We start from the raw sequence: 54,905 nt of genomic DNA, 5'->3' as shown, positions 1-54,905 counted from the left end.
CCTCCTAATCTGATAGTGATGCGGTCGGTCAACCAGCATTATCTTATCATTTTGGGAGGATTTTTTGATACCACGCTAAAAGCTTTTTGGAACCACCCGCATAGCAGGTGGTTTTCAAATCATACAAAAAATGCCAGTACTTCAACATTGAAGTACTGGCATTGATTTTTTTAGCCAAATGCTTGCTCAGTTCGGCTGATGATCTCATCTTGTAGTGCGCGGTCTAAATTATTGAAGTAATCACTATAACCAGCTACTCGAACGATCAGATCTTCATAGTCTTGCGGATTAGCTTGCGCTTTTAACAACGTTTCCCGCTCCACAACATTAAATTGGATATGGTGACCATCCATTGCAAAGTAGCTGCGAACTAATGCAGCCATATTGAGGATCCCCGCCTCACCTGCAACTACACTTGGCGTGAACTTCTGGTTCAATAAAGCTCCACCCGTTTTTAATTGGTCGATCTTAGAAGCGGATTTGATCACCGCCGTGGGACCATTCCGGTCGGCTCCTTTTTCTGGTGAGATCCCATCTGGTAATGGGATACCCGCGTGACGACCATTGGGTGAAGCTTCCATCACTTGACCGAAGTAGACGTGACAAGTGGTTGGTAAAAATTCTACCACTGTCGTCGCTCCTTTTGGTGTTTTGCGACCTGCGATGACTTTTTGCAACGTATCAACAGCAGCTCGTAATAAGTCATCAGCATAATCATCATCATTGCCGTATTTTGGTGTTTGATCATGAACAAGTTCAAAGATCTCATCATGCCCTGCAAAGTCATCTTTACAAGCTTGTAACAAGGCCTCCATCGTAACGTTACGCTCTTCAAATACATTTTTCTTGATTGCAGCCAACGAATCAGTGATCGTTGCCATTCCCACGCATTGGATGTAGCTCGTATTGTACCGTGCGCCCCCAGCATTGTAATCTTTTCCATCACGCACACAATCATCTGTCATAACTGACAAGAGCGGTACTGGCATAAATTTCATGTACATTCTTTCGATCATATTATTTCCTGCGATCTTAACATTGACGACATATTCCATTTGTTTTTCAAATGCGGCATACACTTCGTCATAAGAAGTCATCTCCCGCAGATCACCTAGATCAAGCCCTACTTGTTTACCCGAGTAAGGATCAAAGCCACGATTCATGACCAACTCAAACACTTTCGGTACATTCAAGTAACCGGTCAGTACATAAGCTTCTTTTCCGGCCGTCCCAACTTCGACACACCCTGAGCAGACCCCACTTTCTCGCGCGTCATCGACTGACTTTCCTAAGTAGCTCAATTCGGCTAAGATGGCTTCAGAGTTATACAAAGCCGGCTGTCCCCAACCTTTACGTGAGATCTTCAACGCTTCTTTCAAGAATTTCTCAGGAGATTTACGCGAAATTTGGACGTTTGAACTAGGTTGCAGCAGTTTCATCTCATCCATAACTTCTAAGATCAAGTAACTAACATCACTGACACCGCTTGTACCGTCTGGACGTAAAGCACCAGTATTGATATTACAAAAATCAGTGTAAGTCGCACTTTCTTTCAGCGTGATCCCAACTTTTGGTGGCGCAGGTTGATTGTTGAACTGAATCCAGAGATTTTCTAATAATTCGCGCGCTTCTTCTCGCGTCAAACGTCCAGCTTCAATGTCTTTTTCATAAAATGGTTCTAAATGTTGATCTAATTTCCCTGGTGAGTACGCATCCCAGTTGTTCATTTCAACGGTCACCCCGATGTGGACAAACCAATACATTTGGATCGCTTGGCGAAATGTTTTTGGCGCATGTTCCGGTATGACATCGCAGACTTCTGCTAAATCTAATAACTCTTGTTTCCACTGAGGATCGGTTTCTTTAGCGGCTAATTCCCGAGCTTCTTGGGCATACCGTTTACCAAAGATGATCATTCCTTCGCAAACTAATTTCATGCCTTCCAATTCTTCGCGCTTGTTTAACGCTTCAGGATCATTAGCATAATCTAAGCTTTCGATCACCGCTTCGATCTCTGCTTTAAAATCAGCAAATCCTTTTTGATACATTTTACCGTCCGCCACCGTATGGCCAGGTCCGCGTTGCATCAAAAATTCAGTATAAAGACCAGCATCAAATAATAAATGCCATTCTTCTGGCAACAACTTATTCATGCGGGTCATCATTGCCCGATCTTTCCAATAAGGGATGATGACTTCTTCTTGGATCTTGCGGTCTGCTGCTGTAACTTTGAAAAAGACTTTTTCTCGCTGATCCATATTATCGAAATCTTCTAATGTATGACAACAAAGTTCAGGAAAAGTTGGAGCAGCCCAAGGTCGATCGCCTTTTTCACCGACGATCAATGCACCTTTTTCAATGTAGTTCGTTCGGTTAGCCATGATGTGCTTAAAAGCTAAACCGCGTAAAACCGGTGCCGAGACTTTACCTTCCCATTTTTTGTAGGCTTCCGTCAATAAGACCGCCCGTTCCATTGAGATACTTGGTTGACATTCTTTGTCGCTGATCTCACGCAAGCGTTTGATCCGCTCAGTACTTCCGCGTCGGGTTGATTCTAGAGTTAACTGTGCCATTTTCTCTCCTCCTAAAATTAGCCGCCGATCTTCACTGAGTAGCCGGCAGTCGTATAGATATTTTTTACTTCGTCGATTTGTTCATCTGTTGGTTTGATAAAATTTTGTGTACAGATTCGCTGAAGTCGTTGGTATTTGTCTCGACCAAACTCATGGTAAGGAAGTAACGAAATTTCATCAACGTGAATATTTTGTTGATTTAACCACTCAATGATTGCCGTTGCAGTCAGCGTATCCTCATTGATTTCACCTAATAAAATCAAACGCAAGTGAATTGTTGCACCATGATCACTTAAATACTGTAAATTTTTTAAGACCAACTCATTGCCGGATCCGGTATATCGTTGATGCAGCTGGCTGTCAATAAACTTCAAATCATATAAAAACAGCTCAGCATACGGCAAGATCCGAGCAAAATTTTCTGTCGGTGCAACCCCACACGTGTCGATCGCAACTGAGATCCCTAAGCGTTGACATTCACAAGCCAGCTCTTCGATGTAATCGAGGTTTTGGGCCATGACTTCACCACCAGAAAAAGTTACGCCACCGCCAGATTGATCATAGAAAATCTGATCGGCCTTGATTTTTTTGACGACTTCTTTGACGGAATACGTTTGACCAATCACTTCTTCTTTTCCATCTTTAGTGATCATGATTTCCGGTCCGAATTTTTGGCTTTCGGGATTATGACACCAGGCACAACGAATCGGGCAGCCTTTGAAAAAAATCGTCGTCCGGATTCCGGGACCATCATGGGTCGAAAATTTTTGGATATTAAAAATCGTCGGCTGTGCTTTCACGGGTACCCCTCCTCTTCATTGTTATTATATTCACAATTAAAAACTTTTGCAAGACCTTTATTCATATTTGTAAAATTTTAAAATTTTTTATTCACATAAATGACCCTGATAGGCATTTCAGCCTTTTTAAGTTATACTAGACAAAACGAATCAAGGGGTAATATTTTATGGAAATTGGTGAAAAAGTCAAACGCCTTCGCAGCGAGCGGGGCCTCACTTTAAAGCAACTCTCAGAAGCCACTGGACTTTCAACTGGCTTTTTATCACAATTTGAACGCGGAATCACAACGATCGCCGTGGAATATTTAGCTAAGATCGCCGCTGTTTTTGAGATCAAGATCAGCTATTTTTTTGAAGAAGAGCCACAAGCTGAACCCGTAATGCGCGGCTATGATCAGCCGGTGATGCGAACGGTAAACCATACGATCTACAAGCAGTTAAGCCGCGCACCACAAGACAAAGCATTAGCACCGAAACTGATTGAGATCATGCCTCACGAAAAACGAGAATGCCCGACGCCTTATACCCATAAAGGGGAAGAGTTCATCTATGTGTTAGAAGGAATCTTGACCTTGTTGTTAAACGAGCAAACGTACACATTATATCCAGGAGACGCCTGTCACTATTTGTCTTCCCAAGAACATAACTGGGACAACCAGACAAATAATATCGTCAAATTTATCGCTGTCCACTATCCAAATGATTATTAAAGAAACTGTAAGATCAAACAACTAGTCGAAAAAATGGAGTGAGACATCAACACGGTCTCACTCCATTTTTTTATTTATGCAATTCTACTTTACTGGGATCAGTAGGTGTCGTAGTGGCGATCAGTTCCCCATTTTCTGTCTGATAGTACATGCGCGGCTGTTTTTCACCGGGATGTTCTGGAACATAAAAACGGGAATAAGCATCCGCGATCCTAACTTGGTAGAGATCACACAAGCGTTGTTGTTCCTCCGGTGGTTTGGCAGCAAAAGCATCTTGTAAACGAATCACGATCTCATCTACACCAGCTTTTGGTTCAACATTGACACCTTGCAACTCACCGTTCGATTCGACGATTAGCTGATTGATCGCTTCAGCAAAGTCAGAACGCGATTCGGAGGTACTGCTTTTTGGTGTACTCGTTTTGTGTATCGTCGTGCTTTGCTTGGCAGAGTCAGTGGTAAAATCAGTTAGCTTACAACCCGTCAACCCTCCAATCAAAAACAGCAACAACACTAGTTGCCATTTACTTTTCATTGGCTTCCCCTCATTTTTTTCTACTATTAAAAGTATAACAACTAAATTTGACAAAAACCAATTTAAACCTTGTGATTTGATCGAAAATAAATGATTCCCTTAAAACAAAGCTGATGCCTTCCGAAAAAATTCGACCTAATTTTATTTCCTATTTCCCATTCAGTGAATAACGATGAACTGTGCTCACTATCAGCTTTTAAAATCGATTAAGGATGATTGCTATTTATTGGAAAAAATATTTGATTCTATAGCCGTGCTATCTTTGAAACAGCCATGCTGATACGATATACAACACTGCGATATGCGCTGGATAAAAGATATAGAAAAAGTATTTCATCCCGTTACCTTTTTGACCGTTATATAACCAGATCGGGATAATCGCAAAAACCATGATCCATTGAGTCGACCCCAAAAAGAAATAGATTGCTGCAGTCACCGCGATCAAAAGACATTGCACTTTCCGATTGCCTTTAAACCAATACAATAGTGGGATCAATAAAACCATGACCGTATTTTCAGCTAGCAATAAAGCAGGTAAAAATGGCAAGACAAATGGAATCGTTTGCGGTGTAGCAAATAATAGTGGAATCAATAAAGAAAACAACAATGGCAGGCTGAAGACGCTGATGCCCGCTAACAAGCGACTGATCTTTTTCGGTTTGATGCCGCTTTTGATCAGATCGATTCCCGCCATCATCATGGTTCCGACAAAAAGATCACGAAAAATATTGTTCATTAAGATGACTTGCTCGTAAGAAACGATTTTTTCTAACGCAAAAGTAAACAGCGACATAAGGACCATCGCACAATAAAGTCGGAGCATATACTGTTTTTTACTATGGGTGTGGGTAAAGCCAATCACACTAACAAAAAAGAAAATCGTCGCAACAGGACGCCCAAACCAATCGACCCAATCAGGTACTCCAAATGGGACAAACATTTGGTGGATGTGATCGATGACCATTAAAGTGATTCCTAAAATTTTTAAATCAAAAGTCGTCAATCCTCGTTTTATTAAATGATTCAACTAAATTCCTCCTCTTTGTTCAAAGTATACAAAACTGATGCTAAAAATCACCATGGAATGAGCTGATAATTTTGTAAGCAAAAAAATAGAGGGGAAACATCTTCATGTTCCCTCCCTATTTTGTACAGCTAACTTTGATGATTATTTTGCCGCAAGTGTTTTGATCGCAAATCCCAGTAAGATCGTTCCACAAACCATGATCGTCGTCTTTCGGATCTGATTGCCTGAGACTTCTAAGTCGTAATTGAATTTAGGTGCCTGCACACTAAGTTTCATCGTAGTTCCCCCTTAATCATTTGACATTATTTTCAGCATAATGATTCGCAAACTAGTTTGCAACTCTTAGCGTCGCGGAATCTCTTCATTATAACTGTAAAACTGTGATTTATCGGAAAAATTAGCGCGATACTTACTGTTGAACCCTGCTTTTTTCGCCGGTACTTCGAGTGCTTGTAATAACTTTTCATCACGACCTAAAAAATGAAGCTTGGCGTCAAACCCGACTACATAAATATAATTGACTAGTTTGTTCATCAAGACTTCTGGATTTTTGACCTGGTCGAGTTTTTGATAGACTTGCAACAGTACATCGGTAATGTTCAACACCGCCGGAGACTGCTCAGGTTGTTGCAATAAACTATTGTACAATTCGTGGATAGCGGCTTTCGTTTGTTCGATCTCCGTTGGATTCATAAAAAGACCTTCTTTATCTAATTCGTTATGTTCATCATAACATAAAGCTCAATTTAAAAAAAAAGAATGGACCTTTACCTATTATCCGCCACTCAAATATACTTTTTAAAATCGACTTTAAAAAAATCGGCCAACAAGTGACCGATTTCTAATCTAATTCAATTAGTTTAAACTTACTATTCACGCCAGTTAAATAAACGGACCAAACTACTGATCCTAACGCTTATTTTTCTGGTGTCCCGTACATTTTTGGCGTCACTGGAGCAAGTTTTGGCGCTTGTCCTTCAACTTTAGGCTCGCTGTGATATTGGTAAGTTCCTTCACCATCCAAGGCTTCACCTTTTGCCCAGCTACCAGCTTTACTTGCTTCACCTGCTGAAAAATTATAGAAATCATATGCGATATCTAACCGTTCTTCTTGACGCGGAAATGTACTTGGCACCAAGATTGAGTTCTCTTGTTCTTCCAATTCTTTGACTGCGGTTGCCCATAGGTTTTGATGATAACTGTCGCGTGCCAATAAAACGGAGAGCAAGTCTTTCACACCTTTATCGTCGATCATTTCGTAAATGCGAGCCACTTGTAATCTGCCTTGTGATTCCGCGTTTAAATTCGCGCGAAAATCAGCTAGCAAGTTCCCGCTTGCAATAATATAAGCTCCACTCCAAGGATTGCCGACACTATCAGCTGGTCTAGGTCCTAATCCAGCAACGATCGCTTGTTGCGGGTTCATGCCCGCAATCACCGCACCAATCGTCGGATCTTTTTTCATTGCTGCTTCTTGATCTTCCACTGGTGCACCTTCTAATAAACGTGCCACCATCGTCGCTAGCATCTCCACATGGCCGATTTCTTCTGTCGCGATATCCATCAACATATCTTTATACTTCTCTTCGCCTCGACAACTCCAGCCTTGGAACAAATATTGCATCGCAACACTCATTTCGCCATATTGTCCGCCGATGAGTTCCTGTAAGTATTTTGCGATCAATGGATTCGGCTGATCCGGTTTTGCTTCGAACTGCAATTCCTTTTTGTGTAAAAACATTTACGCATTCCTCGCTTTCTATTTGACCCTCGTTCAAATAAAATCGACTGCGGTCTTCATTAAGAAGCAGCTTGTTTATTTCTGCCTACAAAAAATGAAACGACTAAGACTAAGATGATTGCACCAATGATGGAAGGAACAATCGCCATACCGGCAAGTGAAGGTCCCCATGATCCAAAGATTGCTTGACCTAACCATGAACCGACTAAACCAGCTACAATGTTCGCGATCCAGCCCATACTACTTCCTCTTCCTGTGATAGCTCCAGCGATAACTCCGATAATCGCCCCGACGATCAATGACCAAATTAAACCCATGATAAATTCCTCCTTCTTTTATTTTCTTTTCTTTTGTGCTGCAGTTGGGTTTGGTACTTTGCTGCTAGCACTTACTACCGAACTTAATCAGAACATTTCTGATCAATTTACCGTGAGCAAATCACTCAACTGCTCACAAATCTTGAACTTAGCATAGTCACTTCTTCCTGTTAAAAAAGCACGCGCTAAAATAACAATCCAAGATTTAACAAAATAAGAGAAAATTGTTTTTTCGTTCTCTTACCTTATGACCACATGATAATATAGCTACCGCTATTTTTAAAGAAATATGCCTCAAAGAATAAAAAAAATCATAAATTATGAAATAAATTCTGCCTTTTATTTTGTTTAACGCTTTTTATTTCTAGTTAAATAATCGTTTCAATCTAACTTGATTCTTGCTAAAAGCTTAGGTTTCCAAAGAAATCATTTTTCTTTAGCTCGTCTTAATGAAATTATTTTTCACTTTTTCCCAATGAAATGGCAGTTACCCACCAGATGACTTTCAGCACCTGGTGGCGTTAAAATTAGTTGTATCTATTACTTAGCTAAAAAACATTTCCGAAAATAATTACAACTAAAAAATAACGATCACTAGGAAGCGTTCAGCATTTTTCAACTATCTCATGCTTGATTTTAATGTTTTTTACTCTAAAAATGAGAAAGCAGCAGCTGGCCTCGTGCGGTCTCGCTGATGCTTTGCTGGCAAAAGATTTGTCAATGCCGACCAAAAATAGTATTAAAAATTAAAACAACACGAATTTCAACTACAACTTCTTGATTACTCTTCCAAAGCAAAAACATTAAGGGGCGATCTGAACCCGATCTTCCCTTAATGTTTTGGAATTCATTTCCAGCAATTGCTGACAAAGTTTTTTTAGAGGTTGTACCAAGCAATTCCTTCATCGCGCCAGCCGAGTTTGATCAAATGATTGCGCTCTGCTAAGTTCACCGTATAATGATGGGTACCTGTTTTCGCATTAGGATTATATAAACGATAGGTCGCCGTACCATTTGCGGGACTGGCTTCCCAAGAAACGCCTTCTGCCCGCCAGCCCGCTTGAACTAAAGCAGCTCGTTCTCCACTACTGGTCGTATAGTGATGATCTCCACTATTTGGATTATACAAACGGTAAACAGCTTGACCTTGGGCAGGTGCAAACCAAGCTAACCCTTCATAACTCCAGCCAAGTCTTTGTAAAGTGTTCACTTCATTAGAGTCTTTTGTATAAAAATGCTCACCGTTGTTTGGATCATACAGACGATAAATAGAATTGACATTAGCTAAATCAGTTTGAATCCAATTCAAAACAGAAGGAGCTAATCGTGTCCCAAAATTTTGTTTGTCTTGACTGTAAGCATGGACAACCATGATTTGATCGTTCACATTATATACACCACTGCCGCTTTGACCAGGATATGTATCGAGATCATAATAAACATTTGTCTCTGTCATTGATTTAATCGTTCCCGTCGTTTGCCACATCGTTTGTCGCGGCTTATCAGTTGGATAGCCGGCCGTATATAATTTTTGAGTGGGATCGATCTCGCTGGTCAAGCCAAACCAACCTGTTTTCACCCCTAATGGTTCAGTCAGACGGATGATCCCTAGATCGTGCTTCGAGCTGAGATCTTCCGTCCAACCAGCTAACGCAAGCAATTTTGAGGCCGTCGTATGACCAAAAGGCGCGACCGTTCCATTAATCGCCGGGTACACGCTAACTGTTTGCGGCCATTGTTTAAGATTTGGATCAAAAATCATATGTCCGGCGGTCAACACAGCATCTGGTGAAATCATCGTCCCCGTCCCAACATAAGAACTCCCATTAGCGTATGTCGCTACAATAAAAACTACCGCTGAATAAGGAAAGACTGTCGTATTCATCACAGGTTGACGATCATCAGTCCCTAAGATCGTCCTAGCTTGAATCGCGAGCCCATCAGCTGGAGTAACATTTTCAAAAAGCGGTACACGTTCCTGACTGCCAGTATTTTGGTACCCGATTTGGCTGGGGGACGAAAACGCTGTATCGTAGCCATCATAAGGAATCACCTCCCCTTCACTTGTTACTAGATCTAACGGGGAAGCCGCGTTCCCCACTTGCGGCAATAAGAATAGCAACAACAGAACGAGACTACTAGTCAAAATTTTTTCCCAACACTTAATCATTCTCCTCAACCCCTTTAAAAAGAAAACGCTTACTTTTGTTGGCAAATCAATTAACCTGTCAATCAGGTAGCGAACTGATCGACAGATAAAAAACAAGTACACTCAAAATGAATAAACAGCAAACATTTTAGATAACTAATGTATTTTTATTCTAGCCACACTTGAGCTGATAGTAAAGTTTTTCGTCTCCCAGCTCATAAGCTAGTAAAATTGTGAAGCAAAAGAAAAAAACTCAAGCTTTCACTTGAGTCAATCTGATTAGCCTTCCCAGTCCACGTTAGTTTTTATGAATTATCATTGATTTTAAAAATCCGCCCAGTCTTCATCATCTGCTGGCGATTTTTCTAGCTCCGTTTGTTCTTCTGGATGTAGTTGTTCCCGCTGTTTTTTTAATTCGCGTTCTTGTTGTTCTAATTCTAAGCGTCGCTGTTCTAACTCTAAAGCGCGTCTTCTTTTTGCCAATTCCGCTTCTTCAGCTGCTTGCTGTTTTTTCGCTTGGTATTTAGGCCAGTAGATAATGCCTACAATTAGAGCTACTATTCCTGTGATCGTAAGCAAGATCTGCCAATGTCCAATAATAAAACCCAATACTACGAGCCCGATAAATAAACTACCGCAACCGCAGCCAGTTTCTTCCTTTTTCGCCATGAAATCCTCCTTCAGTTGATCCGCACCACGTGTTACTAAATCATCGTTCCTATTATAATTTATTTTTTGAACAAAAAGAAGTTAGTCTGAATTGAAATTTTCCCCAGACTTAAGTGCTACCTAGCTAAACTCAAAAAAACTGTCTCCTGCCAATGACAGAAAACAGCTTTTCGTTAAACTTTTCATGAATGGTTACTTTAAATTTGCGATCCGCATCACATCACGCGCAATCACGACTTCTTCATCTGTCGGAATGACAAAGACATTGACTTTGCTCGTTGCGTCTTGGATCTGTAAAGCATTTTTTTCATTTTTAGCTGGATCTAATTGCACACCTAAGTAGGTCAGAGAATCACAAACTGCTTGCCGGATCGTTGCTGAATGTTCCCCGACTCCAGCAGTAAAGACAAGTGTGTCTAAGCCATTCAAATCAGCTGCATACGCTCCAATATAGTGCACGATTTGATGCACAAAGACCTCGAGTGCCAGCCGTGCTCGTTGGTTTCCATCATTTGCCGCTAGTTCAATGTCACGGCAATCACTCGAGACTCCGGACAAGCCTAATAGACCTGATTTTTTATTCAACAAGGTTTGAATTTCTTTTGGCGTTAAACCTTCTTGTTCTTGGATGAAGGGTAAGATCTGGGGATCAATATCACCGGTTCGCGTTCCCATGACAAGGCCGGCCAGTGGCGTGAAGCCCATCGACGTATTGATGGATTTCCCATTTAAAATCGCCGCGATACTCGCACCACTTCCGATGTGACACGTGATCATCTTTTGACTATTCGGTGCTAAGTCCAGCGCTTTTTCACTGACATATTGATGACTAGGTCCATGAAAACCATAGCGGCGAATCCCATATTTTTCATAGTACTCATATGGCAAGGCATACAGATAATTTTTTTCGGGCATCGTTTGGTGAAACGACGTGTCAAACACCGCCACTTGTTTAGCTTGTGGCAAAGCTTTTTCAAACGTTCGGATCCCGACTAGATTAACTGGATTATGCAAAGGCGAGATGGCACTGATTTCATCGATCCGGTCTTCAACGGTCGCATCGATCAAGGTCGAATCACTATAATAAGCCCCACCATGAGAAACGCGGTGCCCCACACCAGCGATCTCGGTGTAAGAGGCGATCACGTGCTCAGCTAGCAAGGTATCTAACACGAGTTGAACGGCGTGTTGATGATCTAAAACGGGTAAGACACTCGTTTTCTTTTCTTTGATTTTATAAGTGAAGATCGCATCTTCAAAGCCGATCCGTTCGACGATTCCTTCAAATACCACGATTTCTTGTGGCATCGTAAATAATTTAAATTTCAATGAGGAACTGCCAGAATTAATAGCCAATACTTTTGTCATACTGCACTCTCCTTAAAAATGAACTGCTGTCACGAGCACTAATTTTAAAAAAGGGATTGAGACCTCCGTCTGCCAATCCCTTTTAGCTCAATTTTGTAATTAAATTATTTTTTGTCGCGTTTTGTTTAACTTTTAAACTAGCGTAAAGATCAAACCAGCTAACATAGCCCCGGCGATCGGACCGATAAACGGCACCCAAGCATATTCCAAATGAGCATCACCTTTATTAGGAATCGGCAACAACTTATACGCTAGGCGCGGCGAAAGATCCCGACATGGATTTAATGAATAACCCGTCGTTGAACCAAGCGCTTGGCCGATCACTAAGATGACCAGCCCCACGATCAACGGTTTGAGCCCCGTTGTAAAATTTCCTAGATCTAGCAAAATATAAACGAAGAAAAATGTCGCGATCATTTCACTGATAAAATTGAAAAGCGGATTTTTGATCGCTGGGACCGTCCCAAAAATCCCCACGGTATTGCCTTGTGCTTCATTTTTACTTTCTTTGAAGTGAGGATAAAATTGTAAAGCCACGATCGCCGCACCAACAAAGGCGCCTAAAAATTGTGCGATCAAATAACCCAGCACTTTACTTTTCGGAAACATCCCAAAGGCGGCAAAGGCTAAGGTAATGGCTGGATTCAAATGGCCTTGTGATCCGATAAAACCGGAGACATAGACCCCAAAAGTGACCGCTAAACCCCAGCCAATCGTGATGAACAACCAACTAGAACCTTTCGCGTAGGCTTTGTTCAAATTAACACTGGCGCCAACGCCCGTTCCTAAGACGATCAACACGACCGTCCCCATAAACTCACCAAAATATTCGTGCATAGTCAGGCTCCTATTTTATGATTTGCTCAACTAATTGAGCTAGTTCTTGATCAGTCGGTACGATTGGGTTACCAGCAAAAGTTCCATCTTGTTTGGCGTGTTCTACGATCCAAGCTAAATTATCCCGGACCGCACTTTCTTCAATACCAAACTCAGTTAAAGTTTTCGGACAATGCATCGCTTTCATCATTTGGAAAATATGTTTTTGTAATCGTTTGACCAGTAAACTGTCGCTTAATGTCGCTGGCCCAAGATTGGCTTTTTTGATCGCTTGTGCATATTTTGCGCGCACCGTTTGATCTTGCGCATTGAAACCAACGACATAAGGTAGTAGCATCGCATTTGCTAAGCCATGAGGTACATGAAATTTAGCGCCTAATTGGTGGGCAAGCGCGTGGCAGATCCCTAGACCCGCACTATTAAATGCTAACCCTGCACTACAAGAAGCTTCATGGATCACTTGCCGTAACGCTACGTCTTGTCCATGTTCATAAGCTGCAACTAATTGATTGCTGATGACCGCCATCGCTTTTTCCGCTAAGGCATCGGTAAACAAATCAGCATCTTTAGCCACTAATGATTCTAGTGCATGAGTCAACACATCTAAGCCAGAAAAAGCGGTGACACTTTTTGGCGCACTCATGACTAATGTCGGTTCCAGTAAGGCGATGTCCGGGATCAAATGATTTTTGATGATCGGAAATTTGACGCCGTTTTCAGTATCAGATACGACCGCGGTATTGGTCACTTCTGAGCCTGTCCCGCTCGTGGTTGGGATCGCAATAAAACTCAAAATTTCTTGGTGAGTTAATTTTTCACCGAAAAAGCGGATTGCTTTAGCAGTGTCGATCGCTGAGCCGCCACCGATCCCTAATACGATGCTCGGTTTGACCGATTCAAACACTTTGACTCCGGCCATGATATTGACAAGCGGCGGATCTGGTTTGACATCTGAAAAAAGTGTCACAGCATTTGAGCCATTCAATTGAGCTAAGATCATTTTCAAACTGTCCGTTCCCGGTAAAAAAGCATCACAGACAACTAAGACCGTTTCATTATGAAATTGATTCAAGACCGTCAAACTATCGGTCCCAGAATAAATTTTTGTTGGAATAATGAGTTGATTCATCTTTTTAGTTCGTAAAACTGCAGACTAGCTCAAAATACTCCATCGAACATCCGGTGTTGCTAGATTGAGCTAAGATAGTGACGCAATCGTCTTGACGACTGCGTCACGACTTGGCTGCTCGCTTAAGCGACGTTCCAAGAGTTTTACGAAACGAACTTCCCTTCTAATTAGTCTTAACGGATGGAGAAGCCTTCTGGTGAGTTCAAACGACGACGACGCGTAAAGGTTTTTGCGGTAGTCGTTCCTTCACCAGTCGGAGTTGAAATCGTCAAAGCCGAAGCTCCAGTATTACCAACACCAGTCCCAGAATACGTTGGACCGTTGACAACAAAAATCGAGGTGTTCATCCGATGAGCGGCACGATTGATGTGAGGTAAATTTTCTGAGTGGATCGACGCAGTATGATGATTGTTACCTTCCACTTCGACGGCGATCTGTAACATCTCGTCAAAGTCACGAGCAGTCACGATTGGCACGATTGGCATCAACATTTCTTTGACGACTAATGGATGGTCTTTAGCAGCTTCTAAAATGATCAACTTAGGTGAACCAGTATAACTGATGTGAGCTTCATCTAAAATAAAGGTTGCGTCTTTGCCGACAAACTTCCGACTAGGTGTCCCGTTTTCGCGTAACGTGATCGTCGTTAGGGTTTCGATATCTTTTGGATCAGTCACTAAAAAGGCGCCTTCTTGTTGCATCAATCGAATCAATTCGCCTTTGATCGAGCTGACTGCGATGACTTCTTTTTCGGCAGTACATAAAATGTTATTATCAAATGAAGCGGAATCGACGATATTGTGAGCGGCTAGCGCTACGTTAGCGGTCGCATCCACCATGGCCGGCGGATTGCCAGCACCAGCCCCAATGGCTTTTTTCCCGCTGATCATTGCTTGGTGCACAACCCCAGGACCACCGGTGACGACTAACGCTGCAATATCTGGATGTTGCATCATTTCTTGAGCAGCTTCAATGGAAGGTTTTTCAATTGAAACAACGAGATTTTCTAAACCAGTTGCGGCTTTGATCGCTTGGTTGGCTTTTTCAACGGCCCAGCGTGAGATATTTTTTGCTCCGGGATGGACACTGAAGTAAACGGTATTCCCGCCAGCTAACATCATAATAGCGTTTGCGATCACGGTTTCTACTGGATTGGTACTTGGTGTCACAGCGCCGATCACGCCAAAGGGTGCATACTCATACATGACTAATCCGCCGTCACCCGTTTGAATTTCGGGTGTTAAATCTTCCGTTCCAGGCGTGTTGTATAAGGCATTTTCTAATTTCATGACTTTGGCTTCTTTAGTGCCCATGCCCGATTCTTTGACGATTTCTTCGGCGATATAATCTAATGAATCGCTAAATGCGTCTTTGATCGCTTGGACGACATTGTTTCTTGTTTCGATCGAACAATCGACATACGTTGCTTGGGCTTTTTTAGCAGCCGCTACCGCATCATTCACATTGGAAAAAATCCCGTTCGTTCCGTTTGAAGGACTCGAAACGTCTGGCGTCTTATTCCCCATCTCTTCTGCTAAAATTTTTCTGATTTGCTCTTCTAATGTTGCCATTGTGTAATCTCCTTTTTCGTAATTAAACCTTGGTTAACAGCCGGCTAAAAAAGCATTCACCGCTGTCTCACAAATTAATTGATCTTCTGAAACTAATCCGCCGCTGACACCGATTGCTCCGATGATCACGTCATCGATCACTAGTGGGATCCCCCCAGCAAAAGTCACCAGCTGTCCGTCTAACATCGTTTCCATTTGATACAACTCGCCACCTGGCACCGTATCTTGGTTCAAGTCTTTCGTCGGCTTTCTCATCAGTAAAGCGGAATTGGCTTTTTTAGGTGCTAAGGTCAAACTGACGAGATTGGCTTTTTCCATGCGGTATAAGATCCGCGGATTCCCCGCTTGATCACTGATACAGATCGTAACTGGCACGTTGATTGATTGCGCTTTTTGTTCCGCGATATCGATTGCGTGTTGCAAATTAGTTTTTGTAAACAGCAACTCACCTTTGACATACGCTAACGCGCGCTCAACTAGTGACTCATCCATTGGCTTCACCTGCTTTTTCTTTGTAACGTCGAATGATCTCGGTGATTTGTTGTTCTTCTTTTGCCGCGTGGTCTTCATCACGCGCGAGGATATACAAGAAATCTGACAATCGATTGACGTATTGCAACAACTCCGGCCGAATCCCGATCTCAGGGTCTTCTGCTAAGCGAACGAGCTGACGTTCTCCACGCCGGCAAATGGTGCGCGCTAAGTGAAGATGAGCACCAGCTAAACTCGTCCCTGGCAAGATGAAAGTCGTGACTTTCGGTAATCGATTCGTATAGTCATCGATCACCTTTTCCAAAGCGTGACTATCCTCAGTCGAAATCTGTTGGCTCTTGTCATAAAATTTATTTTTTTCAGCGGTCGCGATCTCACCGGCTAGCTGAAACATCTTATATTGGATCTTGATCAATAATTGTTGATTAGCTGTTTTTTGACAAAACTTCTCGGCGACACTGATCGCAGCATTGCACTCATCAAACGTGCCATACGTCTCGACGCGCTCAGAGTATTTTTTGACGCGCTTACCGTCAAACAAACTGGTGCTTCCTTTGTCACCGGTTTTCGTGTAAATTGCCATGCCTTCCCCTCTTTTCAACAGATCATTTATTGAAACGGTCGATGATCCCAACGATCGCACAATCAACGACATCTCGCCGATTGGCTTCTTTTTGAGTTTTACGGGCGCCGGCGCCTTTGACCAGTAAGACATACTCTCCGACTCCAGCTCCGACTGTGTCAGCAGCGACTTCTTCATAGCGAATCGAAGCGCCGTCACTATTGACTTGTTGGACGATCATCAACTTACGACCCACCAGCGAGTCATCTTTTTGACTGGCTTCGATCGATCCTACGACTTTCCCCATATACATGTCTCATCGACCCTTTCTATCAATTTGATCTGACGTTTTTCGATTTGCTCCCGCGCTTCAGCCGTCAGTTGCTGGGCATTGATTTTTACGAGCCAAGACTGCGGTGCTAACGCTAGGATCGCTTTCCGACTGATCGTTTTTTGGGTCAGTGCGTTGACAGGCTGTCCGGCGATGTGAAACGCTAACGGCCAAGCCCTCAGCATTTGAAACGGAACAAAGGGTAACACTTGTTCATTTAAATCCAACGTAAATTGAACTTGATAACTGATACCCGTCAAGATCCAATCGACCCACGGTGTTTTTTGAAAATGATACAGTTCAAACAACAAGCTCACCGGGACTTGGATCAATGTAATCTGACTATAATCATAAAAAACTTTTTTAGCTGGTGCTTTGACTAGTTCAAAATTTTCTTGGCACATTAAATTCAGTTGACGCGTTTGACGTTTTTTCAAACGCGCTAGCACTAGTTCCATCAGTTCGGCTTCGGTCATGTTTCCACCACCTGATCAAAAGTCGCGATCCCTAGCGGTGTGACAAATTGTGGAAACTGTGGCTGGATCACTTGGCGGCCCATCACTTTTTCAAAAGTTGGCACAAACTCCGTGAAGTTCGTGGCGCCACCGACTAAAATGACCGGCTCCGTTTTTTCAGCCACGACATACGTTTTGGCGATGCTGGCCATTTTTTCAACTACCGGCCGCACGATCCCAAACGTTTCGCGTTCGTGTTGGCGTTTCAATTGCTCCGCTTCAGCTAACGAAATTTTTTTCGCGCCAGCTAAGACAAGCGAAATATGATAGCCGCCAGTCGGCTCGTCAAAGACGGAGATTTGCTGGTGGGCGTTGAAATTACTGATGCCGGTCGTCCCACCGCCGATATCGATCACACTGCCCGTCTCAAGTTTTAAAAAGCGTGCGGCAGCAGTCGGCTCATCCACGACTTCACTAGGTAAAAAGCCGGCATCGCCAATCACATTAGCGACAACTTTTGCGCTGTTCTCACCAGTTTTAGGCGGGATCGCACCACTTGCACTTTCCAGTGTTCGACCGAGAACCGCTTCAGCTTGCTGTTTCAATTTTTTTACGATTTGAACAGAAGCGCCGTAGTTGACCACGATCCCGTCTCGCACGACATCTGCTTCTTGAAAGGCCCCATAAAGCGGCTGGTCCTCACGATCCAAAACCGCCAATACGATCGATGAAGTCCCCAGATCGATTCCGACTTTCAAGGGTTCCGTTGGCGTCACTTGACGCGCGGCGATTTGTTTTTCAACTAAGGTTTGAAAATCAGCTAAGACGTGATTGTGTCGAGTCAGTTCCATGATCAAAACGCTCCTATTCTTTGATTAATCGCGCCACCGTATTTTTTGCGACGTTAGCGGCATTCGCTTCATCTGTATCGATATGCATTTCTAAAACAAACGCTGGGTCAGGTCTGACGATCACATCATCGTAGATCGTTTTTCGTTGTTCGGATTCGATCGCTACTTTGACCGCGTCACCTTTTTTGACTCCAAAGAAGGCGGCATCTTCCATACTCATATGGATGTGGCGTTTTGCTGCGATCGCACCTTGGATCTCGATTTGACCGGCAGCCGTTTTGACGGTGATACTTGGTGTACCCACTAGATCACCTGACATGCGGATGGGAACGTCCACTCCGATGCGACGAGCTTCTGAGCGAGCCAGTTCCACTTGTGAATGAGAACGAAATGGTCCTAAGATCCGTACCCGTTCAATCTCACCACGAGTTCCAACGACCGTCACCGTTTGATTTGAGGCAAATTGACCTGGTTGTTTCAATGGTGCTTTGACAGTCAATTCTTGGCCGGGGAATAAAATTTCAAAATCTTCTTTCGTTAAATGAATATGATGATTTGAGACGCCTAATGGGATCGTGTTGCTTTCTTCGGCAATGATTTTACGAATCAGTTGTCGCAATTCTTCTTCGTTCATGTTTGTCATCCTAACTTACAAGCTTATTTTTTCGTTGGTAAAATTCCTTCAACATCGGTATGTGGGCGTGGGATCACGTAAGACGCGTAGACTTCCCCAACACTTTCAGCTGCACTGGCACCAGCATCAACGGCAGCTTTGACTGCGCCAACATCTCCGCGAACCATGACCGTCACTAAACCAGAACCGATTTTTTCTGTTCCGATCAAGCTGACGTTAGCCGCTTTCACCATTGAATCTGCTGCTTCGACTGCGGCAACTAAACCGCGTGTTTCGATCATTCCTAATGCATTGTTCATGAGTAATTCCTCCGATTATTTTTTATTTTTTTTCGTTGTACCAGGCTGCCGTTTTGTTTTTGATTTTGCTTTATCAGCTTGAGCTGGCTTAATTGAGTTTTTCGTTGGTTCTGATTCTTTGATGGTTGCGGTTGTTTCGTCTGAATGAGTAGGAGCTACTTTGGGACTTTCTGATTCAGTTTTGCCAGGCTCAGCTACAGTCTTAACGGCTGCCGTGCTCGTACTGGCGTCAAGCCCCGGCTTCAACCAAACTTCGGCTAGTCCATCTGCTAAACGCGGGATAACTAGCGAGCTGATCAATTTTTCCTGAACTGAAGCTGACGTACTGCCCGCTTCGACGGCTGCATTCACCGCACCCACATCGCCCACGACTTTAACGGACAACCAACCAGAACCTTTTGCTCGTTCGATTCCAATCAGTTGAACATCGGCCGTTTTGACCATCACGTCTGAGACATTCACGGCACAAGCAAATCCGATAACTTCCACAATTCCTAATGCTTCCACTTCTTACACCTCCTTCAACGGTTTGAAGGGGATGCCTTTCACTAGACGAGCCGCGTTCGCACCTAATTTCATTAATTCGGTCGTTTCATTTGGGATCTCAAACAGCGGTTTTTCTGCCGGCAGATTTTTATAATGTAAAACGGCCCGCGTTTGATCGATCACCACCCCAACGGCTAACGGCGAGCGAGTCGCAAGTTCAAAAGCCGCCGCGATTCGATCTTTTTTTTCCGTGGTCACTAGTTCATAGGGCACTTCTTCTTCTTCGATCCCAGCTAAAATCAATGCCAGCGGCGCTTTTTCAGCGAGTGTAGCTACATAAATAGTGGGTCGCTTGACCATCGCTTACGCCCCCTTCACTTCATTGGCATAGGCTAAGATCAACCCGGTCGCTACCGCATTTCGTGGACCTTCGACTCCGCGGATATTCCCGCGTCCAGCCACTAACGCGTAATGAGATAACGCATCAGTTACTAGTTGCGGCACTTCAAAATCTAAGGCCGATCCGCCAACGATCACGACAAAAGGAATGTCGCGAATATTTCCTGTCGGACTGACGTGGGCTAATGCCCGCAACGCATTCGTTACAAAAACACGGCGCTTAGCAGTTTGCCGGACGTGTTTGATCTTTTCGATACTCAAATCACCCGGTACCGGCACATAACCAGTCGGTGTGATGACCACGACTTTAGCAAAAATATTAGCGGGCAACGCTTCTTCAAAAAATTGGACCGTGCCATCTTCATGACGAAGATAAAAGAGACTTTCCACTTTTGCCAGTGGATATTTTTTGATATCTTCGGCTAAGTAGCGATCATCTAACCCTAATTCAGAATTGATGATCATCGTCACCATATCCCCGGCACCTGCTAAATGAATCGCTGTGATCGCACCTGCTGGATCAATGATGGACGCATCGGTCGAACCCGCACCTAAATCTAAAATCGCTAGTGGCCGACTCGTTCCGGCTGTCGTCAAGGCTCCTAAGATCGCGGCTTCTGCTTCAGCGCCACCGATCTCGACTTCGATCCCAAATTCTTTTTTGATCTCAGAGGCGATCATGGCCATCTGCAAATGATCTGACTTGACCATTGAAGCGATCCCGACAGCTTGCTCTAGTGAAAATTCACCAGCCAACCCGCCTTTGACATCTAAGGGTACAAAAGTATCGATCGCCAGCAAGTCTTGGATGTAAATGTTGCGCAAATCTTTTTCAGTCAAATCAGCCATCGTTTGGCGCACTCGTTCTAGCATGCCACCGATGTTAGTTCCCGGTTCACCAGAAACATTGTCGATCGTTTGGAAACTGGAGATCACTTGCATGATTTTTTCTGCGCCAGCTGAGATGCCAACTGTTTCTTTCCGGCCATCGCCTTCAATCACTAAATGTCCAGCAGGGATGACCCGCGCTTTGACATCGCCTTGCGGAGTTTTGATCACTACAGCGGAACGATTCCCGATCAAAGCTCGTGAGACCGGCACGATATTTTTGGTCGCTTCTGAATCCAAGTTGAAGACCGTTGCGATCCCATAAGGATTAGATAATTCCGTAATGACTTGCCCTTTACCGGCGACTTCCACTGCCGCTAACATATTCAACGGCACTTTATCAATCAACGCGACTTCATCAACGATCGGAATCTTTTTTTTCAGCCGATTATGGATCAACACCCCATCATCGTTTTGTAAGATCGCCGCGGTGATCTGAAAACCAGCTTCGGTATACAAGTTGATCAAGCGTGCAGCATCAGCAAAATCGATCGCTTTTGGGATAACGACGATATATTTTTGACGCGGATCTTTTTTCACGAGTTCTGTCAACAGTGTCGTTTGACCGATCCCCAGACCTTCTCCACCAGGGGTTTTCGGATCATGGCCGATCATCGTGGATTCTGTAATGATCGTTTCGGTGATCGTCTCCATCGCAACATCGCCAATGACTGGTGTTGCTTCATTGATCCGAATCAAATCGATCGCTTCGGTGGTAAGCTGGGCTTTTTTCAGCAATTGTTGGATTGCATTTTTGATACCGATCAAATTTTTCTTGGTTCCTTTGATCCCTGTCGTTTCCGCGATCGCTGAAGCAATAAACTGCGTTTGTCCTGTTGGACTGACCTCTGCCAGCGCAACTTCAGTGGAGGAATTTCCGATATCAACACCGATTACTTTTGTCATCGTGTCAACCTCCAATTAATTGTCGCCTTTTAATTTTTTCCGTGCTTCATAATGGGTAGCAGCTTCCCGCACAAACTTAGCGGTGATCGTCGCATTATATTCGGTTTCTAATTCATCTGCTAGTTGTAACAATTCTGCTTTTGAAGAACGATAAGGTCGTAAGGCACCATACATCGCGAGTAGACGTTCATCCGGCACCGCGGTTAGCTCTGCGGCCCGAGCAAAATTTTGCTGCAAGGCACTTCGACCTGCTGATTTTGCGATCTCGCCTTGATATTTTAATGTCTCACTTGTGATCCGCAGATCTTGACCATCTACTTCACCAGATAAAACTTTATCTAACGTGATCTCGTTGATCCCAGTTCCTTTAGGGGACAAAACGAGTTCCGGATGTTTTTCATACAATGGATAATCAGCGCGTTCCATCGCTTTTTGCGGTGTCTTCGTTTGACTAAGTGTTTCCGCTTTAGCCAATGTTTCATTCGCATGATCCGTTGAAGCAGTCTCACCCATTTGGGCTTTGATTTTTTGGATCAATTCATCTAATTCAGCCATCTTTTTCCCTCCAGTCTAATTTTTTGAAAAGTCATATGCGATCTCTTCAGCTGGTTTGCCGATCACAACGTATTTTGTTTCTTTAATATGCATCAAAGCTGATTTTGCTTGATACGCAACTCGCGCCATTTGATCATTGACCGTCGGTACCGGATCAGGCGATTCCCCCTTGGCGTATTTCGCAGCATTTTTCCCGATCGCTCGATACGTATCTAACGTGATCGTCGGAGCTTGTGGGAAGAGTTCTAAATTAGACAACGGTTCCAAATCTTTTTGATGGATGATCGTCGTCCCTTTGGATTGAATCCCAATCGAGATACCTGAGCCTGAAAGTTTATCAGCCTCGGCACCCACAAACGAAACGTCAGCTGTTCGATAGACTTTGATGATCCGTGCATGAAGTCCCTCTTCTTCGATTCCAGCAACAACTTGTCGCAAGATCTCTTTGTGGGATACCCCTAATAAATTTTCGGTCATGGCTTCAGCAAAAGCTGGTGCTACTGCGATCACGACTTCATCTTGAGCGGCACTTGGTTTTGCGACACCCGCATGTTTGAACCAAGCAAGGGATTGGATCGGCGTTGGTAATTTTTTAGTACTACTTTCAGCCGGAGCTGTTTTTTCAGCAATCGTTTCTTGGAAGGTGATCGGTTGATCTTTGACTGACATTTCGCTTAAGACTTCGCGGATCACTTGCCGTAACAATTCTTCATTGATAGTCGTTTCCATTGTTCTCTTCCTTTCTACTAGACTGAACGAGGGTCGATGGCCATCGGAATGTCTTTCACTTTCTCCCACTCTTCGCCTTCTAAGCGATAACCAGTGCCAGGACCCATGTAATCGTTGCAATCATTGACAGCAGAAATAACGTGGAAATTACGATCAAAAATCGAAGACGTTTGTAAAAAGTCACCTGCGACCCGTTGTTTCAACAAGTTCAAAACTTCTTGCGCTACATCGGTAAAACCACCTTCAGCTAATGCTTTGACGATATCTGCACCAGTGATCTGCCGATCTAACACTTCTTGGGCTGCTTTCATATCTTCGACTAAATTCCGATCTGGCATATCTTTAGAACCGTTCGCATACGTTGCGGCTTCCACTTCTTCATCAGTGATTTTTGGTAACCCTAGTCCTTCAAAAACGGCTTGGATCACGCGTGCTGCTTTGCTGCGGATCTTGATGACTTCGGCTTCTGTCACCGGACGAACCCCGCCGTCAACTTTTAAATCCCGTTGAAAGACTAAATAGTCATCAATATCTTCAATGTCGGTATTGGAACCGGCAAACATATTATCGTAGTTTGGTGTAGCAGAATACCCGCTGGAAACATAATCGGTCCCAGGTAAAAATTGACACATCAACCGTTCCGTCCGGCGCATATCAGAATGTGAAAACGCTTGGTCATTACCGGAAGCGACTTCCAGATCCATCATGACACAGATCAAATTTTCGGCTAAGACGGCCCGAATCCCAGTTGGCACACTGCCGGGGATGCCGATACAGCTGACCGCACCATTTTGTAACCCTTGAACACCACTGGCTTTGGTAATGAAAATACACCGTGCTTCCAGGTACAACATTGATTTGCCTTCAGCATAGCCCATCATGACCTCAGAACCTGAACCGGAAGTAAACCGCATCTTAAGTCCCCGAGAAGCGTAACAAGAAGCTAAGAAACCTTTTGACCATGGTGTATCATCGCCATCGGTAAAGACAGGTTCGGTCCCATAAACAGAAATCGTTTCAGCATAAGCGGTGAAGCCTCGCATCCCAAGCTCTAACTCTGTTGCTTCTTCAACGGAACATTGTGTCAAGACGCCCGGCCGACCAACTTGTGAGCCAACGGTGATCGCGATCGCATTTAGTGGAGCGTAACGTGCAACAGCCACCGTCGTTTCTTGTTCAGCAAACCCGCGTAACGCGCCTTCTGCTGCATCGGCGGCGATTTGAACTGGATTGTCCCGCAAATTCGTAACGTGAGATTGGGTCGCGACCCGTCTTCTAGGCCGCATCTTTTGCATGGCCATCATCATTTCGACGACATTCATTTGACTGACGACATCCACGATTTTAGCTGGTGTCATCGCAAGCGTTAATTTCAAGATCTCATCACGAGGGACGTTGGGATCACATAACATATTGGCGATCTTAGCGGAGTCCATCGCTAAAACTTTTTCAGCATTGGTTTGATCGATCCCGTGTTCGGCGATATATAGATCGATCAAATCAAAATCTTTCCGTGGTTTGCTATCGAGTTCGGTGATGACCCCATTTTCGATTTTGATACTTGGTTTTGGATCATTCGGGCTTTCCATTGCGATAAACCCTTCATCGATCCATTCTTTAACAAAGCCATCTTGATGGATCGGCCGTTTTTCTAATACTTCAAAACGTTTTGAACGTTTCATGCTTAAGTGCCTCCTTCTTAAATGTATGAAGGAAAATCATTGATCGGTTCACTGCCTAATGTATTCAAGAGGTCTTTACCGACTTCTCGAGCTGCAATCACTGCTTGGCGAACCGCTCCGGAATCTCCTTTAATATGGATCGTAACTTCATTTGAATATTTTTGACCGTGATTAGGGGAAGCGTAAGAGATCACTTCGACATTGGCCGCTTTGACTGCGGTATCAGCCATGACCACACCGATCGCAGCAGGTGCGGCTGCCATCAATCCGTAAGCTTTCCCTACTTCAGCACCAAACGCTTCGGCCAAAGCATAACTTGCCCGCGCTGAATATTGCAATTCCACGTGGCCTGCTTCGTTGTTGTAAACGTCGCCAAAAGTTCGTTCCGTTTCTTTTAACGTAACTTCCACTGCACGCCGAACATCTGAGACATCTTCACCACCAAAAATGATCAAGACCCCATGACCGCCGCCGCCTTTTGTATCGCGAGGCAATTCAACACTGACGATCTCGGTATTCGTCGCTTTGACCGCTTCGTCTGCGGCTGTGATCTGTGGTCCAGCACCAGAACGTGCACCGACGATTCCTAATGAACGATAATTTTTTTTCAACTGCATCGCTTCAGCTAAATGCGCATCGACATTTGCGATCACAAGACCGATCGTATCGCCGACTGGAGCGGTGCCGACAAATTCCGTTAATGAACTGATCTTTTTATCCACGGATGGTTCCTCCTTTTGTTCCATTGAAGTCGTTGCTAGTAAACGTTCCATAATCTTCGCAACTAACTTTTCTTCGGCTGCCATAATTAGCTAAGGCTTTCTTTTGTAGGTAAAATCTTTTCAACATCCGTGTGCGGACGAGGGATCACGTAATTTGAGATTACTTCGCCGATCGACTCAGCTGCCGCAACACCTGCATCGACTGCTGCTTTGACGGCCCCCACATCACCACGAACCATGACAGTAATGAGTCCTTGTCCAATTTTTTCTTGTCCTACTAATGTTACGTTTGCGGCTTTGACCATGGCATCGGCTGCTTCAATCGACGCGACAAGTCCCCGTGTTTCGATAAGACCTAATGCTTCTTGTTGCATGTCTGTTTCCTCCTACGCTTTTTTTATTTGCACATTGAGTATAAAAAAAATAGCTATGACATATTTGCCATAACTATTTTGTGGTATTCTAAGCATAGGAAAAAAACGCTACTTTTTTGTCTTAAAAAATTTAGCGCTTACATATTTTTTACTTAACTAGTTGAGAGACTACTTGTTTTCATAAACTTTATTTACATTTTCAAATCAAAAAGTCGCTAGCACATTCTAGTGTTAGGAAACACTAGTATCTACCAAGTTACTTGTCCACTTCAAGAAAGGAATTTTATGATGGAAGATCATTCACAATATATCGAATCAAATCAAAAAATCTTAGACAAGATCTTAAGCGAATTTACTGAAGCAACTGGCCTCGCCTCGATCTTAGTCGATACTCACGGAATCGAACTGACCGCCGGCTATGGTTTCTCGCCTTTTTGTCAGTTGATGCGAAATAATGAAGAGACACGGCATCTCTGTCAAAACTGTGATATGTTCGGTGGACGTTCCGCAATCAAAAACAAAGAGACGAAGCCTTACATTTGCCACGCCGGTCTAGTGGATTTTTCTTATCCGATTACGATCGACGAACAAGTCATCGGCTTTATCTTATGTGGTCAAACACGAATCGAATCTCCCAACGAATTTCAGCGGATCATCAAAGAAAAAACAGACTGGCAAACCGATCCACTGTTTGTTGAAGCTTACAACAATATGCCGCTCACAACACCGGAAAAAATCAAAGCCGGCAGTCAATTGTTGACCATCATCATCAATTACTACTTAGCCGACATCATGCAAAAAAAAGTCGAAGTCCAAGCACCGGCGGAAGTGCCCCAACGTTTTTTAGATCCCGAACTGACCGATCCTAAAAATAAAATGTCCCACGAAGAGATTCCATTTCATTACCATCCAACAGAGCCAAAGAACAAAACGGATCGTCCAGAAATTTTAGCAGCGCTGGAATACATCAACCGCCATTTAAATGAAGTCATCACCTTAGATGAAGTCGCCGATCATGTTTATCTTTCCGGCTATTACTTCAGTAAGCTGTTTAAAAAAGAGCTCGGGACCAATTTTGTCGACTATGTCAATGAAAAGAAGATCAACCGCTCTTTGATCTTACTGCAAGATTCTACCTGGTCCATCGACAGCATCGCCCACAGTCTCGGTTTTTCACAAGCCAGCTATTTCAGTAAGATCTTCAAACGCGTGACCGAACTCTCACCCCGTGAGTATCGCCAAAAAATCCAAAAACAAGCGCGCCGGAAATGATTCCAGCGCGCTTGTTTATTTTCTTGCGTAAACGTTCTTTGACTAAAGAGCGCTTGCCCAAAAAAACTTTCTTAAACACACTGGCTTTCTTATCCCCGAAAAAGCCGTGCAATAAAGTATCCTGACTTTGCTTCAACCTCCATCAGTCCTTCCAGCTAATCGCCGTGGTTACTCATGTCGTCCACATTACAGTTGCGGGTACAGTATCAGATTTTCACTGATTTCCTTCATCCATCTATTTAGTTAGTTTTTCGAAAATACAATAATCCAACGAGCGCTTGCATTCCCTTTTCCAGCTGCTCAAACTCCGTATCAGCTAACTGAAATGGTAAAACAAGTTCGTTAGGAGAACTTTTGGGCGGATCTTTCGTTGTTTGAAGTACCAGCGTCGGAAGCTGATGCTGCGCTAACAATTCACGAAAAGGACCATAACGATCCAACGTGACGAAATAATCAGCTTGCTGCAAGCGCGTTTCAAAATCCGTATTCTCCGCAAAGGCTGCGATTTGATCTTTCACGATCACCTGTCGGAAAAACGCGAGGCAGCCAAAAGCAAAACCATTACCTAAAGCAGCTTGCGGTTGATTCGTTAGTTGCTTTTGCAACAACTCATCGACTTGTTGAGTAAACTTTTTCGTCTCTTGTTCCAAAAACTTGACTAGTTCTGGACTAGCCCCAGTCAGTTCGCAATGTTGCTGGCTGATGCTTTGTTCGCCAGTCAACGTACTTTTTTCCGTTTGATTATCTAACAGCCAATACTGAAGCTTTTGCCAACGACTATCAAAATGTTCAAATGAAAAACTAGCGATCTGCCCCAGCTTACCGCCGCTGACTTCAAAGGGTAACCCCCGCTGATCAAAAAAAGTCACGCCTAATTCTGAAAACATGCCCATCCCTAGATCGGTCGCGATGTTTTCTGGATTGACAAAGACGACTTTTTCCGTTTCGGCTCCCACGACTTTTTTCAATAACTCGCCTACGCCACGACTCGATGTATTCAGCGGCGTCCGGGCTAGTCGTGGAATCGTCTGGGGGCCTAAGATCGTGCCTAAGTCGATGTAGACGGTTTTACGATCACTCGAATACCCGTAACTTGCTTCGACTTGAAATTTACCTGGCCCCGCACAAAGCTGCTTCCGAATGGGTTCTTTGTGGTACCCTAAAATCATCTTTAGTGGGTGGTAATGATCGACATAAGGGAAATCGATTGCCGAAGCTTTTGGTGCGACCGCTTTCAAATCAGCATTCAAGCGCTTCAGCAGCAGTTTGTTTTGCTGTTTGTCTGCTAATAAGGGACCGATCGCATAAATTTCTGCCATTGCACATCACTCCTTGTGACCAGTGTAACAAAAATTTATACGATTATCTTGTCCAATTTTTATTTCATCGTGGCTAAATTAAAATTAACTTTATCGCCCGCTTTGAGCGTCACGTCTTTGGCACCTTTCATGATCTCTTTGCCATTGATCGTAAACGTCCAATACTTTTTAGCGGCATCGTCTTGCTGATGACCGTCGATACTCGTGATGTAACCGTCTTTCGCTTTGATTTTAAAATTTGCTTGTAAGGCGTCATACAATTTGGTACCGGCTTTGAACTGGATCGTTTTATGGGTCAGTTCTTTGCCTTCTTCTTGCAACGTGACCACGGCTTTTTGTTGTGCGACTTGACTTGTGCTAGTTGTCGTTTGGCTGCTGGTTGATTGGTCATTTGATTGGCAGCCGGAAAAAGCGACCACACCTAACGTCAGTGCCATCAAAGTTAACAATTTTTTCACGATAAATTCCTCCTTAGATCAAGCCATACTTGACTTTGATCCGTTGTAATTTTGCTAAAAATGGTTTTGCTAAAACGGCTAAGAAAAAGACCGTTGAAAGCGCGTGGATCAGATCCATCGGTGCGCCGGAGATAAAGGCTGCGATCAAGGCCGATTTTGACAGCATCGGCATATACATGATCAAAGACGCTGGATTCATGATCCCGCCATAGATCAAAAAAATACTGAAAAAGCCAAAGGTACATAACGAGCGTCGCGTTGGCTTCAACAATCCCCAGCGGAAAAAAAGTCCCGCCACAAACCCAATCAAGCCAAATGCCACCATTTGCCACGGGGTCCAAGGTCCTTGGCTGAAAAATAAATTTGAGACAAGTGCCGCCCCGCAACCGACTAAAAAACCTGTCTCAGCACCTAACGCGATCCCGCTGACGATCACGATGGCGGCCACCGGTTTAAATTGCGGTAGCATGAAAAAGACGCCGCGACCTGCGACTGCGAGTCCGATCAAAACCGCGATCACTACGAGCTCCCGTGCTTGCGGTTTGCGATCTTCAAACAACAAGACAAAAGGCAACATCGCCAAAAAAAGTAACGCTAAACTAACGGCTAAATAATGCCGCGACCCCAGCTGGCTGCCAACATAGATCACCGCTGGAACAAGTAAAAACCAAACGACCAAACTAAATTTTGTGCGACGACTGATTTTTCGTCGAGGGGCAGGCACCGGATCTTCCCGTAACGCAGAAACTTTTGGCGGCTTTTTTTTCATAGGCGGCTTCTGCCAATTCTCATCGGCATAAAAAGCTTTTAAAAAATCGTTTTTAGACATTTGATCACATCCTTGGTCGTTACGGCTTGGGGAAAATAACGCCGTGCGATTCGATTAGCCGCCGTCGTATAAAAATTGTTACCGGCAAAAAATTCTTTCGCGGGCTTTTGGGTCACGACACTGCCGTTGAAAAACAATCCGCACGTATCTGCGACTTCTGCGACAAATTCGACATCATGAGAAACTAATAAAATCGTTACGCCTTGCTGTTTTAATTCCATTAAGATCGTCGCTAACTCGGCTTTGAAAAATTCATCCAACCCTTTAGTTGGTTCATCGAGCAATAAGATCTTAGGCCGCAACAGCAATACTTTAGCTAAGCCTAGTCGCTGTTGCTCGCCACCGCTCAAATCATAAGGATGGCGGTCTAACAGTTCCGTCAAATGCGTCAGTTCGGCGATCCCTGCCACCGCTGTTTCTTTTTTCATCTTTAACGGGTAAGCAGCACTTGGTTTTTCTTTTTTACCGTCGATGACTTCATACAATTCGGCTAAAACGGTTTGTTTGACGAACAAGCTTTGCGGATCTTGCGGTAAGAGGCCTAAAAATTGGTGGTACAACGCTTGATCCGTTAAGCGATTGATTTTTTGACCCGCTAATTTGATCTGGCCGCGATAAGGTTGGAGCAAGCAACTCATTAAAGCCAATGTCGTACTTTTCCCGGTCCCGTTACCACCGACTAAACCGAAAATCTCTCCAGTCGCCACTGTTAAATTCAAATCTTTGATCACATCCGGGCTATTTCTTTCGTAGCGAAACCACACATCTTTTGCTTCGATCATCGCGGGTGCTTTTTTAGGCAGTGCAGCAGGTGCGGAGGCAGCAAGTTTTTTTTGCGGTGTGATATCGAGTCCAGCTAGCCAATTGCGCCCTTCTCGCACCGTCAGTGGAAACTCACTACCTGAACTAATGGCTCCATAGATCTGCATGGCAGCGGGCATCGCGGAAAACAATTCGCTTTTTTGCGCTTTCAACTGTGCCCCCACAACTTTTGGCATGCCCGCTGCCACTAATTTTCCTGCGTCTAATAAAAAGACTTGATCGGCTAAGGGCAGCGCTTCTTGCAACCGATGCTCTGATAAAAGGATCGTCGTGCCGATCTCACGGTTGAGTTTAGCCAGCGTCGCTAAAAAATTAGCCGCTGCGATCGGGTCTAGTTGCGAAGTCGGTTCATCTAAGATCAACAACTCAGGATGCATCGCCATGATACTGGCTAGATTCAACAATTGTTTTTGCCCGCCGGAAAGCTCGGTCACTTTTTTTTCAAACCAATTTTGAATACCGAAATAAGACGCCATCTCAGCAACTTGCAGTCGGATCGTCGCTTGATCACAACCTAAACTTTCTAATCCAAACGCCAATTCATGCCAGACTTTATCCGTCACTAATTGATTGTCAGGATTTTGCAACACATAACCGATCTGACTAGCCTCAGCTTTTTTTTCTAATTCTTGGATAGGTGAATCTAAAAATTCGATCGCCCCACTCGTCGTACCATGCGGGGTCAAACTCGGTTTCAATTGGCGCAACAGCGTCGTCTTCCCGCTACCGCTTTTGCCAAATAAGACATTGAAGCTCCCACTTGCCACTTCCAAATTGATGTCTGTTAGGCTCGGCGCACTTGCGGGGTAGCTGAAATTAAAATTTTTGATGGATAACAGCGACATCGGAAATCTTCCTTTCCATTCGTTTAAAGCGTAACGCCTCAACTAATTCTAAACTCAGTGGCAAAGTAGCAAATAAGGTAAAGCTCACCCAGCCAAGTAACGTCTCAGTAGTCAGCGGCCAACCAGAAAGTTCGATTTTCGGATTGTAACTTGCGACTAACGCGCCAGAAAACCAACTGTAACTAAACAAACCGCCTGTTACGAGTAAAAACAGCGTCACAATAAAATCACGCCGGTCAAACCGATAGCGAGAAAAAGCAGTCCGGCCTTTCAAACCGTAGCCGCGCGCTTTCATCGAATCCGCCGTCTCGATCGCATTTTCCAACGACCATGTAACGAGCGCTGAAAATAAGGTAAAACTCGTTTTGATCTTTTGCCGCAACGTGCCATTGCTAAGATCGCGCCCGATACTTTTTTGCCCATTGCGGACATGTTGCAATTGCGTATTGAATTTTGGGACAAAACGAAAAACCATCGCTAAGATCAGCGAACTAGCCGGTAAGATTTTGCCAAACAGGTAAATGAATTTATCGCTCGTCATCACATCATTGTAACAAGTAAACCACAAGATCGAACAGCAAAACACCACGCCTAACACGATCCCGTAGACGATCGCTTCTAAGGTGATACTGTTCCCGTTTTGTAATTGAAAGAGTGGGGTCACTCCGTAATGATTGAACGCGGGATTGACGAGCGTCACCACTAACAGTCCGGGTAATAAAAATTTAAGCCACAGCCCTAACATGTGACGGCCACCTTTTAATAAGACCCCATAACTGGTAGCACTCAAACACGCTAAAGTTAATATTACTGGCTGCAAACAAAACATCCCCACCAAGATCACACCGATGAAATAACCAAAATTAATCACCGGATGAACGGTTGAAAAAGCATCCACTCGTCTCATCTTTCTCACCTCACTTCAAACTATTCCCCAGGTCATGTCCCAGTTCTAATGTATAATCCCAACTGATCGTATCGCCCGCTTTTAAATTCGTATATTTAGACGCGCCATAATTAGGCGACCAACCATTGACTTCATACGTCCAACCGGAAAGACTGCCACAATCAAATTCATACAGTTGATTGATCCCCGCCACATAATAGGCATTGTAGACCGGTGTCCAGTCCGCTTCCAGCTGGATCTTTTTTTCTTTTGTGACTTTCACTAACAAATCATAAACACTTTCATTCGGTTTTAACGGAACTTGCTCCGGCTTGACGATCCAACCGTCTTTGGGAACATAGGGTTGTTTTTCTTTTTTTAATTCCGACAAGTGATCCAGTACATTAGCTGCTGAGATGGAAAAAGTCACAGTTGGCTGCGCTGTTTGGGTCGCTGGTTTTTGCTCTGTTGTATCAGCTGCTGTATGAGAAGCCCCAGCAGCTGATGTAGTTTGATCATCAGCTGGCTTTGTTTCAGCGGCAACTTGGCTGGTAGCTGGCGCAGCTGCTTTTGACTCCGATGCTTTAGTAGCCGAGTTAACTACTTGATTGGTAGCCGCCGTTTTTTGAGGGTCAGCTTGACTGGTACCGGTTTGCCCAGCCTCAGTTGCGGGTTGTGCTGCGGCCGCCGCTTTTTCGGCTGTTGTTTTGACAGCTTGATTCGTTTTCCCACCAACGAGATAATACTTTACACCACTTTCTAACACTTGGAAACGTAACGTCGTCTGATGATTCGTTTTAGTCAACGTCACCGGACTACCACTGACTTTTTTTAACTGTCCTTTATGGGCACGAACTAAAACGACTTGATCGGTTTGCCACGTTTTAGGCAACGTGACCACTAGTTCTGGCGTACCGGCTAATTGCATCGGCGCGATCGTAAGTCCCAACGCGTCTGTTGCGTGATCCGCTGCTTTTTTGATGGCCGCCAACTGCTTCGTCTCAAATTTCAATCGTAATTTTTGTTGGACGGGATTTTGGATCTGTTTGCCTAAATAGCGCCACTGATACTGGATCGCGCCCGATCGGCCATTAAAGGCATAGGTCTGATCTTTAGTGGCGATCGTCTGCAGCTGTGCTTTCGTGATGATCCCATCTGCCGGCAAGGTCGTTTGGGTCGTTAGCGGCGTCACTTTTTGCTCAGTCGCCTGACTGCCACAGCCTCCTAATGCTAGCAATAGTACCACACTCAAAACTATTTTTCTCATGACCACCAAATCCCTTTCTTCAATCCAAACTTCAGTCCGCCCAAGATGCCAGCTACGATCACTTCTCCTAGAAATGCCAGCCCACTCATAGGTGTTAATTGCCAAAAAGAGTGGCCCGAAGCTGGCGTTTTAGCAGTGGCAGCTGCTTTTGGCTGATAACTTTTACCCGTAAACTGCCAGCCAGCCGCTTTTTGTTTTTGTTTTGAGCGAGATTTTACTTTTTGTGTTACTGGTGCCACCGGTTTAGTGGCTACCGGAACGCTCAAATCAGCTGCCGGCGTTGCAGTACTTTCTGACGGCGTATTTTTTCCTGGTGCGGAAGCTTCCGTTTGAGAGACTGATCCGCTAGTCTTAGTTGCTGAAAGACTTGCCGGTGTCGGCTCACTGGCTGATTCTAGTGGCGAACTAGCTTGACTTGCCGTTGTTGAAACTGTCGGAGCAGTTGGAGTTGTAGCTTGAGCGGCTGTTTTTTTTGCTAATTGCGCTTCAGCAGCAGTTAATAATTGATACGCGCTTGGCGGGATCAATTTTTTTTGCGCTTCAGTCAACGCGTCATACGCGGCGCGGGCGGCTGCGATTTTAGTTGGGTCATCGTCTAACGTTTGCAACAAATCTGTAACGGCTTGGACGCTTTCTTGATCTGTCGGACTCGTCACATCGTTCATTTGATAAAAATTGGTTTTTCCCGTCCGCCAACGTTCATACGCGACTAAAGCCCCGGCTGCTTGTTCCGTTGCGAGTCCATCTGCGGGCGCTTGTTTAGTTGCTGGCGGCGTATGACTGAAACCGCCACTTGCTACTTGGTAATCACTCAACGCTTGCAGCGCACTTTTTTGTTTGACAAAACGCGGATCACGAGCGCTGTCGATCCCCAAACTACTTAATGCGGTGACCACTTGCGCGCTTGATTCGGCTGCTTCTTGACTACCGGCAAAATTTGAACGAAAGCCCCCATCAGGCTGTTGCTGTTGCGCTAAGACTGCTACTCCACGCGCCACTGCGGCTTTAATTGCTGGATCGTTTTGATGCGGTGCTAAGGCTTGTAACGTCATCGCCGTCACATCGACATCGGCCATCTGACCGGCTAAACTAAAGCCACCTTGAGGCAATTCGTGAGCAAGCAAATACGTCAGCAACTTTTCTTTCGTCGTATAATTGGTCACACCGGCCGGTTGCGTAAACTGAAATTCATTGCGGCTATCCACTGCTAAGAGGGCAAACGCAGCTCCGTTGATCCCTTGCGCGGTCGTTTGATCAAAATCGCTTAAATCATCAAATAAATTATAGCCACCGACTGCTTGGGGATCTTTTCCGATCGCCGCTAAAGCTAACGCGACCCGGGAATATTCCGTGTACTTCACCGCAGAAAGTTTGCCGTTTTGAGCTTGGAGCTGTTTGACGAGCGCTCCGTAATAAAGGGCAAAATAAGGCGGCTGGCTTTGATAACCGGCATAACCATTGCGAGCCAAAGCTAAGATCAACCACTCACTGGAAAATGTCGGTTGGCTTTGCTGGAACTGTTGTAAAATAAATTGTTGCGTCTGGTCTAAAACTGCCGGAGTGTCCACCTCAGCTGGCGTTTGGACTTGTGTAGTCGCAGCTTCAACTTGGACTTGAGCCAGACTAGCGGCACTATGTAAAAAACTACTGCTTAAGATGACTACACCCAACCCCCAAAAAAATTTTCGCACCGTTGCTCCCCCTTAAAAAAATGGACCGAGCTGAAAGGAAGATCCATCAGCTCAGTCAAACACTTTTATTCTGCGTACCAACCGATTCCTTCAGCTTGCCAGCCAGCGTTTAATAAATTATTTTTCTCACCCACGTTCAACGTGTAATGATGAGCGCCTGCTTGAGCATTTGGATTGTACAAGCGATACATCTTTTGACTTCCACCAGAATACCAAGCCGTTCCCTCATCTTGCCAGCCGAGCTTGACTAAATTATTTTTCTCTCCGGCATTCAACGTGTAATGATGATCCCCAGCATTTGGATTATACACACGATAAACTGGTTCACCACTTGCTGGCGCTTGCCAACCAATGCCTTCTGTCGTCCAGCCGACCGCGACTAAATTATTTTTTTCAGCTACTGAAGCAGTATAAAAATGTTCCCCGCTGTTATGGTTATACAGACGATACATCGCGATCGTTTTCACTGGTGTTGGTTGATTCAATCCTTGAAGAGCTGCCTCAACGTCTGTTTGAGAAGCCGTCAAGTTTTCCAATTGTGCCATTGCCGTTTGATATGCTTGTTCATAAGCGGCACCTTGTTTAAAGTAGCTAGCTTTGTCTTGGTTGATCTCCGCGATTTTTTTAGTCAGCGCCGTTTTGTCGGCCACCTTCACTTGTGCTTGCCCGTCCATACTTTGTCCGAGATCTGCGCCATAGCCGACTAATGAAAATTGGACGCGGAACACATCGCCTTCAGTTGGCTTTTGATCACTCATGCCGACAGTCGGTGTTTGATTATTGACTGAATACAACCAGCCCCCCGTTGGTGAATAAGAGTATTCACCAAGTGTCGGTGCAGAAGCATTGACTGAACTCAATTTCGTATTCGTTTGCTGGGCTAGTTGCGTCACCGCACTAGGAATCTGTGGCTGTTTTGTATCGATTCCTTTGATCCCCGTCAAATAAAAATTATTGTCTGTCGTCCCAAGCTGGGTGTACTCTAATTTATTTGCTTGCAGCACTTGTTCTAAGATGCCAGCGTAGTTTTTTTGCGTGGTGACATTGACTTGCTCAGGTTCCACCACGTATCCTTGGCCTAATGTAAATCGTTCCACTGCCACCGTTACTGTTGCGGCTTTTGCATCTAATCCGTAAACGAACGCCGGTGCAAAAACCAATGAAATCGTTGCGATCTTACTCCACTTTTTCACTTTCCAATTCCTCCTCAATTAAAAAAAAATCGACACTCCATTCAGAAGTGTCGAACAAAAAACTTGCGTTAACTAAACGCCAGCTTTTGGAAATCCTCCCTGATATGGTCCAAAAACGAAATGAATCGATATCCTGACTTTGCATCTTCCGCCCTCTGCTCTTCCCAAGTTGCCTCAGTGAGTCATCAGAGTTTGTCCGCATCACAGTAGAAAGGGACTGTCGAAGAATTTCACTTCGTTCCCGATTCAGCTCGCATCTTCAATTGTCTGTTTCAGATCATACCATAGATCTGCTGAAAAAAACGACGATTATTTTGTCTTCTTGTCATTTTTCCATTACGTTTTGGTGATCTGGCAGGTCACTGTAAAACCTAAAATCTCTTTCAACCCTTTCAACACTGCTTGCAAGGCTTCTTCGATCGAACCTACATCCCCAGTCAGTACCACTGAACCAGAAAAACGATCGATAAAACCGATCTCAACACTGCCGCTTTTAGTTGCGATATCAACCGCGATGATCGCCGCTTCACTTGGCGTGATCGTCAAGATCCCCAACGCGTCTTGTTGACTAGTCAAGCCTAGTTTTGTATATAATTCTTTAACGGGACTTGCGATGATGTGCGCTAAGGTAACTTGTTTGCCCGGCACATACTCTTGGATCATTCGCTGCTTTTCCAATCTAGCCACGTTCCTTTCTTCTTTCAATTGCAGTATAAAGAGCGCGGTTCCATTTAGTCAACGCTTTCAAAGAAGTCGTCTAATATTTGTTAGTTCGCAAAATAGTGCCAATCAATCCGCTAAATAATCACGAAGGGCTGTGATCCCTTGTGCTCGTTTAGCCGACAACTGAAAAAGCTGTTTCGCACCAGCTGCTTCCAACTGACGTTCAATCGTCGTCAACTGGGCCGCTGAAGTCAAAAGATCCGCTTTAGTGATGATGCCGATCACCGGCTTAGGAAACATCAAGGCAAAGCCCGGGGAAAAAATTTGTTCTTCTTCGGCCACACTTTGAACTAAGGCGATCACGTCAGCATCAGCGGCCAAGACAGTCAGTGCGCTATAATATTGACGGTGTAAAATAAATTCACCTGGTGTATCGATGATCTCCGGATAATATTCCACGGCTTGTGTTTTTTGATAAGCAAGCGGCTGCTCATACAACGCTTGACACAAAGTCGTTTTCCCACACCCGACAGCGCCCATCAAAATAATTTTTTTCATTTGCTGGCTCTCCTTTTTTCTTCATCCTAGAAGCCTCCTAGCTAAAAGTCAATTTCACCGCTGAAAGTCAACAAAATAATGATAAACTAAAATGCCGACACTCCCTCAACTACTACGCACTACAACTTCGATTTCAGCTTAAAAGCTCAAGTTAAAAAAACCAAAAAAAGAGGTGCGCCACTTATGACACACCTCGTTTAACTTATAAATCATACCACGCAATCCCTTCATCTCGCCAGCCCAAGTGAATCAAATTTTCACGTTCTGCTTTACTGACTGTATAAAAGTGAGTCCCGACTCGTGCGTTTGGGTTATACAAACGATACGTCGCCGTTCCTTTCGTCGCAGCTTGCCAAGCGATACCTTCTGCGCGCCAGCCAACCCGAACTAAACTATCCCGTTCACCAAGACTAGTGGTGTAGTGATGGTCACCGGTATTTGGATTGTATACACGGTAAACGGCAACACCTGTCCCTGGCGTATACCACGCGACATCTTCATAACTCCAACCAATTTCACGCAATTGATCGGCCTCTATTGAATTTTCCGTGTAGAAATGTTCACCAGAGTTGGGATTGTACAAACGATATACTTCATGAACGTTTACCAAATCATTTTGCAGCCAAGCTAAAACAGACGGATTCAATCGCGTCCCAAAGTTTTGCGTATCTTGGCTATACGCATGAACTGCTACGATTTGATTATCTTGATTGTAGACACCACTCCCACTTTGACCAGGATAAGTATCAAGATCATAAAAAATATTATCATCGGTCATTGAAATGATCTTACCACTAGTCTGCCACATCGTTTGCCGTGGTTTGTCCGTTGGATAACCAGCTGTGAATAATCTCTCGGAAGCATCCACTGAACTCGTTACGCCAAACCAACCAGTCTTCACGCCAATTGGATTATTCAAACGAAGAATAGCGATATCATGTTGTGAGCTTAAGTCTTTCGTCCAGCCGGAAACTGAAATCATCTTCGTTGCTGTTGCGTGACCATAAGGCGCATCCGTTACGTTCAAAGCTGGATAGACCGTAATGAATTGTGCCCACTGCTTCAAGTCAGGATCAAAGGCGACATGCCCTGCAGTTAAGACCGCATCTGGTGAAACAAGTGCTCCTGAACCGACAAATGATTCACCATCTGCATACGTTGCTACGATAAATACGACCGCTGAATAAGGAAATGTCGTCGTATTAGTTACTTGACGCCGATCATCGGCTCCTAAAACAGTCCGCGGCTCCACACCTTCTAGTGGTTTGACATTATCTAGCAATGGAATCTGCTCACGGTTGCTCTGATCTTGGTTGCCTAACCGACTAGGTGATTGAAAATCTTGGTCACGCCCATTATACGGGATGACCTCCCCTTGATTTGTTACTAGATCTTGTTTAGAAGCTGCTTGTGCTAATTGCGGTAACGCAAAAAACATCAGCAACATACTAATGCCTAAGATTATTTTTTTCTTCAACATGTTAATCCTCTCCTTTAGCGATCAACATTACTTCTTCTAACCGATCCCTTAACAACAACTTACCTACCGGATCAACACGTTGAATCTTACCTTTTTAAGCCAATGTATTGGGACTTGGTAATTGTGGACCCAAACCTTGTCTTGCCCGTACCCAGTCATCATTGTTCCACATCTCGGTTTTACGGCGGCCACGGAAATAATCCCACCGTGAATCGCGTTCCAGTTCAATCAATGTCCCGCCACCACCTAATGTGATCCAATCGTAACTGCCATCGCGATGGCTAAACTCAATCCATAAAACAGAAAACTCATTAGTTTGACCATCAGTAGTAATAAACTCACGTGTTTGTTGCTCGATCCATAAAAATGACAACTTCTTAGCATCATTTGGATCGACCTGCTTAAAAAAAGCGCTTGCATTTTGTTTAGCTACTTCTTCATCCGGCAGTTTTCCTTTCGGTACTACTGCTAAATTATTTAAACTGACTAACCGATCTCCTTCAAATACGGCCGTGATCCGTGGACCATTGTAACTAAGCTTTCCCGCTTTTTGATAGCGTTGGATCACCACTGGACGTCGATTTCTCAATTCAGTAGCTGTTTTTACTAAACGGTAATCATCAGGCAATACAACTAATTTTTTGATCATCTCATTTTTCAGCATGAGAAGTGCCTTCTTTCTGGCTGACCGTCCATTGGAACAAGTAATCGTTTTTTATTTATCGACTTACTTGCGCAAGCAAATAATAAACCCATTTAAATTTTTCGTCAACTAAAACGCTCAGCGAATCGCCACTTTTATTTTTTATGAAAAAAGTCCGACTGCTAGATCTAAAAATGCTTCTGCCTAACTGACAGAAGCATTTTCAATCACTAAACTTTTAAAGTCGTCAACAACTCACGAACTTGTTCTGCAGGCAGCTGACCCGGAGCTGACGCCTCGCCCACGGTTGCAAATGTAGCAGCTGAACCAAATAATTGGCCTGCGATCCGTGTGATCTTGCCTAAATCACCCATCGCAAGCGTGATGATCGGACACTTCGCATAGTGGGTCGTCATTTCATTTGTCACTGCAAAAAGGGTCAACAAATCCGCACTTGTTTGCGGGGTGACCGCTACTTTACAAAGATCGGCACCATGTTCTTGCATCTGCATGAAACGCTCAAACAAGACATCTTTTGAAGGCGTCTGTTTAAAGTCGTGGCTACTCATGACGACTTTGAGATCGTGCTCATGGGCAGTTGCCACCACCGTCTCGATCGTTTTTTCTGGTAGTGATAGTTCCACATCCAATAGATCCGCGGCGCCTTTTTCAGCAATCGCTTGGTAGATCCGAGTATATTTTTCAGCAGAAAGACCTAGATTGCCACCTTCTTTTTGATTCCGCAGCGTGATCAGAAGTGGCTTGCCTAGCGCTTGTTTGACTTCTTTTGAAAAACTGGCAACTTGTTCCGGCTGTCCCGCCGCTTCAAAAAAGTCTAACCGCCATTCGGCTAAATCCCCAGCGCTATTTTTGATCGCTTCGGCGGCTTGCAGTACTTCGGCTTTCGTAATTCCCGTAATCGGTACAATGATCTTAGGCATTCCTTGCCCGATCGTTACATTTCCTACAGTTACTTCTCTCAAAAAAATCGCTCCTTTATGAGTTTCATCATACCACAGACCACCTAGCAGCGAAAAATAATTCAATTGGAAATTTTTATGAAGTAACTGTTTCAACTAGTGATGAAAGGACTAAAAAACGCCTGCAGCACTTGGCCGCAAGCGGATCTATTTTAGCTGAAAGTCGTTCAAGCCTATCCTAGCAGTTAAGCAAACGTCCGCTTTAACTGATGGGCGAGCACAACTAGCACACAGATAAGACAACCTAACACGCTTAACTCATGACTAGTCATCTCATTGGTCTGAGGAAGAGTCCCATCGTAAACTTGGATATCATTTACACGCGGGGTTAAATCATCTCGTTGATCAGCTAGTGGGACACTGCTTGCCGGTAGTTCAATACCAGTCAGTGTTCCTTCTACTTCAATTTGATTATCCATGGTACCCTCCTTTGATCAGCTGACTAAAATGTATCTGGGACAACAAATCTAAGTTTCAAGTTATAATTACTTACTTGTTTTGTTGTAACTTTACTGCCATCCAATGAGCCGCTATAAGTAAACGTCATCTCAGATGGTGCTGAACCATCGGCTGCATCTGATGTTAATTTTCCTGCATTATTTCCCAATTCTGCAATTTTAACATTTGACAGTGGCCCGATTGCTGCTCCTTCTTTAATAATCGGAATTGAATTGAAACTACTACCTGCTGTTGCATCAAGATTCACTTCTAAATTAGTATCTTGATTAATTCCGTTTGGACCATTTAAAGTGAATCCATTTGCTTGAATCGTTACCGGTCTTCCTGAATTATTAATAATGCTATAAGTCGGTGCTTTGATAACGTCTTCTCCAGGACTGCTATAAAAAAGCGTTTTACTAGGAACGGTCACATTGACCCAGTCCTCATTACCTTCATCGATCCCGCCATTTTCATCAGTATTGTCAGCCCCTAATGTTCCTTGAACGGGAATCGATCCCGTGCTTTCTCCATTGATCTCTGCTGCTAGTACATTCGTTGAAAACCCTAATATCCCTACACTGATCGTCAAACCTGCAATCCATTTTTTCATAACTAAACTCGCTCCTTTTAATTTCTTTGATTTATTTATTGAACCATAATGGTTAATAACGATTGGACTTCACCTTGTTTCTTGTTTGTAGCTGGATTATAAATATTAAAAGTTGCAGTGGCTTGATACTCGCCTGCTTCTAGTCTTTTTTCTAACATTGCTTCGGTGATTTCTTCTCCTGGTTGGATGGCTCCTGAGTTATATACAACCTCATTCGTATCATCTAATGTGACCACTACATTCACCGGCTGCGAATTGATCGGTGGATTTTGAATCGCTAGCTTTCCATTCATCGTCGTTTGATCAAACGCTGCCTTAGAGACGATTCGCATATTGAACTGGCTTTCATCGGCTGCTTTTTGCGCGTACTCACTGAGCTCTTTTTCCGTCATTTTAGCGGCATCTTTTCCAGCTGGTAAAAAATCTCCAGCTACTACTGTTGCGGGAATCGTTTCTTTTTTCAAAAAATACTCATACACCACATAACCGGTCACCAACAGCACTGAAAGTAACAAGGCTATTAAGACCTTCCTTTTTCGCATGATTTTCATTTGCTGATTAACTGCTTCCATTAGTAAACTGTCCCTCCTACGGTAATTTAGTAACTTTAAATTTTAGTTCATAGCCAACTGTTCGAACTTCATCATATGGACCTGAGAATTTCCCAGTTAGATCCAAAGTAGCTCGACTTTGTATATCATTCCAATAAGGTTGTAATGTCATTTTAGCTTCATTCGCTACTCTACCCGATAAGAGATTCCAACTCGTTGTTTGACCATTAACTGTTGCTTGACAATTCAACCAAAGTGACTTAGGGGTATTCACATCGTAATCTGGAACTAGTGCAATCTCAGCATCTGAATTTGGTACAACCTCTACTTCAGCTAAATGAATCTGGATCGGCAAGTTACTAGTATTTTCGAGCTGGCAGTCTGCTAAGTGATCCATTGTAATACTTTCTTTCGGACTCTTAAATGTAAGTTGATCTGCCAATTTAGCTTGAATAAATTCCGCGACACTTAATCGTGTTTCTTTCCATTGAGTCGTGAAAATTGCCTCATTATTTTTAGCTTCGATCCGACCATAGACATAGTATTCCCCTGCTAAAACATGTGGAATGATCACTTCTGTGTTACTTTCTGAGTTGCTCCATTCACTATCGTTAATATAAATTCCACTATCTGCAGCTGACTCACCTTCATAAGTATGGTTGACTTCAGTTTGGTTGATTAGTCCTTCATTATCAGCCAAACGCTGTTTCGTTAAAACATAGTTGCCGCGATATTGCCACGTAGCGTCCAATGAACTATTGACAGTCTGTAATCCCAATATAGCGTCACTCTTTCTAGTCCCCACCTCACTACGGACACCGATTTGATCAAAAGTGATGGCCGGAACATAAACGACCTTACGTTTATTTTGATAGGCTATATTTTTCGCCTCTTCTCCAGCAGTGACGGTTTGTAGCACATTATTTGTTTCATCGATAAGTTGATACAATCCTTGCCCGCTATTTTTGATTGAAAGACTGCCACTAGCGATAGCCGAATTCGAATTATTCTCTTCAGTCGTAAATTGGATCTGCTTCGGATCAGTAGCTTGGAACGTAGCAGATTTTAAATCTAATCCCTCATTTGCAGTCGAAGCTAGAAATTCGCCTTGTTCTGCGACCGTTATCACTGGCTGCGTTACAATTCGACAAAAATCATTACTAGTTTGTTCGCCATCCATTTTTTTATAGTGAAACCGGGCATTTTTTTGGATTCTTAAATCTAATGAACTATTGGCATAAAAAAGCGCATGCTTGCCAGAAGTAATATCCACAACAGCATTTTCTTCAACTGTCACGACTCCTGGAATCTGGCTTTTTAACCAAAATACTCCTTCTGAAGAATTCGTGTTTTGATAAATCGTAGTTTGGCTATCCTTTTTAAAATTAATGATGCCATAGCCTTCTGAAAATTCTTGGGAAGAGGCTCCGGGGGAAACTTTGAACTCATTGATTCCGCTGAAGTTCAATGTATTATCTGCCCGACCAGCATAAAATGGTTGTCCACCAACTTCTGCTTGATAAACTATATTTTCAATATTGACTACCGTACCTGTATTATTAGTCGTTAAAAAACCATAAAATGTGCTTCCTGGATACTCAACTGAACCAAAATTTAGATTTTTAAACGTGATCGTTAAATCATTCTTACCAGTTACAAAAAGTCCACCACTAATTCCATTGCCTCCGGTGTAATTCAGGGTAAAGTTACTTTCTCCAGCACCACTGCCGTCAATCACAGTATCTGTCTTAATCGATAGCTTTCCGGTATCACTGATTAAAATATCGTTAGTCAATTGAATATATTTTATTCCGGATACATCCGAAGCCACTGCTGTTTCTAATTCTGCAAAATCACTAACTAGAAAAGGATCCTCAACACTTCCAGTCCCGCTTACTAGTCTGACGTTGTTTTCTGGTGCATGATTTGTTGGTGGATCTTCGAACGTTGTGTCGACCAAATTTTCAGCGGAAGGTGAAGTGCTATTTGCGATTGCTGCATTCGTTTGCTTTTCATCGTCAACCATTGAAGTTTCCAATAGTTTCGTTGATGAAGTTTTCGTTATTTCATCACTGCCAATAGTTTTATCTAAATAGGATGTCTCTTTCCCAAAATTAATCGATGGCATAAGAAATGTAACTAGCAAAAAAGCCGATAACACAATATTAAGTATTTTCCTTTTACGTTTCAAAAGATCACCTCTCTGCTAATTTCAAATAATTTTATTTTAAACATGTTTTTTTAATTATATTTTTATGTTATTAAATTATTTAGAACAAGTCAAAGGATACGCTTTTTTAAAAAGTTAAACTGTTAGCAACTTCAAAAGAACATACCAATATCAATCACACGCAGCCTATTTACATCGGCTACTTGAAGCAGAACTCTTTTGATTAATCTCTGTCAAACAAAATGTACACAACAAAAAATAGACCCTACTAACTTTCGAAAACACTCATCGTTAGTGGTCTATTTTTGATTTCTAGTCCTTCGATTAATTACTCTCTTAGTTGTTTAAATAATTTCTTCTCTTGCCAAACTGGCAGGAGTCGAGCTTTTCTTAGTCGCAAATGATAAAATAATGCCTAATGCAATCGAACTAAAAGCAGCGACTGCTACCCGTAGATCTGCTGGCAATAAAAAAATCAGCGTATGAACTGGCAACCAAAAAAAGAGCCCGACTTGTAGCCAATTAAATAAGATAAACGTTGGCCAATCAATTCGTGTGATCAAGACTTTAAAAGACAGGGAAGCTCCCATCTGTCGTGCTTCGATTGCTAGGTCCAGCAAACGGTGAAAAGTATTCATGACAGGCGCAAAAGTCAGGTTCATGATTGCACTACCAAAAAAAGCTTGTGCTAGCGGAATTTCGGCAAAAGGTAAGAGCTTTTCAGTTTGTGCTACCCCAGCGCCACCCATAAATACGGAAAAAACAAGCGTGACCATCAGTCCTATGATCCCCCAAACTACGCCACGGTAAATCGTCGCCCTTGAAATTTCGTATCGTCCAGTAACGATTCGTTTGCCTAGTGCATCTCCCAGTGAAGCCAAAATCGCAAATTTAATCAGTCCTGCTAGATACGGATGCATCTGACTCGCTTGTAAAATCCAACCTCGTGTCAGTGGAAAGATGAACAGGCTGACTAAGGCCAAAAAAATGCCGCCCCACAATAAATCACCTTTTTTCATTGTCTCACCCCGAACGTCGCGGCGGTTCATACGACTGATCCATTACAACGACTGCCTTAATCACTTCACCGCTAAGCGAATCTTTTTCAGCTTGGTTGATCTCATTAAAGTCATAAAATTTAATAAATTGATCAAAGGGAAAATCCCCACGCTCATAAAAATCAATCAAATTAGGCAAATGATCTTTTGCGATCGTGTCTCCAATCAGCACACCACGGATTTTTTTATTACCAAAAACTAAGTCAAAAAATGTATTGACTTCAAAGTGTTTTTTCGTCACTGCTAGCGGAATGAATGTTCCAGAATGGCTGACGGATTGCAACGCTTGCGTCATCACTTCAGGGACACCGGTGGAATCAATTACATGCGGCAAGCCAACTCCTGCAGTCAATTCCGCAATCAAAGCCGCCGGATCGGTACTAGTACTATTGATGAGATGACTAGCTCCTAATTTTTTAGCTGTTTGCAGACGCTGATCATGCAGATCAATGGCTACGATTGGATAGCAACCAGCTAGTTTAGCGGCCATGATCGCAGCAAATCCAACTGCTCCAGTCCCAAAAATAGCAATCCCATCGCCCACATCAGGTTTTAAAACACTTAGCACGGCCCCACTACCTGTTCCGAGGCCACAGCCTAATGGACCTAACAATCGAAGGTCGACTTTCTTACTGACTTTGACAAGATTCGATTCATCCGTCAAACTATACGTTGAAAAAGCGGATTGATTAAAAAAATTATTGACCTCTTCCTCCTCTAAAGTGTGTAAAACATATTCTCCACGCACATTTTTCCCTTGATTATTGACCGTTAGCCAAAAAGTACAAGAGGACGGATGACCAGCACGACAATGGCGACATTTCCCACAATAAGCGTAAGATAAAATGACGTGATCGCCAACTTCAACGGAAGTAACGGCCGAGCCGACTTTTTCAACGATTCCCGCTCCTTCATGACCTAAAACATTCGGAAATGCCAAACTGTTTCCGTTACGCTCACCATAATCAGAACGACATAAACCTGAAGCTACGATCTTAACTAATACATCTTGAGCTTGAACTTCCGCTAACTCTAATTCCGTTATTTCATATGGTGCTCCTTTTTCTTTAACTAAAGCCGCAGTTATTTTCATGTTTTAACTTCCTTCCTATCGACAATTTGAAACTTCTGCAAATTCTCTTTCCCTGCTAGCACTCGTTGCGCACCATTAGCTAATGCGGCCAGCTCATGTTCGCCTGCTTCCACCACTACCGGCGCGATAAACTCCACACGTTGACGGATTTTAGCTACAACAGCGGCTGAGTAAGCCACGCCACCAGTCAAAATGATTCGATCAACGGTGCCATTGACAACTGTCGCTAGTTCCCCGATACCTTTTGCCACTTGATAACAAAATGCATCATGCACTAATGCCCAGGTTTGATTACCAGTTGCGATTTTTGCTTCAATTTCTTTCAAATCAGTTGTTCCTGTATAAGACTTAAACCCGCCTGAGCGTTTGTAGAGTCGCAGTAAAGCTTGTTCGTCGCGGGTTTCACCTAAATGAAAAACAGCTTTTAACGGCAAGCCGCCTGTTCGTTCCATGGCAAATGGCCCTTCATCATCGGAGATCAAATCGACCATCTTTCCTTGATGATGCAGACTGATCGAATTACCGCCACCTAAATGCGCTACGATACTTGTGCATTCACGATACGTTTGTTCCCGATCGCTAGCTACTTTCATCGCAACAGCGCGCATATTTAACGCGTGGCCCAAACTTTTTCGCTGGACACCTTTTAATCCTGAGATCCGAGCAATCGGTGGAAACTCATCCACTGAAACAGGATCGTAAATCAATGCCAGCGTTTCTGTGTTTGCTTCAAGCTGAATCTGTTGAGCCAAAAGAGCACCTAAATTAGCAGGATGTTCAATTGGTGTCATCTCAGTCAAATAATGGATCATCGCTGAATCGATTTGATACGCGCCTGCCTTGACTGGTGGTAAGATCCCGCCACGCGCAACGATCGCATCCAATTTTTTCGGCTCAATCCCATGTTTAATCATAAATTGAAAAATTACTAAGCGCCGAAAATCGAGTTGATCTAGCACATGAGAAAAATTTTCCAGCTCTTTTTCAGTATGAGAAAGAGCAACTGATTCTTTGAGATAACCCGCTTGATAATACGCGACTTTAGTGGAAGTTGAACCGGGATTGATCACCAAAATCTTCATTTTTTTCCTCCTTTGAACAATACAAAGCAAGTAACAATGAATTGACCTTTTCTTCTATACTTGAACCACGGGACGTCATAACGATCGGGACTTGAGCTCCTAAAATTACCCCGGCCATTTTAGCTCCTGCAAAAACAGTCAAACTTTTGCCTAAGACATTCATCGTTATAATATCAGGTCCAATCAAAATATCCGCCTCACCGGCAACCGGATCATGATATGCTTTTAACTTCGCACTTTCTTGACTGACCGAGAGATCCAACGAGATGGGGCCAGCAATTTGCAGTCCTTGAGCTTTAAATTTTTTACTCAATTCCGCAGCTTCCATGCTAGCGGATAATTTGGGATCGAGCGTTTCAGCTGCACTCAGCAAAGCAATTTTAGGTGTGGTGACACCCAAAGCCTGCATCACTTCATAGCTGCGCATGATCAATTGTTGCTTTTCAGCTAAACTAGGTTGGCGTAACATCCCACCATCACAGGTCAGCAATAATTTGTGGTACGCGGGGATCTCGTTTAACGCGACATGACACAACAACTGCTGGTTTTTCAAACCTGACTGTTTGCTAACGATCGCCTTTAAAAATGTACTTGAATGGAGGTTTCCTTTCATCAAACAATCTAGTTGGCCTGCTCGAACTAAATTCACCGCTAATCGGCTTGCTTCCTCAGGTGACTCTGCCGCAATGATCATATCGGCTGAATAGTCTAAATCAGTCAGCCACTGTCGGATCTGAGAAACGTCTCCGATCAAAACAGGCGTTACCCACGCAGCTACCTGCGATGAAAAGACTGCTTGTAATGATAACTGATCACACGCCACGATCCCGACCCGTAATGTGCGATTGACTCGCAAACGCTCAGCTAGCTCTTTAAAATTTTTCACCTTGATCACCTAATCCCAGTCAGCTTTAGTTGCGGTCGCTTCAATCGGCAACGCGATGCGCGCGATGTTGATCAAATGTCGATACGTCAAATTTTCAGCTAAAATATTATTCCCCCAACTTCCACAACCTAAAGAAACGGTCGGGTTCAACCCGTTCGTCGGCGCACCCCCTGCATCGATCGTCGGTTGATTCACAACTAACCGACTGACTGGAAGTTCCTTGCCTGCAAAATAAATATGTTTATTTACGTGGCTAAAAAGTCCAGCCGAATGACCAACACCTTCTAGCAATAAATTTTCTTTAGCATAGCTGACCGCTTCAGCGAAATCATCGTAGCCTTTCAAAATTAGAACCGGCGCCAATTTTTCTTTGCAGAGCCATTCTGCTGCCCCAATTTTTTCAACTTTGACGGCAAGAATTTGACTTTGTTCTTGTAAGTCTAGTCCCGCAGCGTTTGCGATCGTTGCTGAATCTTTCCCGATCAGCTCTGGATTTGGCTTTCCAGCCGGAAAAAGAACTTCCCGCAATTGAGCCCGCTGTTTCTCAGTAGAATAGACGGTAGCTCCAGCTTTTTCTAAGGCAGCAAATACCGCTGCTTCTTTTTCATTCGGATAAAATAAACTTTGTTGGCAAGCACACACGATTCCATTATCAAATGCACGACCAATCACGGAAAATTCCGCTGCTTGGGTCACATCAAAGTCACGATCCAAAATCGCTTGAACGTTTCCCGGCCCAACACCATAAGCCGGTTTCCCACTAGAATAGGCCGTCTTGACTAATCCTGGACCACCAGTTGCCACGATCAAATCAACTTCTTCCATTAATTGACGGGAATACTCAATACTCGGTTCAGGGATCACTTGGAACAAATCAGCCGGAGCGCCGCAATCTGTCAGTGCTTCTCGCATCAATCCGATCGTCTGTTGCGTCGTTTTTTTGGCCCGAGGATGCGGCGAAACGATCAAAGCATTTTTGCCTTTTAAAGCCATCAAGCCATTACCCAACGGTGTGATCGTTGGATTTGTAGTCGGTGTGATCGAGCCGATCACACCGATGGGATGCGCAATCTCAATCAAACCTTTCTCTGGAATTTCCCGAAGCACTCCGACAGATGGTTGGCCTTTCAAACTCCCGTAAATATTTTTGGCCATATTTTGGTTTTTACCGATCTTATGCTCGAAACATCCTAAGCGTGTTTCATCCACGGCTAATTTAGCTAAAGGTTCAGCTTGATCTGCAATTTTTTTAGCAATAGCTAGTAACAGTTGGTCAACTTGTTTTTGATCATAGTCGGCTATTTGTTTAACAGCTTGCCGTGCTTTGGTGATCAGTTCTTCGATCAACATCGAGGTCGCCCCTTTCTTGAAACTCTTTTAACCAGCATAAAAGACCACCTGAAGTCCCGTCAAAAACGTGAAATAAAAAACAGACCTTCCCGGTAATGGAAAAGTCTGGCTAGAAAAAAAGTGGTCCCAGCAAAAAAACGCTTGATTCCGATATTACTTTCAGTAGCTTCTTTAAGGCAAAAAATTTCATTCAAACGATTTTATAAATTTTATTTTTAAATATTATCAAACAGCTCACAGCTTGCGTTTAATAGCTTATTTTAATAAAATTTCATGCGTGTCTGCTTAAACGGATAATTCAACTAAGAAAAAATTTCGCAATTGCTTGTTTTTTTACTACTTGTGAACCTTGCCTGTTTTAATTCACTTACTCTGAAAAATCAAAAAGTTAATGAACTTTAAAAAGCGCTTGATTTAGCGCTTATGTAGTTTGGATTAGTTTAACTTGAACAAGTCCTCTCGAAAATTTTACTGAACTTAAAAACAAAGAACCTTTTATCTTCACTTGTGAAAAAAACACGAGGCAGAACTACTTTGTTCAGCCTCGTGTTTACGTTAATCGATTGCTTCAATTTCTGTAAATTCAGTTTGTAGTTCATGAAAATGTTTTACTTTCAATGTTTGGAATACGACTAAGACCGGATGTTGATAATTGAGTTGTTGTTGAAACTCATTTAGTTGCGCCGCTAACTTCCCATACTCGTCCAACTCTTCAACAAAAAAGTAACCCTTCAAAGCCAAGCTTTCATGTGCGGCAGCATCATAACAAAATAAAGTTCCTTGCCGATTGTGGCGGATGTTTTCAACTGTCTGCCCCTCACCATTGAGATAAAACTTAAAACGATGGAAGCCCCCATGCCGTTCGATCGGTTTAGAAACTGCGATCGCATGTGGAAAGCCATCACTGCCAATCGTAGTGATCGTAAATGTATCTGCAGCTTCCAGCAGCTTTTCAATTGCTTGATCCATAAAAAATTCCTCCTTCAAAAGTTAAATCGCGTCATACAATTCTGCTAACGCTTGTAAATACACGGCTATTTTTTCCGTTACGGATACAATCGGTCCAGGTGCATAAAAAAGCGCGCCTAATTGAAAGGTCGAATCCGTAGCTTCTAAGTGCGCCCGAAAAGCATTTTGATAGGCCGGGTCAGCTAAATACTCAGCTAATGGCAGATGAGTATGAAGTTCTGGCTCGGCATTATCCCAAATATAAAATGATCCGATCTCATGTCTTTCGGCCCAACGTGGCACTTGCTCCAAAACTTGATTATACTCAGACTTCGTTTTATAATGAGCATCACTTTTATAATGCTGATACATTAAATAAATTTGAAATTGTTTTTGATTTAGCAATGTCGCTAAACAAGTCGCTTCTTGTTGTCGCAAACTACCGCGATACGCACACCAAAAATGATTACGTAAATTCCAGCCATTCGTCCAGCTTTCAACTTTTGGCACGGTAAAAGCTGGCGGCAGTGTCACTGTTTGATTTAATTGTTTCCATTTTTGCCAATGAGTTTGGTAATCTGTCTTCAACGCTGTGATCTCGGCCGTTGATTTTTTGGCTTTCAACTTTTTAAAACTAAATTCAGGTTGTTCAAATAAAGCAAAGTCGCTTGCTACTATTTCCATTTACCACGTCACCTTTCCTTACTTTCCACGATACCATTTTTTAGAAAAAAATACAGTTTGAACGGATCTTCCATCATAATTAATGCTATCATTACAGTAAAGCAAATAGGAAAGGCGTGAATCACGTTGTTTGAATCCACAAAAGAAAAGAAAAGTGAGCTTTCTGCTGATCAGTTGCCATTACAAATGCAAAGCGAGCTTTGGCATTTGATTTTTTTGCGTCAACATAAAGGCCTGCCGCTGACTTCGCCGCAACGTTTTAACCTATTTAAAGATCCTCATAGTCAAACATTGAGTGTCGTTCATTCACAGGCCGAACCTTATTTTTCAGATAGTGTCTCAGCTCCTTACATCGAAGCGTATGCGGCACTTGAATTCCCACCACGGATCTTTGTCTATGATCAAGGGGACACGCTACTTATGACGACGCAAGCTAAATAAGTTTGACTTCATGGAAAACAGGAAAAACAAACCACAGTTGGTTGATTTTTCCTGTTTTTTTATTTGACGACCATCACATTACACGCTGCTCGATTCACGACATAAGAAGCAGTCGAACCGATGAAGACTCGTTCTAATGCACTGCGGCCGGTTGCGCCCATCAAAATCAAGTCAGCTTCGATCTGATCAGCAAACTCCACGATCTCACGCTTGGGGTTTCCTGCTGCAACATTTGTTTTCAGTCGGATCTTCGCTGCAGCGACTTCCGGTTCATTAGCTAAGTCAGCTAGAATTTGATGTGCTTGAGCTTGCGCTTCTTTTAAGATCTCGATTGAAGATGCACCGGTCGTTCCGCTAAACGTCGTAGTGTCGATCACCGTTAACAGTGTCAGCTTTCCCTGATTGCGTTTTGCGACTTGCACAGCTTCTTCAAACGCTTTTTTCGCTGGGGCGGACCCATCGACTGGCACTAAAATATTTTGATAACTATCTGCCATTTTTACTTTCCTTTCTCAACTACTTCCAAAAAATAAATTTAGTCGAGACGTTTTTTAGCGTACGACTAACACACTACAATTCGTATTATTTACCACAAATGAAGTCGTCGATCCCACGAGAGCCCGTTGAATCGCACCTTTGCCAGTCGGTCCCATGATGATCAAATCGATGTTTTGGCTTTCAGGGATGATCTTTGCTAAATATTCTTTTGGATCCCCGATCTCAATGACAGAAGACGTTTTATGAACTCCGGCTTGTTCAGCATCATGTAATTTTTTTAACATCTCTTTTTCGACGTTCTCTTTTTCTTCTTTTAAGATTTTAGAATACGCAAACGCGCTGTGTGCCAACTCATCTTCGTTGATGATCCAAGCGATCACCAGTGTCGCATCATTTGCTGCTGCTAATTGTACCCCTTCCATAAAAGCTTTTTCCGATTGCCGTGACCCATCGATTGCTACGAGGATCATTTTATAATTATTCATGATGGAACCGCCTCCTTTTTTATTTAGTATAGCACAACTGAAAAGCGAGACGAATCATTCTAACTTGTTAGAAATTGTTTAATTTGATCAACATTTCTCAGCTATCGAATTAAATCATGCTACACTGAAAAAAATAAACAAAGGAAGAAGAAGATGAACAAAACACAACGAAAAAAAGCTCATTTGATTATCCATGCTGCTTCAAGCGCTGCAGCTGGCATCGGTAGTGGCATGGCACCACTGCCGATCTCAGACTCCGTGGCACTTTTACCGATCCAAACGGCTATGATCGTCGCGCTAGCTAAAGTCTTCAATTTAAAATTAACTGAAGGCGCCGCTAAAGCGATGGCTACACAATTCATGGCACAACAAGCTGGACAAATGATCACGCGGTTTGCAGCTGGTAAAATCCCGATCGCCGGCAGTATCATCAACGGTACGACAGCTGCAGCGATTACGGAAGCATATGGCTGGTCGATCGTGAAAGAATTCTCAACTGAACAGAATTAAACTTTCCTTAATTGAAGCTGTTTCAGCTGCATATTGTTACTAGATTTGTTATACTAATGGGCGTGGATGAACTTGGTGTTTCACTCGTTCAATGAAGTAGTCCGCATTTAAGAAGAGGTGCAGGTTCGAATCCAGCCATCCACGCTTATAAATAAAATCAAAAACACTAGCTCGCCAACCGTTGGAAGATGAGCTAGTGTTTTTATTTTTTATCATCAGCGTTTGTTTTGTAACAACGTTTCAGATACAATGAACATGTCCCTAATTCAAAGGAGTGATCAACGTGAAATTCAAACATATTGTCATTTTTACGATCAAAGAATTTAACAACAACAAAGAAAAAGAGGGCTACTTTCCTCAAGACGGAGTTGTCATCAATGTTTTTGTAACGGCGATGTCTGGCATGAATGCGGTTGCTGTAGGCTACACCGAGTGATTGTTTTGAAATAATTTTTAAACGAATCTACTTAATCCTAAAAGATATGAAAAGGGTTATCTACTAGTAAATCTTTCAAGTTTCTATTCGTCTCACCCTCGCGATACAAAACTAGTCATAACTACCACTTTTTTAATCAGCGGTCAGCATCAACACTAATCTATTTTTGTGTCAAGTGAAGTTTCAAAAACAAACAACACTAGGTCTCCTGTTGTTACAAGAGGCCTAGTGTTCTTTCAGCGCGACCGTGTTTATTCCTAACGGTAAACTAACAGTCCTTTGAAAAAATTAACGCACGACCATCACGTTACAAGGTGCGTTATTTACTACATAAGCGGTCGTCGAACCTAACATTAAGCGGGAAAATGCTCCTGTTCCCGTTGTTCCGATCACGATCAAATCAATCTCGTGGTCTTTAGCATAATCACAAATCGCTGGTTTAGGATTTCCTTCTTCAATTACTTCAGTGTGTTCGATATCATCTGGGAGCTCAGCTTTCAACGTATCCATGATCGCATGTGTTGCCTCTTTTGCACTTTCTAAAACGGAGTTGACCGCATACGGTTCACCAATCAAACGGCTTGTGTCAGATACTGCCAACACATATAAATGTCCATTATTTCGTTTTGTCACCTCGATAGCTTCTTGAAATGCATGGTGCGCTTGTTTTGAGCCGTCAATTGCGACTAAGATGTTTTTATAACTCTCTTTCATTAGAAAACGCCTCCTTTTCCTCTATTGTAACGAAAAAAAGGCTTTTCTGTACAGTCAGAACACTTTTTGAAAATTTACATACAAAAAAAGCCATTCAGCTTTCACTAAATGACTTACGTTGCGCGGCGACGTCCTACTCTCACAAGGGGCAACCCCTCACTACGATCGGCGCTAAGAAGCTTAACTTCTGTGTTCGACATGGGAACAGGTGTATCCTTCATGCTATCGCCACCACACTATTGATTGAGTAA

Annotated in this window: 61 protein-coding genes, 1 rRNA gene and 2 riboswitches; of the genes, 5 read left to right on the top strand and 57 right to left on the bottom strand. The window is 43.4% G+C overall.

Features of this window, described 5'->3' with window-relative positions:
* Positions 1-170 precede the first annotated feature (170 nt).
* Entirely contained in the window at positions 171-2,573 is a 2,403-nt protein-coding gene (hypD, locus tag GVJ38_RS09260) for a trans-4-hydroxy-L-proline dehydratase (protein ID WP_159722872.1), read from the bottom strand.
* 17 nt (positions 2,574-2,590) lie between these two features.
* The gene (locus tag GVJ38_RS09255) at positions 2,591-3,373 is read right to left on the bottom strand and encodes a glycyl-radical enzyme activating protein (RefSeq protein ID WP_159722871.1); all 783 of its coding nucleotides are present in this window, start codon (positions 3,371-3,373) and stop codon (positions 2,591-2,593) included.
* 167 nt (positions 3,374-3,540) lie between these two features.
* On the opposite strand from GVJ38_RS09255, the gene GVJ38_RS09250 reads away from it, so the two are divergent.
* A complete protein-coding gene (locus GVJ38_RS09250; protein ID WP_159722870.1) occupies positions 3,541-4,083 on the top strand; it encodes a helix-turn-helix domain-containing protein in 543 nt (180 codons plus the stop codon).
* 70 nt (positions 4,084-4,153) lie between these two features.
* Here the strand turns inward: GVJ38_RS09250 and GVJ38_RS09245 are convergent, their stop codons facing one another.
* The 27 genes from GVJ38_RS09245 to GVJ38_RS09120 form a co-directional block, all read right to left on the bottom strand.
* Positions 4,154-4,618 (bottom strand): hypothetical protein, encoded by a 465-nt coding sequence (locus GVJ38_RS09245; protein ID WP_159722869.1) that lies wholly within the window; start codon positions 4,616-4,618, stop codon positions 4,154-4,156.
* A 256-nt stretch (positions 4,619-4,874) separates the two neighbouring features.
* Complete coding sequence (locus tag GVJ38_RS09240; RefSeq protein WP_442896038.1) at positions 4,875-5,582, bottom strand: TraX family protein; 708 nt, start codon at positions 5,580-5,582, stop codon at positions 4,875-4,877.
* A gap of 204 nt (positions 5,583-5,786) precedes the next feature.
* Positions 5,787-5,921, bottom strand: a complete 135-nt coding sequence (locus GVJ38_RS14395) for a hypothetical protein (RefSeq protein ID WP_268839984.1) — start codon at positions 5,919-5,921, stop codon at positions 5,787-5,789.
* A gap of 66 nt (positions 5,922-5,987) precedes the next feature.
* On the bottom strand, positions 5,988-6,338 hold the full coding sequence (locus tag GVJ38_RS09235) for a bacteriocin immunity protein (RefSeq protein WP_159722867.1): 351 nt from the start codon (positions 6,336-6,338) through the stop codon (positions 5,988-5,990).
* Positions 6,339-6,561: 223 nt separating this feature from the next.
* The gene (locus tag GVJ38_RS09230; RefSeq protein ID WP_159722866.1) at positions 6,562-7,386 is read right to left on the bottom strand and encodes a manganese catalase family protein; all 825 of its coding nucleotides are present in this window, start codon (positions 7,384-7,386) and stop codon (positions 6,562-6,564) included.
* Positions 7,387-7,445: 59 nt separating this feature from the next.
* A complete protein-coding gene (locus tag GVJ38_RS09225; protein ID WP_159722865.1) occupies positions 7,446-7,703 on the bottom strand; it encodes a GlsB/YeaQ/YmgE family stress response membrane protein in 258 nt (85 codons plus the stop codon).
* Positions 7,704-8,580: 877 nt separating this feature from the next.
* Positions 8,581-9,873, bottom strand: coding sequence for a trypsin-like peptidase domain-containing protein (locus tag GVJ38_RS09220; RefSeq protein ID WP_159722864.1), 1,293 nt, complete (start codon positions 9,871-9,873; stop codon positions 8,581-8,583).
* Between the two features lie 303 nt (positions 9,874-10,176).
* Complete coding sequence (locus GVJ38_RS09215; RefSeq protein ID WP_159722863.1) at positions 10,177-10,521, bottom strand: hypothetical protein; 345 nt, start codon at positions 10,519-10,521, stop codon at positions 10,177-10,179.
* A gap of 192 nt (positions 10,522-10,713) precedes the next feature.
* A complete protein-coding gene (locus tag GVJ38_RS09210; protein ID WP_159722862.1) occupies positions 10,714-11,889 on the bottom strand; it encodes an acetate/propionate family kinase in 1,176 nt (391 codons plus the stop codon).
* 132 nt (positions 11,890-12,021) lie between these two features.
* The gene (locus GVJ38_RS09205; RefSeq protein WP_159722861.1) at positions 12,022-12,726 is read right to left on the bottom strand and encodes an MIP/aquaporin family protein; all 705 of its coding nucleotides are present in this window, start codon (positions 12,724-12,726) and stop codon (positions 12,022-12,024) included.
* Between the two features lie 10 nt (positions 12,727-12,736).
* The gene (locus GVJ38_RS09200; protein ID WP_159722860.1) at positions 12,737-13,855 is read right to left on the bottom strand and encodes a 1-propanol dehydrogenase PduQ; all 1,119 of its coding nucleotides are present in this window, start codon (positions 13,853-13,855) and stop codon (positions 12,737-12,739) included.
* 173 nt (positions 13,856-14,028) lie between these two features.
* Positions 14,029-15,426: an aldehyde dehydrogenase family protein gene (locus GVJ38_RS09195; protein ID WP_159722859.1), complete on the bottom strand. Its 1,398-nt coding sequence runs from the start codon at positions 15,424-15,426 to the stop codon at positions 14,029-14,031.
* Positions 15,427-15,459: 33 nt separating this feature from the next.
* On the bottom strand, positions 15,460-15,918 hold the full coding sequence (locus tag GVJ38_RS09190) for a GlcG/HbpS family heme-binding protein (RefSeq protein ID WP_159722858.1): 459 nt from the start codon (positions 15,916-15,918) through the stop codon (positions 15,460-15,462).
* The gene (locus GVJ38_RS09185; RefSeq protein WP_159722857.1) at positions 15,911-16,501 is read right to left on the bottom strand and encodes a cob(I)yrinic acid a,c-diamide adenosyltransferase; all 591 of its coding nucleotides are present in this window, start codon (positions 16,499-16,501) and stop codon (positions 15,911-15,913) included. Before GVJ38_RS09185 ends, GVJ38_RS09190 begins: the two co-directional genes overlap by 8 nt.
* A 22-nt stretch (positions 16,502-16,523) precedes the next feature.
* Complete coding sequence (locus GVJ38_RS09180) at positions 16,524-16,793, bottom strand: EutN/CcmL family microcompartment protein (RefSeq protein ID WP_159722856.1); 270 nt, start codon at positions 16,791-16,793, stop codon at positions 16,524-16,526.
* Positions 16,772-17,287 carry a PduM family microcompartment protein gene (gene pduM, locus GVJ38_RS09175; RefSeq protein ID WP_159722855.1) on the bottom strand — a complete coding sequence of 172 codons (516 nt, stop codon included), beginning with the start codon at positions 17,285-17,287 and terminating at the stop codon, positions 16,772-16,774. Before pduM ends, GVJ38_RS09180 begins: the two co-directional genes overlap by 22 nt.
* The gene (eutJ, locus tag GVJ38_RS09170; RefSeq protein WP_159722854.1) at positions 17,284-18,117 is read right to left on the bottom strand and encodes an ethanolamine utilization protein EutJ; all 834 of its coding nucleotides are present in this window, start codon (positions 18,115-18,117) and stop codon (positions 17,284-17,286) included. The genes pduM and eutJ overlap by 4 nt, the downstream gene beginning before the upstream one ends.
* A gap of 13 nt (positions 18,118-18,130) precedes the next feature.
* Positions 18,131-18,751 (bottom strand): phosphate propanoyltransferase, encoded by a 621-nt coding sequence (gene pduL / locus GVJ38_RS09165; protein WP_159722853.1) that lies wholly within the window; start codon positions 18,749-18,751, stop codon positions 18,131-18,133.
* A 23-nt stretch (positions 18,752-18,774) separates the two neighbouring features.
* On the bottom strand, positions 18,775-19,050 hold the full coding sequence (locus tag GVJ38_RS09160; RefSeq protein ID WP_159722852.1) for a BMC domain-containing protein: 276 nt from the start codon (positions 19,048-19,050) through the stop codon (positions 18,775-18,777).
* A gap of 15 nt (positions 19,051-19,065) precedes the next feature.
* Positions 19,066-19,557: a BMC domain-containing protein gene (locus GVJ38_RS14415; RefSeq protein WP_159722851.1), complete on the bottom strand. Its 492-nt coding sequence runs from the start codon at positions 19,555-19,557 to the stop codon at positions 19,066-19,068.
* 3 nt (positions 19,558-19,560) lie between these two features.
* Positions 19,561-19,896 (bottom strand): glycerol dehydratase reactivase beta/small subunit family protein, encoded by a 336-nt coding sequence (locus GVJ38_RS09150; RefSeq protein WP_159722850.1) that lies wholly within the window; start codon positions 19,894-19,896, stop codon positions 19,561-19,563.
* A 3-nt stretch (positions 19,897-19,899) separates the two neighbouring features.
* On the bottom strand, positions 19,900-21,729 hold the full coding sequence (locus GVJ38_RS09145) for a diol dehydratase reactivase subunit alpha (RefSeq protein WP_159722849.1): 1,830 nt from the start codon (positions 21,727-21,729) through the stop codon (positions 19,900-19,902).
* A gap of 15 nt (positions 21,730-21,744) precedes the next feature.
* A complete protein-coding gene (locus GVJ38_RS09140) occupies positions 21,745-22,284 on the bottom strand; it encodes a diol dehydratase small subunit (RefSeq protein WP_159722848.1) in 540 nt (179 codons plus the stop codon).
* Positions 22,285-22,299: 15 nt separating this feature from the next.
* Positions 22,300-23,013: a propanediol/glycerol family dehydratase medium subunit gene (locus GVJ38_RS09135; RefSeq protein WP_159722847.1), complete on the bottom strand. Its 714-nt coding sequence runs from the start codon at positions 23,011-23,013 to the stop codon at positions 22,300-22,302.
* Positions 23,014-23,030: 17 nt separating this feature from the next.
* On the bottom strand, positions 23,031-24,695 hold the full coding sequence (locus tag GVJ38_RS09130) for a propanediol/glycerol family dehydratase large subunit (protein ID WP_159722846.1): 1,665 nt from the start codon (positions 24,693-24,695) through the stop codon (positions 23,031-23,033).
* Positions 24,696-24,712: 17 nt separating this feature from the next.
* Entirely contained in the window at positions 24,713-25,501 is a 789-nt protein-coding gene (gene pduB, locus GVJ38_RS09125) for a propanediol utilization microcompartment protein PduB (RefSeq protein ID WP_159722845.1), read from the bottom strand.
* Positions 25,502-25,503: 2 nt separating this feature from the next.
* The gene (locus GVJ38_RS09120; protein WP_159722844.1) at positions 25,504-25,791 is read right to left on the bottom strand and encodes a BMC domain-containing protein; all 288 of its coding nucleotides are present in this window, start codon (positions 25,789-25,791) and stop codon (positions 25,504-25,506) included.
* Positions 25,792-26,079: 288 nt separating this feature from the next.
* Between GVJ38_RS09120 and GVJ38_RS09115 the strand changes: the two genes are divergently transcribed.
* The gene (locus GVJ38_RS09115) at positions 26,080-27,063 is read left to right on the top strand and encodes a PocR ligand-binding domain-containing protein (protein WP_159722843.1); all 984 of its coding nucleotides are present in this window, start codon (positions 26,080-26,082) and stop codon (positions 27,061-27,063) included.
* A 97-nt stretch (positions 27,064-27,160) separates the two neighbouring features.
* A riboswitch (cobalamin riboswitch) is annotated at positions 27,161-27,330 on the bottom strand.
* Here GVJ38_RS09115 and GVJ38_RS09110 read toward each other — a convergent pair.
* From GVJ38_RS09110 to GVJ38_RS08995, 24 genes are all read right to left on the bottom strand, one after another.
* Positions 27,303-28,382, bottom strand: a complete 1,080-nt coding sequence (locus GVJ38_RS09110) for a glycerate kinase (RefSeq protein ID WP_159722842.1) — start codon at positions 28,380-28,382, stop codon at positions 27,303-27,305. (Overlaps the previous riboswitch by 28 nt.)
* Positions 28,383-28,441: 59 nt before the next feature.
* Positions 28,442-28,840: a DUF4430 domain-containing protein gene (locus tag GVJ38_RS09105; RefSeq protein WP_235032859.1), complete on the bottom strand. Its 399-nt coding sequence runs from the start codon at positions 28,838-28,840 to the stop codon at positions 28,442-28,444.
* A 13-nt stretch (positions 28,841-28,853) separates the two neighbouring features.
* A complete protein-coding gene (locus GVJ38_RS09100; RefSeq protein WP_159722841.1) occupies positions 28,854-29,669 on the bottom strand; it encodes an ECF transporter S component in 816 nt (271 codons plus the stop codon).
* Positions 29,648-31,336, bottom strand: a complete 1,689-nt coding sequence (locus GVJ38_RS09095; protein WP_159722840.1) for an ABC transporter ATP-binding protein — start codon at positions 31,334-31,336, stop codon at positions 29,648-29,650. The genes GVJ38_RS09100 and GVJ38_RS09095 overlap by 22 nt, the downstream gene beginning before the upstream one ends.
* Entirely contained in the window at positions 31,308-32,243 is a 936-nt protein-coding gene (locus GVJ38_RS09090; protein WP_235032858.1) for an energy-coupling factor transporter transmembrane component T, read from the bottom strand. Before GVJ38_RS09090 ends, GVJ38_RS09095 begins: the two co-directional genes overlap by 29 nt.
* 10 nt (positions 32,244-32,253) lie before the next feature.
* Positions 32,254-33,489, bottom strand: coding sequence for a DUF4430 domain-containing protein (locus GVJ38_RS09085; RefSeq protein ID WP_159722839.1), 1,236 nt, complete (start codon positions 33,487-33,489; stop codon positions 32,254-32,256).
* Complete coding sequence (locus tag GVJ38_RS09080; protein ID WP_159722838.1) at positions 33,486-35,180, bottom strand: prenyltransferase/squalene oxidase repeat-containing protein; 1,695 nt, start codon at positions 35,178-35,180, stop codon at positions 33,486-33,488. Before GVJ38_RS09080 ends, GVJ38_RS09085 begins: the two co-directional genes overlap by 4 nt.
* A 65-nt stretch (positions 35,181-35,245) precedes the next feature.
* Positions 35,246-36,373: a DUF4430 domain-containing protein gene (locus GVJ38_RS09075; protein WP_159722837.1), complete on the bottom strand. Its 1,128-nt coding sequence runs from the start codon at positions 36,371-36,373 to the stop codon at positions 35,246-35,248.
* Positions 36,374-36,479: 106 nt separating this feature from the next.
* A riboswitch (cobalamin riboswitch) is annotated at positions 36,480-36,650 on the bottom strand.
* 59 nt (positions 36,651-36,709) lie between these two features.
* Positions 36,710-37,036 (bottom strand): BMC domain-containing protein, encoded by a 327-nt coding sequence (locus tag GVJ38_RS09070; protein WP_159722874.1) that lies wholly within the window; start codon positions 37,034-37,036, stop codon positions 36,710-36,712.
* A gap of 126 nt (positions 37,037-37,162) precedes the next feature.
* Entirely contained in the window at positions 37,163-37,594 is a 432-nt protein-coding gene (locus GVJ38_RS09065) for a EutP/PduV family microcompartment system protein (protein ID WP_159722836.1), read from the bottom strand.
* Positions 37,595-37,796: 202 nt separating this feature from the next.
* The gene (locus tag GVJ38_RS09060) at positions 37,797-39,074 is read right to left on the bottom strand and encodes a trypsin-like peptidase domain-containing protein (RefSeq protein ID WP_159722835.1); all 1,278 of its coding nucleotides are present in this window, start codon (positions 39,072-39,074) and stop codon (positions 37,797-37,799) included.
* A 94-nt stretch (positions 39,075-39,168) separates the two neighbouring features.
* Entirely contained in the window at positions 39,169-39,738 is a 570-nt protein-coding gene (locus GVJ38_RS09055) for a hypothetical protein (protein ID WP_159722834.1), read from the bottom strand.
* A gap of 209 nt (positions 39,739-39,947) precedes the next feature.
* Positions 39,948-40,700, bottom strand: a complete 753-nt coding sequence (gene aroD / locus GVJ38_RS09050; RefSeq protein ID WP_159722833.1) for a type I 3-dehydroquinate dehydratase — start codon at positions 40,698-40,700, stop codon at positions 39,948-39,950.
* 182 nt (positions 40,701-40,882) lie between these two features.
* The gene (locus GVJ38_RS09045) at positions 40,883-41,116 is read right to left on the bottom strand and encodes a hypothetical protein (RefSeq protein ID WP_159722832.1); all 234 of its coding nucleotides are present in this window, start codon (positions 41,114-41,116) and stop codon (positions 40,883-40,885) included.
* 23 nt (positions 41,117-41,139) lie between these two features.
* Complete coding sequence (locus GVJ38_RS09040) at positions 41,140-41,748, bottom strand: hypothetical protein (protein WP_159722831.1); 609 nt, start codon at positions 41,746-41,748, stop codon at positions 41,140-41,142.
* A 35-nt stretch (positions 41,749-41,783) separates the two neighbouring features.
* A complete protein-coding gene (locus GVJ38_RS09035) occupies positions 41,784-42,320 on the bottom strand; it encodes a hypothetical protein (protein WP_159722830.1) in 537 nt (178 codons plus the stop codon).
* Positions 42,321-42,336: 16 nt separating this feature from the next.
* Positions 42,337-44,490, bottom strand: a complete 2,154-nt coding sequence (locus tag GVJ38_RS09030) for a hypothetical protein (protein ID WP_159722829.1) — start codon at positions 44,488-44,490, stop codon at positions 42,337-42,339.
* A 323-nt stretch (positions 44,491-44,813) separates the two neighbouring features.
* A complete protein-coding gene (locus GVJ38_RS09025; RefSeq protein ID WP_159722828.1) occupies positions 44,814-45,488 on the bottom strand; it encodes a hypothetical protein in 675 nt (224 codons plus the stop codon).
* A gap of 4 nt (positions 45,489-45,492) precedes the next feature.
* Positions 45,493-46,620, bottom strand: a complete 1,128-nt coding sequence (locus GVJ38_RS09020) for an NAD(P)-dependent alcohol dehydrogenase (protein WP_159722827.1) — start codon at positions 46,618-46,620, stop codon at positions 45,493-45,495.
* Positions 46,617-47,702, bottom strand: coding sequence for a butyrate kinase (gene buk / locus GVJ38_RS09015; RefSeq protein WP_159722826.1), 1,086 nt, complete (start codon positions 47,700-47,702; stop codon positions 46,617-46,619). Before buk ends, GVJ38_RS09020 begins: the two co-directional genes overlap by 4 nt.
* Positions 47,662-48,588 carry a phosphate acyltransferase gene (locus GVJ38_RS09010; protein ID WP_159722825.1) on the bottom strand — a complete coding sequence of 309 codons (927 nt, stop codon included), beginning with the start codon at positions 48,586-48,588 and terminating at the stop codon, positions 47,662-47,664. The genes buk and GVJ38_RS09010 overlap by 41 nt, the downstream gene beginning before the upstream one ends.
* A 9-nt stretch (positions 48,589-48,597) precedes the next feature.
* Positions 48,598-49,938 (bottom strand): aldehyde dehydrogenase family protein, encoded by a 1,341-nt coding sequence (locus GVJ38_RS09005; RefSeq protein ID WP_159722824.1) that lies wholly within the window; start codon positions 49,936-49,938, stop codon positions 48,598-48,600.
* A 555-nt stretch (positions 49,939-50,493) separates the two neighbouring features.
* Positions 50,494-50,907: a pyridoxamine 5'-phosphate oxidase family protein gene (locus GVJ38_RS09000; RefSeq protein WP_159722823.1), complete on the bottom strand. Its 414-nt coding sequence runs from the start codon at positions 50,905-50,907 to the stop codon at positions 50,494-50,496.
* A 21-nt stretch (positions 50,908-50,928) separates the two neighbouring features.
* Positions 50,929-51,570 carry an HI_0552 family protein gene (locus tag GVJ38_RS08995; protein ID WP_159722822.1) on the bottom strand — a complete coding sequence of 214 codons (642 nt, stop codon included), beginning with the start codon at positions 51,568-51,570 and terminating at the stop codon, positions 50,929-50,931.
* Positions 51,571-51,696: 126 nt separating this feature from the next.
* Here GVJ38_RS08995 and GVJ38_RS08990 point away from each other — a divergent pair, with 126 nt between their 5' ends.
* Entirely contained in the window at positions 51,697-52,011 is a 315-nt protein-coding gene (locus tag GVJ38_RS08990) for a DUF960 family protein (protein WP_159722821.1), read from the top strand.
* Between the two features lie 59 nt (positions 52,012-52,070).
* Here GVJ38_RS08990 and GVJ38_RS08985 read toward each other — a convergent pair whose 3' ends face one another.
* Positions 52,071-52,508: a universal stress protein gene (locus GVJ38_RS08985; protein ID WP_159722820.1), complete on the bottom strand. Its 438-nt coding sequence runs from the start codon at positions 52,506-52,508 to the stop codon at positions 52,071-52,073.
* Positions 52,509-52,562: 54 nt separating this feature from the next.
* Positions 52,563-52,997, bottom strand: a complete 435-nt coding sequence (locus GVJ38_RS08980) for a universal stress protein (RefSeq protein WP_159722873.1) — start codon at positions 52,995-52,997, stop codon at positions 52,563-52,565.
* Between the two features lie 105 nt (positions 52,998-53,102).
* Between GVJ38_RS08980 and GVJ38_RS08975 the strand changes: the two genes are divergently transcribed.
* Both GVJ38_RS08975 and GVJ38_RS14175 read left to right on the top strand, forming a co-directional pair.
* The gene (locus GVJ38_RS08975; RefSeq protein WP_268839985.1) at positions 53,103-53,504 is read left to right on the top strand and encodes a DUF697 domain-containing protein; all 402 of its coding nucleotides are present in this window, start codon (positions 53,103-53,105) and stop codon (positions 53,502-53,504) included.
* A gap of 283 nt (positions 53,505-53,787) precedes the next feature.
* Complete coding sequence (locus tag GVJ38_RS14175) at positions 53,788-53,940, top strand: hypothetical protein (protein WP_200849483.1); 153 nt, start codon at positions 53,788-53,790, stop codon at positions 53,938-53,940.
* 288 nt (positions 53,941-54,228) lie between these two features.
* On the opposite strand, the gene GVJ38_RS08970 is transcribed toward GVJ38_RS14175, so the two are convergent.
* Both GVJ38_RS08970 and rrf read right to left on the bottom strand, forming a co-directional pair.
* Positions 54,229-54,654, bottom strand: a complete 426-nt coding sequence (locus GVJ38_RS08970) for a universal stress protein (RefSeq protein ID WP_159722818.1) — start codon at positions 54,652-54,654, stop codon at positions 54,229-54,231.
* A 120-nt stretch (positions 54,655-54,774) separates the two neighbouring features.
* Positions 54,775-54,890, bottom strand: a 5S ribosomal RNA gene (gene rrf / locus GVJ38_RS08965).
* Positions 54,891-54,905: the final 15 nt, after the last annotated feature.

The organism is Enterococcus sp. CSURQ0835 (assembly GCF_902706605.1).
In the GTDB taxonomy this organism is placed as follows: Bacteria; Bacillota; Bacilli; order Lactobacillales; family Enterococcaceae; genus Enterococcus_A.
This window is presented reverse-complemented; position numbering and strand designations above follow the sequence as displayed.

Excerpts from the sequence above, each read along its gene's own strand:
- GVJ38_RS09250 (WP_159722870.1), top strand. The coding sequence starts at position 3,541 with ATGGAAATTGGTGAAAAAGTCAAACGCCTTCGCAGCGAGCGGGGCCTC.
- GVJ38_RS09055 (WP_159722834.1), bottom strand. The coding sequence starts at position 39,738 with ATGCTGAAAAATGAGATGATCAAAAAATTAGTTGTATTGCCTGATGAT.
- GVJ38_RS09230 (WP_159722866.1), bottom strand. The coding sequence starts at position 7,386 with ATGTTTTTACACAAAAAGGAATTGCAGTTCGAAGCAAAACCGGATCAG.
- GVJ38_RS09140 (WP_159722848.1), bottom strand. The coding sequence starts at position 22,284 with ATGGCTGAATTAGATGAATTGATCCAAAAAATCAAAGCCCAAATGGGT.
- GVJ38_RS09195 (WP_159722859.1), bottom strand. The coding sequence starts at position 15,426 with ATGGCAACATTAGAAGAGCAAATCAGAAAAATTTTAGCAGAAGAGATG.
- GVJ38_RS09210 (WP_159722862.1), bottom strand. The coding sequence starts at position 11,889 with ATGACAAAAGTATTGGCTATTAATTCTGGCAGTTCCTCATTGAAATTT.
- GVJ38_RS09190 (WP_159722858.1), bottom strand. The coding sequence starts at position 15,918 with ATGGATGAGTCACTAGTTGAGCGCGCGTTAGCGTATGTCAAAGGTGAG.
- GVJ38_RS08985 (WP_159722820.1), bottom strand. The coding sequence starts at position 52,508 with ATGGCAGATAGTTATCAAAATATTTTAGTGCCAGTCGATGGGTCCGCC.
- GVJ38_RS09035 (WP_159722830.1), bottom strand. The coding sequence starts at position 42,320 with ATGGAAGCAGTTAATCAGCAAATGAAAATCATGCGAAAAAGGAAGGTC.
- GVJ38_RS09090 (WP_235032858.1), bottom strand. The coding sequence starts at position 32,243 with ATGAGACGAGTGGATGCTTTTTCAACCGTTCATCCGGTGATTAATTTT.
- GVJ38_RS09045 (WP_159722832.1), bottom strand. The coding sequence starts at position 41,116 with ATGGATAATCAAATTGAAGTAGAAGGAACACTGACTGGTATTGAACTA.
- GVJ38_RS09115 (WP_159722843.1), top strand. The coding sequence starts at position 26,080 with ATGGAAGATCATTCACAATATATCGAATCAAATCAAAAAATCTTAGAC.
- GVJ38_RS09220 (WP_159722864.1), bottom strand. The coding sequence starts at position 9,873 with ATGATTAAGTGTTGGGAAAAAATTTTGACTAGTAGTCTCGTTCTGTTG.
- GVJ38_RS09085 (WP_159722839.1), bottom strand. The coding sequence starts at position 33,489 with ATGAGAAAAATAGTTTTGAGTGTGGTACTATTGCTAGCATTAGGAGGC.
- GVJ38_RS09245 (WP_159722869.1), bottom strand. The coding sequence starts at position 4,618 with ATGAAAAGTAAATGGCAACTAGTGTTGTTGCTGTTTTTGATTGGAGGG.
- GVJ38_RS09205 (WP_159722861.1), bottom strand. The coding sequence starts at position 12,726 with ATGCACGAATATTTTGGTGAGTTTATGGGGACGGTCGTGTTGATCGTC.
- GVJ38_RS09070 (WP_159722874.1), bottom strand. The coding sequence starts at position 37,036 with ATGATCCAAGAGTATGTGCCGGGCAAACAAGTTACCTTAGCGCACATC.
- GVJ38_RS09005 (WP_159722824.1), bottom strand. The coding sequence starts at position 49,938 with ATGTTGATCGAAGAACTGATCACCAAAGCACGGCAAGCTGTTAAACAA.
- GVJ38_RS08970 (WP_159722818.1), bottom strand. The coding sequence starts at position 54,654 with ATGAAAGAGAGTTATAAAAACATCTTAGTCGCAATTGACGGCTCAAAA.
- GVJ38_RS09130 (WP_159722846.1), bottom strand. The coding sequence starts at position 24,695 with ATGAAACGTTCAAAACGTTTTGAAGTATTAGAAAAACGGCCGATCCAT.
- GVJ38_RS09120 (WP_159722844.1), bottom strand. The coding sequence starts at position 25,791 with ATGCAACAAGAAGCATTAGGTCTTATCGAAACACGGGGACTTGTCGCG.
- GVJ38_RS09200 (WP_159722860.1), bottom strand. The coding sequence starts at position 13,855 with ATGAATCAACTCATTATTCCAACAAAAATTTATTCTGGGACCGATAGT.
- buk (WP_159722826.1), bottom strand. The coding sequence starts at position 47,702 with ATGAAGATTTTGGTGATCAATCCCGGTTCAACTTCCACTAAAGTCGCG.
- eutJ (WP_159722854.1), bottom strand. The coding sequence starts at position 18,117 with ATGGAACTGACTCGACACAATCACGTCTTAGCTGATTTTCAAACCTTA.
- GVJ38_RS08995 (WP_159722822.1), bottom strand. The coding sequence starts at position 51,570 with ATGGAAATAGTAGCAAGCGACTTTGCTTTATTTGAACAACCTGAATTT.
- pduM (WP_159722855.1), bottom strand. The coding sequence starts at position 17,287 with ATGACCGAAGCCGAACTGATGGAACTAGTGCTAGCGCGTTTGAAAAAA.
- GVJ38_RS09150 (WP_159722850.1), bottom strand. The coding sequence starts at position 19,896 with ATGGTCAAGCGACCCACTATTTATGTAGCTACACTCGCTGAAAAAGCG.
- GVJ38_RS14395 (WP_268839984.1), bottom strand. The coding sequence starts at position 5,921 with ATGAAACTTAGTGTGCAGGCACCTAAATTCAATTACGACTTAGAAGTC.
- GVJ38_RS09160 (WP_159722852.1), bottom strand. The coding sequence starts at position 19,050 with ATGAACAATGCATTAGGAATGATCGAAACACGCGGTTTAGTTGCCGCA.
- GVJ38_RS09025 (WP_159722828.1), bottom strand. The coding sequence starts at position 45,488 with ATGAAAAAAGGTGATTTATTGTGGGGCGGCATTTTTTTGGCCTTAGTC.
- GVJ38_RS09225 (WP_159722865.1), bottom strand. The coding sequence starts at position 7,703 with ATGGGTTTAATTTGGTCATTGATCGTCGGGGCGATTATCGGAGTTATC.
- GVJ38_RS09185 (WP_159722857.1), bottom strand. The coding sequence starts at position 16,501 with ATGGCAATTTACACGAAAACCGGTGACAAAGGAAGCACCAGTTTGTTT.
- GVJ38_RS09020 (WP_159722827.1), bottom strand. The coding sequence starts at position 46,620 with ATGAAAATAACTGCGGCTTTAGTTAAAGAAAAAGGAGCACCATATGAA.
- GVJ38_RS09065 (WP_159722836.1), bottom strand. The coding sequence starts at position 37,594 with ATGAAAAAAATTATTTTGATGGGCGCTGTCGGGTGTGGGAAAACGACT.
- GVJ38_RS09060 (WP_159722835.1), bottom strand. The coding sequence starts at position 39,074 with ATGTTGAAGAAAAAAATAATCTTAGGCATTAGTATGTTGCTGATGTTT.
- pduB (WP_159722845.1), bottom strand. The coding sequence starts at position 25,501 with ATGGCAGCCGAAGAAAAGTTAGTTGCGAAGATTATGGAACGTTTACTA.
- GVJ38_RS09040 (WP_159722831.1), bottom strand. The coding sequence starts at position 41,748 with ATGAAAAAATGGATTGCAGGTTTGACGATCAGTGTAGGGATATTAGGG.
- hypD (WP_159722872.1), bottom strand. The coding sequence starts at position 2,573 with ATGGCACAGTTAACTCTAGAATCAACCCGACGCGGAAGTACTGAGCGG.
- GVJ38_RS09110 (WP_159722842.1), bottom strand. The coding sequence starts at position 28,382 with ATGGCAGAAATTTATGCGATCGGTCCCTTATTAGCAGACAAACAGCAA.
- GVJ38_RS09180 (WP_159722856.1), bottom strand. The coding sequence starts at position 16,793 with ATGTATATGGGGAAAGTCGTAGGATCGATCGAAGCCAGTCAAAAAGAT.
- GVJ38_RS09000 (WP_159722823.1), bottom strand. The coding sequence starts at position 50,907 with ATGGATCAAGCAATTGAAAAGCTGCTGGAAGCTGCAGATACATTTACG.
- GVJ38_RS09235 (WP_159722867.1), bottom strand. The coding sequence starts at position 6,338 with ATGAATCCAACGGAGATCGAACAAACGAAAGCCGCTATCCACGAATTG.
- GVJ38_RS09145 (WP_159722849.1), bottom strand. The coding sequence starts at position 21,729 with ATGACAAAAGTAATCGGTGTTGATATCGGAAATTCCTCCACTGAAGTT.
- GVJ38_RS09095 (WP_159722840.1), bottom strand. The coding sequence starts at position 31,336 with ATGTCGCTGTTATCCATCAAAAATTTTAATTTCAGCTACCCCGCAAGT.
- GVJ38_RS09215 (WP_159722863.1), bottom strand. The coding sequence starts at position 10,521 with ATGGCGAAAAAGGAAGAAACTGGCTGCGGTTGCGGTAGTTTATTTATC.
- GVJ38_RS09135 (WP_159722847.1), bottom strand. The coding sequence starts at position 23,013 with ATGGAAACGACTATCAATGAAGAATTGTTACGGCAAGTGATCCGCGAA.
- pduL (WP_159722853.1), bottom strand. The coding sequence starts at position 18,751 with ATGAACGAAGAAGAATTGCGACAACTGATTCGTAAAATCATTGCCGAA.
- GVJ38_RS09100 (WP_159722841.1), bottom strand. The coding sequence starts at position 29,669 with ATGTCTAAAAACGATTTTTTAAAAGCTTTTTATGCCGATGAGAATTGG.
- GVJ38_RS09240 (WP_442896038.1), bottom strand. The coding sequence starts at position 5,582 with ATGGTCATCGATCACATCCACCAAATGTTTGTCCCATTTGGAGTACCT.